The organism is Nitrospira sp. Ecomares 2.1, assembly GCF_965152585.1.
The window spans coordinates 3,111,725-3,169,395 of record NZ_OZ224219.1; the positions used below are offsets into that span (position 1 = coordinate 3,111,725).

52 protein-coding genes and 1 pseudogene (2 of these 53 running past the window's edge) are annotated in these 57,671 nt (G+C 50.0%); 21 read left to right on the forward strand and 32 right to left on the reverse strand.

Annotated features, from left to right (window positions below; genetic code table 11):
* From ACWHYD_RS13700 to ACWHYD_RS13720, 5 genes and pseudogenes are all read left to right on the forward strand, one after another.
* Positions 1-237, forward strand: partial view of a TolC family protein gene (locus ACWHYD_RS13700; RefSeq protein ID WP_447962587.1) — the 3' portion only. The gene continues 1,146 nt to the left of window position 1, outside the view; 237 of the gene's 1,383 nt are visible here — the last part of the coding sequence; the start codon falls outside the window, past its left edge; the stop codon is at positions 235-237.
* Between the two features lie 27 nt (positions 238-264).
* On the forward strand, positions 265-1,488 hold the full coding sequence (locus ACWHYD_RS13705) for an efflux RND transporter periplasmic adaptor subunit (RefSeq protein ID WP_447962588.1): 1,224 nt from the start codon (positions 265-267) through the stop codon (positions 1,486-1,488).
* Positions 1,478-4,639 carry an efflux RND transporter permease subunit gene (locus ACWHYD_RS13710; RefSeq protein ID WP_447962589.1) on the forward strand — a complete coding sequence of 1,054 codons (3,162 nt, stop codon included), beginning with the start codon at positions 1,478-1,480 and terminating at the stop codon, positions 4,637-4,639. Before ACWHYD_RS13705 ends, ACWHYD_RS13710 begins: the two co-directional genes overlap by 11 nt.
* Before the next feature lie 477 nt (positions 4,640-5,116).
* Positions 5,117-6,379: a DEAD/DEAH box helicase gene (locus tag ACWHYD_RS13715; RefSeq protein WP_447962590.1), complete on the forward strand. Its 1,263-nt coding sequence runs from the start codon at positions 5,117-5,119 to the stop codon at positions 6,377-6,379.
* A 575-nt stretch (positions 6,380-6,954) separates the two neighbouring features.
* A pseudogene (locus tag ACWHYD_RS13720) lies at positions 6,955-7,194 on the forward strand (IS3 family transposase); the annotation flags it as partial.
* Between the two features lie 373 nt (positions 7,195-7,567).
* On the opposite strand, the gene ACWHYD_RS13725 reads toward ACWHYD_RS13720, so the two are convergent.
* Together ACWHYD_RS13725 and ACWHYD_RS13730 are read right to left on the reverse strand one after the other, a co-directional pair.
* The gene (locus ACWHYD_RS13725) at positions 7,568-8,260 is read right to left on the reverse strand and encodes a DUF4145 domain-containing protein (RefSeq protein WP_447962591.1); all 693 of its coding nucleotides are present in this window, start codon (positions 8,258-8,260) and stop codon (positions 7,568-7,570) included.
* A 201-nt stretch (positions 8,261-8,461) separates the two neighbouring features.
* On the reverse strand, positions 8,462-8,716 hold the full coding sequence (locus ACWHYD_RS13730) for a hypothetical protein (protein WP_447962592.1): 255 nt from the start codon (positions 8,714-8,716) through the stop codon (positions 8,462-8,464).
* 818 nt (positions 8,717-9,534) lie between these two features.
* On the opposite strand from ACWHYD_RS13730, the gene ACWHYD_RS13735 reads away from it, so the two are divergent.
* Positions 9,535-11,214 carry a hemopexin repeat-containing protein gene (locus ACWHYD_RS13735; RefSeq protein WP_447962593.1) on the forward strand — a complete coding sequence of 560 codons (1,680 nt, stop codon included), beginning with the start codon at positions 9,535-9,537 and terminating at the stop codon, positions 11,212-11,214.
* A gap of 439 nt (positions 11,215-11,653) precedes the next feature.
* Here ACWHYD_RS13735 and ACWHYD_RS13740 read toward each other — a convergent pair whose 3' ends face one another.
* Entirely contained in the window at positions 11,654-12,052 is a 399-nt protein-coding gene (locus ACWHYD_RS13740; protein ID WP_447962594.1) for a secondary thiamine-phosphate synthase enzyme YjbQ, read from the reverse strand.
* Positions 12,053-12,105: 53 nt separating this feature from the next.
* Entirely contained in the window at positions 12,106-12,888 is a 783-nt protein-coding gene (gene mtgA / locus ACWHYD_RS13745) for a monofunctional biosynthetic peptidoglycan transglycosylase (RefSeq protein WP_447962595.1), read from the reverse strand.
* 426 nt (positions 12,889-13,314) lie between these two features.
* Between mtgA and ACWHYD_RS13750 the strand changes: the two genes are divergently transcribed.
* From ACWHYD_RS13750 to ACWHYD_RS13760, 3 genes are all read left to right on the forward strand, one after another.
* Positions 13,315-14,316 (forward strand): zinc-dependent alcohol dehydrogenase family protein, encoded by a 1,002-nt coding sequence (locus tag ACWHYD_RS13750; RefSeq protein ID WP_447962596.1) that lies wholly within the window; start codon positions 13,315-13,317, stop codon positions 14,314-14,316.
* A 447-nt stretch (positions 14,317-14,763) separates the two neighbouring features.
* Positions 14,764-16,059, forward strand: a complete 1,296-nt coding sequence (locus ACWHYD_RS13755; protein ID WP_447962597.1) for an MgtC/SapB family protein — start codon at positions 14,764-14,766, stop codon at positions 16,057-16,059.
* 19 nt (positions 16,060-16,078) lie between these two features.
* Positions 16,079-16,765: a DNA polymerase beta superfamily protein gene (locus ACWHYD_RS13760; RefSeq protein WP_447962598.1), complete on the forward strand. Its 687-nt coding sequence runs from the start codon at positions 16,079-16,081 to the stop codon at positions 16,763-16,765.
* Positions 16,766-16,925: 160 nt separating this feature from the next.
* Here ACWHYD_RS13760 and ACWHYD_RS13765 read toward each other — a convergent pair whose 3' ends face one another.
* Both ACWHYD_RS13765 and ACWHYD_RS13770 read right to left on the reverse strand, forming a co-directional pair.
* Entirely contained in the window at positions 16,926-17,234 is a 309-nt protein-coding gene (locus tag ACWHYD_RS13765) for a hypothetical protein (protein WP_447962599.1), read from the reverse strand.
* 102 nt (positions 17,235-17,336) lie between these two features.
* Positions 17,337-17,504, reverse strand: a complete 168-nt coding sequence (locus tag ACWHYD_RS13770; RefSeq protein WP_447962600.1) for a hypothetical protein — start codon at positions 17,502-17,504, stop codon at positions 17,337-17,339.
* 315 nt (positions 17,505-17,819) lie between these two features.
* On the opposite strand from ACWHYD_RS13770, the gene ACWHYD_RS13775 reads away from it, so the two are divergent.
* The 3 genes from ACWHYD_RS13775 to ACWHYD_RS13785 all read left to right on the forward strand — a co-directional run bounded on the left by ACWHYD_RS13775 (position 17,820) and on the right by ACWHYD_RS13785 (position 19,540).
* Positions 17,820-18,356, forward strand: coding sequence for an Hsp20/alpha crystallin family protein (locus ACWHYD_RS13775; RefSeq protein ID WP_447962601.1), 537 nt, complete (start codon positions 17,820-17,822; stop codon positions 18,354-18,356).
* Between the two features lie 442 nt (positions 18,357-18,798).
* The gene (locus tag ACWHYD_RS13780) at positions 18,799-19,257 is read left to right on the forward strand and encodes a hypothetical protein (RefSeq protein WP_447962602.1); all 459 of its coding nucleotides are present in this window, start codon (positions 18,799-18,801) and stop codon (positions 19,255-19,257) included.
* A gap of 151 nt (positions 19,258-19,408) precedes the next feature.
* On the forward strand, positions 19,409-19,540 hold the full coding sequence (locus ACWHYD_RS13785) for a hypothetical protein (RefSeq protein WP_447962603.1): 132 nt from the start codon (positions 19,409-19,411) through the stop codon (positions 19,538-19,540).
* Between the two features lie 150 nt (positions 19,541-19,690).
* On the opposite strand, the gene ACWHYD_RS13790 is transcribed toward ACWHYD_RS13785, so the two are convergent.
* The 4 genes from ACWHYD_RS13790 to ACWHYD_RS13805 form a co-directional block, all read right to left on the reverse strand.
* Positions 19,691-19,888, reverse strand: coding sequence for a hypothetical protein (locus ACWHYD_RS13790; RefSeq protein WP_447962604.1), 198 nt, complete (start codon positions 19,886-19,888; stop codon positions 19,691-19,693).
* A gap of 544 nt (positions 19,889-20,432) precedes the next feature.
* Positions 20,433-20,879 carry a hypothetical protein gene (locus tag ACWHYD_RS13795; RefSeq protein ID WP_447962605.1) on the reverse strand — a complete coding sequence of 149 codons (447 nt, stop codon included), beginning with the start codon at positions 20,877-20,879 and terminating at the stop codon, positions 20,433-20,435.
* A gap of 110 nt (positions 20,880-20,989) precedes the next feature.
* On the reverse strand, positions 20,990-21,751 hold the full coding sequence (locus ACWHYD_RS13800) for a BON domain-containing protein (RefSeq protein WP_447962606.1): 762 nt from the start codon (positions 21,749-21,751) through the stop codon (positions 20,990-20,992).
* Positions 21,752-21,959: 208 nt separating this feature from the next.
* A complete protein-coding gene (locus tag ACWHYD_RS13805; protein ID WP_447962607.1) occupies positions 21,960-22,610 on the reverse strand; it encodes a YfdX family protein in 651 nt (216 codons plus the stop codon).
* 986 nt (positions 22,611-23,596) lie between these two features.
* On the opposite strand from ACWHYD_RS13805, the gene ACWHYD_RS13810 reads away from it, so the two are divergent.
* From ACWHYD_RS13810 to ACWHYD_RS13835, 6 genes are all read left to right on the forward strand, one after another.
* Entirely contained in the window at positions 23,597-25,135 is a 1,539-nt protein-coding gene (locus tag ACWHYD_RS13810) for a DegQ family serine endoprotease (RefSeq protein ID WP_447962608.1), read from the forward strand.
* A gap of 496 nt (positions 25,136-25,631) precedes the next feature.
* Positions 25,632-26,591 (forward strand): DnaJ C-terminal domain-containing protein, encoded by a 960-nt coding sequence (locus ACWHYD_RS13815; protein WP_447962609.1) that lies wholly within the window; start codon positions 25,632-25,634, stop codon positions 26,589-26,591.
* Positions 26,584-26,910, forward strand: a complete 327-nt coding sequence (locus ACWHYD_RS13820) for a chaperone modulator CbpM (RefSeq protein WP_447962610.1) — start codon at positions 26,584-26,586, stop codon at positions 26,908-26,910. Before ACWHYD_RS13815 ends, ACWHYD_RS13820 begins: the two co-directional genes overlap by 8 nt.
* Before the next feature lie 1,395 nt (positions 26,911-28,305).
* On the forward strand, positions 28,306-28,671 hold the full coding sequence (locus ACWHYD_RS13825; RefSeq protein ID WP_447962611.1) for a c-type cytochrome: 366 nt from the start codon (positions 28,306-28,308) through the stop codon (positions 28,669-28,671).
* A gap of 127 nt (positions 28,672-28,798) precedes the next feature.
* Positions 28,799-29,248 (forward strand): IPT/TIG domain-containing protein, encoded by a 450-nt coding sequence (locus ACWHYD_RS13830; RefSeq protein WP_447962612.1) that lies wholly within the window; start codon positions 28,799-28,801, stop codon positions 29,246-29,248.
* A 170-nt stretch (positions 29,249-29,418) separates the two neighbouring features.
* A complete protein-coding gene (locus tag ACWHYD_RS13835; protein WP_447962613.1) occupies positions 29,419-29,721 on the forward strand; it encodes a c-type cytochrome in 303 nt (100 codons plus the stop codon).
* Between the two features lie 147 nt (positions 29,722-29,868).
* On the opposite strand, the gene ACWHYD_RS13840 is transcribed toward ACWHYD_RS13835, so the two are convergent.
* Together ACWHYD_RS13840 and ACWHYD_RS13845 are read right to left on the reverse strand one after the other, a co-directional pair.
* The gene (locus ACWHYD_RS13840; RefSeq protein WP_447962614.1) at positions 29,869-31,200 is read right to left on the reverse strand and encodes a lipase/acyltransferase domain-containing protein; all 1,332 of its coding nucleotides are present in this window, start codon (positions 31,198-31,200) and stop codon (positions 29,869-29,871) included.
* A gap of 415 nt (positions 31,201-31,615) precedes the next feature.
* On the reverse strand, positions 31,616-31,783 hold the full coding sequence (locus ACWHYD_RS13845; RefSeq protein ID WP_447962615.1) for a hypothetical protein: 168 nt from the start codon (positions 31,781-31,783) through the stop codon (positions 31,616-31,618).
* A 1,386-nt stretch (positions 31,784-33,169) separates the two neighbouring features.
* On the opposite strand from ACWHYD_RS13845, the gene ACWHYD_RS13850 reads away from it, so the two are divergent.
* Positions 33,170-34,777, forward strand: coding sequence for a DEAD/DEAH box helicase (locus ACWHYD_RS13850; RefSeq protein ID WP_447962616.1), 1,608 nt, complete (start codon positions 33,170-33,172; stop codon positions 34,775-34,777).
* Between the two features lie 29 nt (positions 34,778-34,806).
* Positions 34,807-35,664: a ribosome biogenesis GTPase YlqF gene (gene ylqF / locus ACWHYD_RS13855; protein ID WP_447962617.1), complete on the forward strand. Its 858-nt coding sequence runs from the start codon at positions 34,807-34,809 to the stop codon at positions 35,662-35,664.
* 711 nt (positions 35,665-36,375) lie between these two features.
* Here ylqF and ACWHYD_RS13860 read toward each other — a convergent pair.
* The 20 genes from ACWHYD_RS13860 to ACWHYD_RS13955 form a co-directional block, all read right to left on the reverse strand.
* Positions 36,376-36,735, reverse strand: coding sequence for a hypothetical protein (locus ACWHYD_RS13860; protein WP_447962618.1), 360 nt, complete (start codon positions 36,733-36,735; stop codon positions 36,376-36,378).
* A gap of 234 nt (positions 36,736-36,969) precedes the next feature.
* Positions 36,970-37,287: a GYD domain-containing protein gene (locus tag ACWHYD_RS13865; RefSeq protein WP_447962619.1), complete on the reverse strand. Its 318-nt coding sequence runs from the start codon at positions 37,285-37,287 to the stop codon at positions 36,970-36,972.
* A 198-nt stretch (positions 37,288-37,485) separates the two neighbouring features.
* Complete coding sequence (locus tag ACWHYD_RS13870) at positions 37,486-37,734, reverse strand: DUF427 domain-containing protein (RefSeq protein WP_447962620.1); 249 nt, start codon at positions 37,732-37,734, stop codon at positions 37,486-37,488.
* A 221-nt stretch (positions 37,735-37,955) separates the two neighbouring features.
* Positions 37,956-38,714, reverse strand: coding sequence for an alpha/beta hydrolase (locus ACWHYD_RS13875; protein ID WP_447962621.1), 759 nt, complete (start codon positions 38,712-38,714; stop codon positions 37,956-37,958).
* Positions 38,715-38,911: 197 nt separating this feature from the next.
* Entirely contained in the window at positions 38,912-39,901 is a 990-nt protein-coding gene (locus ACWHYD_RS13880; protein WP_447962622.1) for a glycerophosphodiester phosphodiesterase, read from the reverse strand.
* A gap of 49 nt (positions 39,902-39,950) precedes the next feature.
* The gene (locus ACWHYD_RS13885) at positions 39,951-40,496 is read right to left on the reverse strand and encodes a YIP1 family protein (protein WP_447962623.1); all 546 of its coding nucleotides are present in this window, start codon (positions 40,494-40,496) and stop codon (positions 39,951-39,953) included.
* Between the two features lie 577 nt (positions 40,497-41,073).
* Positions 41,074-41,274 (reverse strand): hypothetical protein, encoded by a 201-nt coding sequence (locus ACWHYD_RS13890; protein ID WP_447962624.1) that lies wholly within the window; start codon positions 41,272-41,274, stop codon positions 41,074-41,076.
* The gene (locus tag ACWHYD_RS13895) at positions 41,271-41,516 is read right to left on the reverse strand and encodes a DUF433 domain-containing protein (protein ID WP_447962625.1); all 246 of its coding nucleotides are present in this window, start codon (positions 41,514-41,516) and stop codon (positions 41,271-41,273) included. Before ACWHYD_RS13895 ends, ACWHYD_RS13890 begins: the two co-directional genes overlap by 4 nt.
* Positions 41,517-42,307: 791 nt before the next feature.
* On the reverse strand, positions 42,308-42,793 hold the full coding sequence (locus tag ACWHYD_RS13900; RefSeq protein ID WP_447962626.1) for an LEA type 2 family protein: 486 nt from the start codon (positions 42,791-42,793) through the stop codon (positions 42,308-42,310).
* Between the two features lie 76 nt (positions 42,794-42,869).
* Positions 42,870-46,706 carry an NACHT domain-containing protein gene (locus tag ACWHYD_RS13905; RefSeq protein WP_447962627.1) on the reverse strand — a complete coding sequence of 1,279 codons (3,837 nt, stop codon included), beginning with the start codon at positions 46,704-46,706 and terminating at the stop codon, positions 42,870-42,872.
* A gap of 404 nt (positions 46,707-47,110) precedes the next feature.
* The gene (locus ACWHYD_RS13910) at positions 47,111-48,811 is read right to left on the reverse strand and encodes a hypothetical protein (protein ID WP_447962628.1); all 1,701 of its coding nucleotides are present in this window, start codon (positions 48,809-48,811) and stop codon (positions 47,111-47,113) included.
* A gap of 165 nt (positions 48,812-48,976) precedes the next feature.
* Positions 48,977-50,002, reverse strand: coding sequence for a Vgb family protein (locus ACWHYD_RS13915; RefSeq protein ID WP_447962629.1), 1,026 nt, complete (start codon positions 50,000-50,002; stop codon positions 48,977-48,979).
* 123 nt (positions 50,003-50,125) lie between these two features.
* A complete protein-coding gene (gene arsB / locus ACWHYD_RS13920) occupies positions 50,126-51,196 on the reverse strand; it encodes an ACR3 family arsenite efflux transporter (RefSeq protein ID WP_447962630.1) in 1,071 nt (356 codons plus the stop codon).
* Complete coding sequence (locus ACWHYD_RS13925; RefSeq protein WP_447962631.1) at positions 51,193-51,615, reverse strand: arsenate reductase ArsC; 423 nt, start codon at positions 51,613-51,615, stop codon at positions 51,193-51,195. The genes arsB and ACWHYD_RS13925 overlap by 4 nt, the downstream gene beginning before the upstream one ends.
* Positions 51,615-52,088 (reverse strand): ArsI/CadI family heavy metal resistance metalloenzyme, encoded by a 474-nt coding sequence (locus ACWHYD_RS13930; RefSeq protein ID WP_447962632.1) that lies wholly within the window; start codon positions 52,086-52,088, stop codon positions 51,615-51,617. Before ACWHYD_RS13930 ends, ACWHYD_RS13925 begins: the two co-directional genes overlap by 1 nt.
* Positions 52,089-52,110: 22 nt before the next feature.
* Positions 52,111-52,461, reverse strand: a complete 351-nt coding sequence (locus ACWHYD_RS13935; protein WP_447962633.1) for an ArsR/SmtB family transcription factor — start codon at positions 52,459-52,461, stop codon at positions 52,111-52,113.
* Between the two features lie 235 nt (positions 52,462-52,696).
* The gene (locus ACWHYD_RS13940; protein WP_447962634.1) at positions 52,697-53,053 is read right to left on the reverse strand and encodes a DUF2934 domain-containing protein; all 357 of its coding nucleotides are present in this window, start codon (positions 53,051-53,053) and stop codon (positions 52,697-52,699) included.
* 268 nt (positions 53,054-53,321) lie between these two features.
* On the reverse strand, positions 53,322-53,819 hold the full coding sequence (locus tag ACWHYD_RS13945) for a response regulator (protein ID WP_447962635.1): 498 nt from the start codon (positions 53,817-53,819) through the stop codon (positions 53,322-53,324).
* A 238-nt stretch (positions 53,820-54,057) separates the two neighbouring features.
* Positions 54,058-54,234, reverse strand: coding sequence for a hypothetical protein (locus ACWHYD_RS13950; protein ID WP_447962636.1), 177 nt, complete (start codon positions 54,232-54,234; stop codon positions 54,058-54,060).
* Between the two features lie 687 nt (positions 54,235-54,921).
* A complete protein-coding gene (locus ACWHYD_RS13955; protein ID WP_447962637.1) occupies positions 54,922-56,646 on the reverse strand; it encodes a PAS domain-containing sensor histidine kinase in 1,725 nt (574 codons plus the stop codon).
* Positions 56,647-57,367: 721 nt separating this feature from the next.
* Between ACWHYD_RS13955 and ACWHYD_RS13960 the strand changes: the two genes are divergently transcribed.
* Positions 57,368-57,671 carry the 5' portion of a universal stress protein gene (locus ACWHYD_RS13960; RefSeq protein ID WP_447962638.1) on the forward strand. The gene runs 203 nt beyond the window's last position, so 304 of the gene's 507 nt are visible here — the first part of the coding sequence; the start codon lies at positions 57,368-57,370; its stop codon lies beyond the right edge, outside the window.

A 57,671-nucleotide genomic window follows, 5' to 3' on the forward strand; every position in this document is an offset into this window, starting at 1 on the left:
GATCAGTTCCACATCGCCACCCAGGTGATCGAACGCTTGCGAGCCCGTTATCTGAATGGTGCAACCGCCTACCTGGACGTACTCAATGCTCTGAACAGTCAACAGGAGCTTGAACGCGAGATCCTGACCGCCCGACGGACACTCATCGATTTCCGCGTTGATCTGGCCAAGGCTCTGGCCGGTGGCTGGCCCATGACCAAACCTGAAATCCGGGGATTAACCATTTCCAACGGATAGACATTTTTCTCGAAACGCTTCCAAATCATGTCATCCCCATCCTTTTCCAAAAAATGCCTGATGGTCTTGAAGGCTGTACTGCCGGTTCTGATCCTGGTGCTGGCCGGAGGCATCGCCTTTTCGATCGTCAAGAGCGCCCCACAGCCTGAACGTCATCCCAAGCCCAGACAACCCCGGCTGGTAGAAACGATTGCAATCGATGTGACCAAACAGACTCTGACAATAGAAGCTTGGGGACAAGTCCAACCTGTGCATCAAATCACGCTCCGGTCCCAGGTGAACGGAAAAATCATCGCCGTCAACCCGGAACTCGTTCCCGGCGGTCGTTTCGCCGCACAGGAAACCATTCTTCGTTTGGAACCGGCAGATTATGTGCTGGCTGTCCGCCAGCGACAATCCGATCTGGCGAAAGCCCGCGTGGCACTTCGCCTAGAGGAGGGCAACCAGGTCGTCGCCAAACAAGAGTTCGATTTATTGGGTGCCACGATCAACGACCAGGAAAAATCCCTGGTCCTTCGTTTGCCGCAGCTAAGCGCGATGAAAGCCGACGTGGATGCCGCCGCGGCTGCCCTTCAATCCGCGAAGCTCTCGCTGTCCCGCACCGTCATCAAAGCCCCGTTCGAGTCAACCGTCGTTAGCCGTCACATTGATTTGGGAACCTATGTGACAACCACCTCGGATCTCGTGACGATTGCAGGAACGAAAGAATATTGGGTTGAGTTAGCGGTCCCCATGGCTCAGTTACGTTGGATCACGATTCCTCGCACACCTGATGAACCAGGGTCCACAGTTAAACTCTTTCAAGAAAATGTGTGGGGAAAAGACAAATTCCGGACGGGCCGGGTGGTCCGGTTGCTGACCGATCTTGAACCCAACGGGCGAATGGCCAGGCTTCTGGTGGCCATACAAGATCCGCTGAATCTTGAAGAACGGCATGCGCAGTTGCCTCGCGTGCTGCTCGGCTCGTATCTTCGCGCGGAAATTCAAGGGCAGGAACTCACCAGGCTGGCCAAAGTCGATCGTCGCTGGATCCATGACCAGGACACCGTGTGGCTAATGAACACAGACAATACGCTGGCCATTCGTCAGGTAACGATCGCCTATCGTGGCCAACATGAGGTCTTTATTTCAGAAGGCCTGGAAACGGGAGACCGCTTAGTAGTTACCGACATTTCCGCTCCCACTGATGGGATGCCCATTCGCTTGAATACCAGTCGTTCCGACACACCAGTGACTCCCCATGGAACCTAACCCTTCCACGACTCCCCCTCACCGGGAATCCGGCCCTCTGGCCTGGATGGTGCACAACCGGATTACGCCCAACCTGCTCATGTTGACGTTACTGCTGGGTGGACTGTTTATGGCCTCCCAAATTAAACAGGAGGTCTTTCCCGAGTTTGAAGAAGACACCGTTACCATTACGGTCCCCTTTCCCGGCGCAAGTCCCGAAGAAGTCGAACAAGGGGTGATTCTGGCGATTGAAGAAGGGGTTCGCGGACTTGAAGGGGTGAACGAGATCCGGGCCACCGCCGGCGAAAATCAGGGAACGGTCATCGTCGAACTCCTCGCCAACTCCAACAATCAAAAAGTTTATCAGGACATTCAGCAGGCGATCAGCCGCATCGTGACGTTTCCCGAGGATACGGAAAAGCCGAGTGTTACATTAGATACCCGCCGTCGCGACGTGCTGACGCTTCAGTTGTATGGTGACGTCTCGGAATGGACCCTTCGTGAAATAGCCGAACAGGTTCGGGATCGTCTCTTACAAGAACCCGGCATTACCCAAATCGACCTTGAAGGCGCGCGAGCGTATGAAATTCATGTGGAGGTGTCCCAAGAGGACCTCCGGGCCTATGGACTCACATTGGAAGACATCGCACAAACCATCCGCGCGACCGCGCTCGATCGATCGGGTGGAAGCGTGGAAACCTCCAGCGGAGAAATTTTGTTGCGGGTGCAGGAACGACGGGATTGGGCCTCGGACTTTGCCGACATCCCCATCATTGCCAACCAAACGGGAACGCTCTTACGTCTCAGGGATCTCGCGCACGTGTCGGAAGGATTCCAGGAAAGCGAAACGTATGCCACCTTTAACGGGGTACCCGCTATTGGCATCGAAATCTTTCGAGTGGGAGATCAAACCCCGATCGGTGTGTCGGAAAGTGTACGCGCCGCGATGGCCCATATTGTTCCTGATCTACCGGCCTCCATCCATTACACCATTCTCAAAGACCGGTCGGAAATCTATTATCAACGGCTCACGCTTCTGCTGAAGAATGGATTTCTCGGGTTGTTGCTGGTCCTGGCCATTCTCACCCTGTTTCTGGAATATAAACTGGCGTTTTGGGTAACGGTAGGGATCCCGACCTCATTTCTGGGGGCCATGCTCTTCCTGCCGGCCATGGACGTGTCCATCAATATGGTGTCCCTCTTTGCGTTTATTATTGCGCTCGGGATTGTGGTGGATGACGCCATTATTGCCGGGGAAAACATTTATGAATACCGGCAACGCGGCAAATCCTTCAGCGAGGCAGCCATCCTGGGGGCGCGGGATATCGCCATTCCCATCAGCTTCAGCATTTTAACGAATATCGTGGCCTTCCTGCCGCTGATGTTCATGCCCGGATCCTTCGGAAAAATCTGGGCCGTGATTCCCGTGGTCGTCTCGACAGCCTTCATTATTTCCTGGGTCGAAGCGTTGTTCGTCCTTCCAGCCCATCTGGCGCATTCGGGCACCAATCCGACCGGCACGATCGGCAGGACCCTGCATCACAACCAACAACGGTTCAGTGCATGGTTTTCCCGATTTGTCGAACGGACCTATGGTCCGTTTCTTCGCCGGGCCATTACTCACCGCTATCTGACGATTGCCATTGGATTCGGGATTTTTGCCATCGTGCTGGCCTACCCATTCAGTGGACGCATGGGCTTTATTCTTATGCCCACCGTTGAAGCGGATTTTGCCAAGGCCACAGCCGCACTGCCTTTCGGAAGTCCGCCCAGTGAAATAATCCGGATCCGGGATGGGTTGATCCGTTCCGTGCAGGACGTGATCGACCTGTATCCGGGACAACATATTACCAACGGCACCTTTGCGCTGGTCCTGGAAAATACCATCGACGTTCGTGCGTATTTGCCGGATGCCAACCATCGTCCGCTCAGCACAAGCGAATTGACCACCCTCTGGCGGGAACATACTCCAAATTTCACGGGAGTGGAATACCTGCGGTTTGAGGCGGATAGCGGGGGACCGGGGCGCGGGGCCGGGATTAGTGTAGAACTCAGCCATCGGAATATTGACATGCTCGATAAGGCAAGCACCGATCTGGCCGGCCGTCTGGCTGAATTCGGAAGCGTCAAAGACATAGACGACGGGTATTCTCAAGGAAAACCCCAGCTGGACTTCCGGATCAAAGAAGAGGCCCGCAGCCTCGGCCTCACCGCAGGGGATATCGCCAGACAAGCCCGCAACGCCTTTTACGGATCGGAAGCCCTTCGCCAGCAACGAGGGCGTAACGAGATCAAGGTGTTGGTGCGATTCCCCGAGTCGGAACGGTCCAGCGAATATCATGTGGAAAATCTGGTTATTCGAACACCTGCCGGTCCGCACGTGCCGTTGTATCAGGTTGCGACGGTCGAAAAGGGCCGGGCGTTTCGGGAAATTACCCGTCGGGATGGACACCGCACCGTGACCGTCACTGCGAATGTCCAACCCACAAAGGATACCAACCTTGTCCTGAATAAATTGAAACAGGACGTGCTTCCTGCCTTGCTTCGTGATTATCCCGGCCTGAGTTACACCTTCGAAGGCCGCCAGGCCGATATGCGTGATGCGCTTCAGAGCTTTTTATATAGTTCGACCCTGGCCTTGATCATAATCTATGTCTTGCTTGCCGTGCCGTTTCGTAGTTACCTGCAACCAGCCATTGTGATGACATCCATTCCGTTCGGGTTGGTTGGTGCGGTGATCGGCCACATGATCATGGGCTACAACATCAGCATCATCAGTATGATGGGAATCATTGCGCTTGGCGGAGTGGTGGTGAATGATTCTCTCATCATGATCGACTATGCCAATACCAAGCGCCGGGAGGGGCAGAATGCGTTTGAGGCCATCTGTCAGGCCGGCATCCGCCGGTTCCGCCCCATCCTGTTGACCACCCTCACCACCTTCGGCGGATTGGGTCCCATGATTTTCGAAACGTCCCGTCAGGCACGGTTCATGATTCCCATGGCCATATCCTTGGGATTTGGAATTCTTTTTGCCACCGCCATCATGCTCGTGCTCATTCCCTCTCTCTATCTGGTCGTGGAGGATATGTTGGGCCTGTTCACCGTTCCCGTCAACACGCCTTCCCCTGAAAAAGTTCAGAATGAACCGGAAACCATCGTTGCGGAGTGAGAAGGACTATTTAGCCAAAGAACATTCCCTTAATCAGCACATTTCTGAAAGGAAAAATATGGAAATGCCTGGATATGACGAAATCTCCTTTGGGCTTCACTCAACGACCCTCAGGCGGGACAATCCGCTTTCGCATGGCAGGACCTGATCCCAAGCACAAGTCTTCTCCCTAATGTTTTTTTGCCTGTCTGATCATTTCCGAGTAGACTGTGACACAGTACGAAATCAGAATGTTCCTGTTGAATACTTCTGAAAAATCGCAGGTATTCACTCAACAGGGATTCGATATCAATGGTCGACGGGAATGATCAAAACAGTCGTCCAGCAAGACCGCAGCCATTTTGGCGGGCGGAGCGTACTTTTAGCACGTGAGCACGGCAAAATGGCGAGAACGCCGCTGGCGGCTTTTTTCAGCATTCCCAGAATGATCCACCCCTGTTGTCCAGATTTGATGAGAAGAAGAGGTCTTGAAACGCCATGAAGTTTGCAAAATATCCTATTTCAGATGCTTTGAAAAACAACCTGGGCCGACTCGGGTTTGTAAAAACCACGGACATCCAATTTAAAGCCATGCCCTCGATCATGGCGGGGGAAGATGTTCTGGCCATCGCCCAAACAGGGACGGGGAAAACGGCAGCATTTGCCATCCCGATCATCAATCACATTGACCAGTGGAAAAGGAGTCAACGCTCCGATGGTATCCAATGCATTGTCATGGTGCCGACGCACGAACTGGCGATGCAGATTGGAGAAGTCTTTGCCCAACTTTCCAAACAGACCAAGGTCAAGGCGTTTGCTTTGTATGGCGGCGTTGAGCAGGACCCGCAGATACAAAGACTTCAGAATGGTATCGATGTGCTCATAACGACACCCGGCCGGCTGTTTGATTTGATCAGTCAGGGGTATGTTCTGCTTAACCACGTCCAAACCCTTGTGTTGGATGAAGCTGATCACATGCTCGATCTCGGATTTATTGGAGATATTCATGCGATCAAAAAAAAGCTTCCACAGAAACATCAAACGCTCTTTTTCTCAGCAACCATTAATGCCGACATCAAAAAACTGGCGTATTCTCAGGTGAGGAGTTCGGCTATCCGGATTCAAATCTCGCCGGACAATCGTGTCTCCAAAAGTGTCACCCACTATGTCATGTTTGTTGAAATGGATGATAAACGGTTTTTCCTTGAGCGGTTCCTGACCGATAATCCTGAGAGCCGGGTGATCGTGTTTGTCCGGACGCGAGTGCGCGCTGAACGGGTCGCCAAGGCCATGGGTCGTGTCGGAATAGAAACGCTGACGATTCATGGGGAAAAGGATCAACGTGACCGGGCTTCGGTGATGAACGCATTTAAAACAGGGGCCTGTCAGGTTTTAATCGCCACAGATGTCAGTGCACGCGGCATCGACATTCCGGATGTTCATTATGTGCTGAATTATGACTTGCCGGATAAGGCAGAAAACTACGTCCATCGTGTGGGAAGAACAGGGCGGGGTGTCAAAAAAGGGATTGCAATTTCGTTCTGCAGCAAAGAAGAACAATTACGCCTTGAGGAGATTCAGGGGTTTTTAGATCAAGAGATCGATGTCATCAAAATCACGAAAAAGGATTATGCCTTTACGGTGACACATCCCAGCGGGGAGCCAACCTTGGAAGAGTTGCTCAAAGAAATTGAGGAGGAAGAGGAAAATCAAAGAAAGAAAAAAAGAAAGCCTCAAAAGAAGAAAAAAAAGACCAAATGACTCGTTAAAGAATACGAATCAATCGCAATTTTTGTGGACTGAAACTCGTTTCCCGCTCATGTGAACTTGAATTCAATTTATGACGTGAGTCCATCTCTCATAGCTCATGATCTAGCCGCACCCCCTTCCTATTCGGAAAAGATGACCTCTGCCGTTTACCTACGAAGCCGATTTTCATTACAGACAAATAACAGTTTCTTCATTCAATTATTTAAGCCTTACCGGGTTTCGGCCCGGCAGCCGAGGTCCTTTTGTTTCGGCAAAAGGACCCAAAACCATTGACGCCCAGTTCGGCCTCTTTAGATTAAGCGGACGCAGGAAACAGGAGAGCGGGCCAACTCGCGAGGCTCAAACAGGGCCCGCCAATGCTTGAAGAGCGTCCGCCAAGAAGGCCGAACAGCAGGCGTCGATTTTCAAGGAAAAGGACAAAGAAATCGCTGGGGGCTGGCCTTGCATTCGCACAATTCTCTTGCGGCTTAACTCAACATCAGAGAATTACCATAGTACTTTTGAAGCGAAGAGGCACGACAACAAATCATCATATGAACATTTAACAAGATCAACCCCATTGTTCATCGCAGAGTGCCATGGGAAGTTGTTATGACAATGCGGTGGCAGAGAGCTTCTTTGGCCTCCTCAAACGGGAGCGAGTTCATCGGCGACAGTACCAAACCCGGGCAGAGGTCCGCGCCGATATTTCTGACTACATTGAGCGGTTTTACAATCATCAGCGGAGCCACTCCTTTACTCAGGGACTGGCTCCGAAGAATTTTAGGGAGCAACAAGATCCACAGTCTTCTTTAACCCGTCCGTAAAACTGGGGGAAGACCAACGTACGTCTGGCAGAATTTAGCTTCGCCGATCACTATCTCGAGAGTATCATCCCCGCAGACAGGCAAAAAACGAAAAATGGGCCGATGAGGCGCTAGTGGCCCAACGGGGTGAACGGTTTCGCATGCCAGGTAGGCAATTGAATCAATGGGCGAATTGGAAAGGTTCTGAATCCTCAGCGTAGATGTGCCAACCCAGAGGAGATTTGGTGCAAGCAGCAGGAAGAAAATTGCGAAACCCCATCCCAAATAGCGCATGATCCAGAGATGCCTATCGACAGGCTTCACTTAGATGTGGTGAGTTACAAAAGTAACTTTATTTTGTCCATTTGAAAGCAATTGTTATGTGCGTCGTTCATTATTGCTGATTACGTCGCGCCACACGGCGCTCATTTGCCTTCTGTATTCTCACAGGCTCAGTATATAAGCGTTCGAGTAACACAAATGTGAAATCTAGAATATCTGCAGCATCTTCTTTTGTTAGGGTTCCTTGGTGTGCCCCATCATTCCCCTCGTCTTTAATGCAGGTCGATAACTCTCTTAGGGCTTCAGGCAACATACTATTATCGAATAGCCATGGAAGCCTTAACCCTAAGCTTTTACGAATGGTACTATTTAGTCCCTCCCTCATATCAGGAAGCATTGATCTCGTAGAAAGGTCAATACATAGTCTAAACATTGTTGCTGCTGCGTTGTAACAACCAATAGAAAAACATGCAGACCCTTCCTTAAATGGAGCTTCAATTTCTTCTGGTATATGTTCAGGTGGCATTTCTGCAGCCGTGTCACGCAGGCTAATATAACGCTCAACATCGACAATTTTATTTGCAGAGAAATCTAAAGCAGGAAGACCTTTTTCAATATACCTTTCTCCATCCAACTCTCTTTGACTTACTAGAAATGTTGTGGACTTACTACAGCGTCGACAAATACAAAATACTTCCAAATATGTTTTCCAGTCATAAGTCCTATCGACTGGCCATTGACTTATCAAATCAAAGGTCATTTCACTTGCGCCACATCTTGGGCAGTCAGCAACTAACTCAGACATTCAATTTTCCTCCGATAGACATTTATCATTTGAGTAATGATCAGGTGTATCAGCACAAACTGCAGAGCATCGATTTTCTACCCGTAAAACTCGCCTAAGGATTATAAACACTATTTCCTCGTCCCTAGAGTAATCTTCTTGGACTGGAATTGGCCAAACGGATTTTTGGTTAATTGACGAAATAAGTCAAGGCGTAGAGCACTACTGCGAGTCAAAGAGTTTCCAGAAAAACATATCCACTGGCAATCCCTCTTGATCTTTCCAGTCCGACGCCGCCCAGTCCCAGGGTCTGATGCTCTCACTGATCGGCGAGGCTTGTATGAGCCCTTCGACCTGACTCAGGGCAGGCTCCGCGAGTTGGCCTGCCATCAGAAAAGGACTCATTGTTTCGGCAGTCTCTTCTGGCCTTGTGGTGTGGCCGAGCAATGCAGCCGCCACCGGAGACAAGGCGCACATTGTTTGAGCCCTTCGAGAAGTCTCAGGACAAGCTCCGCAAGTTTGTGCGCCGCCGGGGTCGGCGAACCGCGGAGGGTAGCCGAAGGGCTACGCCACGGCCACCATGGTTTCGGGTCCTTTTGCCGAAACAAATGGTCTGCCCTGAGCCAAGCCGAAGGGACCTCGGCTGCCGGGACGAACCCTGGCAATAATATTCCTTTAAACTTGCCACCACTTTCTCTAGGACATAGAGACTATGAACATGCTACCGACAGGTCACTGAACCGAAGTCCCAGCAAGGGGCAACAGTCTCAACAAATGATTTGGCCAAAATCCTCAACCTCTGCAGTCAAGAATAACTCCTGCCACCGTTACAGTGTTAAGCCATTCACGAATCAGAAATCGCCAAATAAATCTGGTTAAATTTTCGTCCTCTTAAGTCCTCGGTACGAAACTCTCAACAACAGACTTACCCCCAGAACTTGGGGGTAGTGATTTTTACGATCTGTGAAAGTCGCCCATCAGAGAATAGGTATCTGATTCGATACGACGTGTATCGTCATTGATACCCGCAACGCATGTGGAGTTGAGAGCAGCAGTATCAGCAAGGTTGTGAAGTCTAGAGCCAGTAGGAGCTATCAATCAGATACCAGCAGGGCGTCTCTCGCACACCCGTTTTGAGGGGAATGGGTTTTGCTTATTCGAGCAACACAGAGGATGTTGGAGAATGAGGAAATGAGCGGAAGGTACCCAATGGATAAGTAAGGTGAGAAAGGGATCACGCTATGAGAATGTCTTGTAAAATTTTCATGTCAACAATCTGCGGAATGTTCATCGCGATGAGTTTCTGTTGGCCAGTGGACGTGTGGGCTCAGTTGACCGGTTCAGAGAAACTGGTGCCGGTGGTATGGAATAACGGCAAGGTTTATTTCTTCCAGGGAGGTGAGTATGCCCGATACGACATCGCCCGGGATATGGCGGACAGTGACGATGGCAGTGGCAATGCCTACCCTCGCCCTATCCGGAACAACTGGCCTGGACTTTTTGAGGAAAACATGGACGCGGCAGTCTTCTGGCCTGCGCCGCCTCCGGGAGGAGCAGAAATCAAGACGGTCGCCTACTTCTTCAAAGGCAATCAATTCATGAGGTATGACGTGGATGCGGATCGGGCTGATGCGGCAGACGGCGCTGGCCGGGCCTACCCCCAGCCGATCTCGTTGAAGTGGCCTGGAATCTGGACAGATCGGGTGGATGCCGTGGTGGTTTGGCCTGTTCCGAGAAGCGGCAGGACCGTCGCATACTTTTTTCGGGATGATCAGTACATCCGCTTTGATGTGAAGAGGCATCGGGCTGACCCGGGCTACCCGAAGCCCATTGCGGGCAATTGGCCCAATTTCAAGTTTCCAGATGGAGTCGATGGTGCGGTGGCCTGGCCGACGCCGTTCGAGGGAAAGACGGTTGTCTATTTTTTTAAAGGCAATCAATATATGCGGTATGACGTGGATGCGGATCGAGCCGACGATCAAAGTGATGGAGGACTCGGCTATCCTGCGCCTGTTGAGGGGAATTGGGCAGGCCTTCTCATAACCGCACCGGGAGGAACGGATGTCCTTGCAGCCTTTGCCCAGGAATGCGATCAGGCCATCGGCGTGTCTGTTCCCGATTTCGATGTCGATAGCCCTTTGGGGACAACGGTTCCAACCGATCATCTCACTCCGGCTACCGCGACCTATCCAGACGGCACCTGTGATCGTCCGAACGTGCTCAACGGAAAATGCGATCGTGGCAGCCGTTTTCGGGTGCTGGTCAATACTCCAGACGCCTATGTGGTGGCGCATGCCAGAAAAATGGGTCTATCCCCAGGGCAGTATGGGGATGTGGCAGTCATCCAGCACAATAAAGTCAATGGCAAAACCTGTTTCTATCAGGGGGCGCTAGAAGAAGGCTTTCACTTGAGCCATGATGGTAAGGTCAAGGCGCCTTCCAAGGGAGTGGGCAATCCAGCTTTCTGGATGACACCGTCACAAATTGTCAACAGCAAATTCCCCTGTGTGAGTTGCCATGACAATGGGCCAATCATCCGATCCCCGTATCTCGCCCAAATATCAGGCCCCAACCAGCTGCCCGGTGCGGGTGATATCACCTTCAACAGCGACCCCGAGCCCTATTCCTTTGTCGGCGCTGATTTCGCCTCATGGAAGGCTTACAAGGTCGAAGTCAACGACAATCTATGCAACAGCTGTCATCGCATGGGAGTGAACAACGTGAGTAACACCGGCAACGTCCCCAGCAATGGCACGGCGCTCGATTTAGGTATCAAGGCCACAGCCCCTTCCCAGGAGAGTAAGCACCCACACTCAGCCACATCGCCGATCTGGATGACGCCCGGGCAGGACACCTTTGACCAAGCGACGGCTGATGCTGCGCTTGAAATCAAGCAATGCGCCGAGCAGTTCCATGCAGGATCGCCCCTACCCAATTCGCCAAGCTGTAAGATTACGCAGTTTACTACACCGTAGGAACCCTCTCGTTAACGATCGAACGGAGGGCAAGAGTAAGGTCGGGGAAGGTCCGAATATTTCTTTTGCGATCTCTCCAGCGTGGTACATATTGGGGGCAAGGCATGGCAATCACTCACTCCAATTTCGGCGTTCTACCCCCAAGTGACAATTCGCTAGGGTGTTATCCTACCCCCACCAGATTGACCAACAGGGCTGACACTCAAATCAAGAGGTGAACCTTGTGTGAGCCCTTCGCAAGACGCAGGACAGGATCGGCGAATTGGGTCGCCCTCCAATAGTTTACATCAGACCCATCCAAATGAGGTCGGGCGGGTCGTCATTGGTTTTGGGTCCTTTTACCCAAACAAAAGGCCTCCTCTGAGCCAAGACGAAGGGACCTCGGCTGCCGGGACGAACCCGGCTTTACCAGCAGGTGGACAGGCAATCAAACATCATTTTATACCACCGGAGCTAAACCCACCACGAGCTGCCTTTCCCGGGGGCCGTCTAATTCGACTAACAAGACCGATTGCCAGGTACCCACACGCAACTCACCGTCTATTACGGGCAGGGTTAACGATGCCCCGATCAAGGAGCCTGCCATATGCGACCATGCATGGGAGGGATCATGGGCATGACGAAATCTGATCTGGGGAATAATCTTTTCGGCGACTTCGAGGAAGTCTTCCTCCGTGCCCTCTCCTATTTCCCCGGTCGTGAGCGTAGCTGTGGTATGGGGCAGGAAGACGTGGCACAACCCATTCTGAAATTCTCTCTTTTGAATGATGCTATGCAGTTTCGAGGTGAGGTCCACAACATCTTTGAGTTTTTTTGTTTTGACTTGAAATGTTTCCATATTTCCCCCTTTGGTTTTTATCTCTCTTTAGTATTTCCTCAATACCTCTCAGGTTAGCGGGTGGACATGCGACGGAGGATCAGCTCTTTTTTCTTTTCCACGTATGCTGTGGTCTCCGTGGGCTGATGCCGAAGCGGACTGGGAATGACCGCTGCCAGGCGGGCGCCCTCATCCATAGAAAGCCGGGAGGCCGGCTTGTGGAAATAGCGTTGGGCGGCGGCCTCAATACCGAACACGCCCGGTCCCCATTCAATGATATTGAGATAGAGTTCCAGTATACGCTTTTTACTTAAGGTCGATTCCAACATCCAGGTGATGAGGAGTTCTTTGCCTTTGCGAATCGGATCCTTGGAGGTCGAGAGGTATAAGTTTTTAGCTAATTGCTGGGTAATGGTCGAGCCTCCCCGAACAATCCGTCCTTTCTCCAAATTGGTTTCAATCGATTCCAGGACCTCATGCCAATCCACGCCGGCATGCGAATAAAATGTTCCATCCTCGGATACCAGAATGGCCATCCGTACATGGCGCGGGACATGTGAAAGCGGGGTCCATCGGTAGTCGATGGTCATCGTGGTTCCTTGATCATGGGCTTCATCGATACGCTGCCGCATGAGTGCGGTTTCTGTAGGATTTTCCGTGGACAATTGTGCGATGGAAATAAATGGAAATGTCAAAATTTCAAAGAGGACATAGAGGCCCAGGAGAAGAAATATCGTCTTGAATGGAATAATCCGAATCCACCGGAATCGCCGAACACGGGGCTTTCGGTGGGAACCGATATTCCAGAGGGGTTTCTTGGGACGGGTTTTTATGGCTTTCGGCCTTGCTCGCTTCATGCTGGTGTTTTTGACTGAGCTTCACCTGCCACGACGGATACGATATGATGAGACCCTGACGGACAGAACAGACTCCATGGTTCCCGAAGTAAGTATCAATTTAGCCGGACCGTTGTCCAATGATTGTTTGAATCAGTGTGATCCCATTTTACAAACACGAGTGAGGTCAAACTCAGACCGGATTGCGTTTCATACTGCCGTTGCTCCACCTGGGCACAGATTCTTCGCCACTGGCTCAGCATGACAACTTGACGTCATTACCGGGTCGTTGATCGTGATCTATCCAAACTAGGGTCAAGATGAATTCCAGATCACGAATGCCGGGAACGACTATGATAGATGGCAATGCTGGATGGATCGGCATCACCCGTTGGCCCAATGCCTGAATGGCCATATCAATATTTTTACCCCATATAGGAGTGAAAGATGAATGCCATGATCCTCGAACAGGACGCCGATGTCGCGACGGGTCCTTTACGCGCGCGTGACATCTCCAAACCGGAACCGGGTCCCGGTCAGGTTCGCGTCAAGGTTCATGTCTGCGGAGTCTGCCGCACTGATCTGCATGTCGTCGAAGGCGAACTACCACCCTCCACCCGTCCTATTGTCCCTGGGCATGAAACCGTCGGCATCGTGGATCGAGTGGGACAAGGAGTCAAACAGATCAAAGAAGGCGATCGAGTAGGCATCGCCTGGGTCCAGGCAACCTGCGGGACCTGTGAGTTCTGCAAGGCAGGGCGGGAAAATCTATGCGCACAGGCCACCTTCACCGGATATCACGTCAACGGTGGCTATGCCGAATACGCACTGGTCTCTGAACAATTCGCCTACCCTATTCCATCCGTGTTTACTGACGAGGAGGCCGCCCCGTTGTTGTGTGCCGGCATCATCGGCTATCGCGCCTTGCGCCGCAGTCAGGTTAAACCAGGCCAACGGTTGGGACTTTACGGGTTCGGGGCATCGGCCCATATCACGATTCAAATCGCAAGGCATTGGGGATGCGAAGTCTACGTCTGTTCCTTAAGAGAAGAACATCGCGCACTGGCTCGTCAACTGGGAGCGGTGTGGGTCGGAACGGCTTCGGAGATGCCACCGGACACCCTTCACTCGGCGATTATGTTTGCCCCGGCTGGTGAACTGGTGCCTCCGGCCCTTCGGGCATTAGAAAAAGGCGGCACACTCGCCTTAGCCGGCATCTACATGACCCCCATTCCACCCTTGGACTATACACTTGATTTGTTTCAGGAACGGACCATCCAAAGCGTCACCGCAAACACACGCCAGGATGGATTGGACCTGTTGAAGGAGGCCGCCGCCATTCCCATTCGCACCCACACAGTTCCTTTTCAATTAGAGGAAGCCAATCTGGCACTCCAACAATTAAAGGCCGGAACCATCCAGGGCGCGGGAGTCTTACATGTCAGATAAAGACCTCAACTCCCGCTTGAAAAACAGACCGGGATTCCTAACGCTGATACTACCCGACCCCTATCCCATTGACCCTATCAGCTGAATAATAGGCGGACAGAGACTCGGGGTTGCCAGGTTCGGACACCCCACAGAACCCCTCCGCCCCTTACTCGAAATTTATTGAAGCAACCACGCCAGATCATACCGGATCAAATGATCCACGGACCGGAACGTCCTCCCACCGCCTGAAAAAAACTCGACATGTTGTGGTCCACTAAAAAAGGGAGCCGGTCCATATCGGACAATTTCATAAGGGCGCTTTTCATGAACGCTTAAATCTGTTCTCTACCCGATTGAGCCCGCTTCTTGCTTCTCATTTCATATTGAGTGAGTATTGGTGACCATCAGATAAATGATAGTTCTCAATCTTTTCCTCTGGATTTCCTGCTTCAATAAGACCTGCCCATGATGACTATTGAAGAATCCATTCTTGGCTTTCTGGTAGCCCTCGCCTCAGGGGCTTTAATTGGCTTGGAACGTCAGCAGAATCTGAGGATCGAGCGTAAAACCGGTATCGGCGGGGTGCGGACGTTTCCCCTGATCGCCCTTGCCGGAGCCATGTCGGCGTTTATCTCCCAGATCCTTGGCGTGTGGCCCATAATTGCCACATTCCTGATTCTTGGCGCGCTCCTGGTTGTCGCGTACGACAAGGAATGGGGTCGAAAGGATCCACCTGGGATCATCACCCCACTCGCCGCCCTGATCACGTTTCTTCTGGGAGTGCTCGCCCTACTCCCAGCTCTTCCGATTGATCCACCACATCGGTATCTCCTCATTGTCGGCAGCGCAGGGGTCGTGATGGCCCTACTGTCGTTAAAAGAACAACTCCATCATGTGGTGCAACAGGTATCCGATGGTGATATCTATGCAACGGCAAAATTTGTCATTTTAGCTCTCGTCGTCTTGCCTCTTCTCCCCAACCGCACCTTCGGTCCTCTGGATGTTCTCAATCCCTTCCATACCGGCGTCATGGTGGTCCTCATTGCGGGGGTGAGTTTTTTAGGATATCTCTGCACTCGCATCATCGGTTCCCATAAAGGCCTTGCCACAACAGGCATTGTGGGAGGCCTGGTCTCTTCCACCGCCGTCACCATCAGCATGGCTACCCAAGCCGGGGAAAACCCACGTGTGGTCCTCCCTGGAGCGACGGCAATCCTAGGCGCGTCCAGTACCATGTTTGCCAGAATGCTGGTCATCGTGAGCCTCCTGCAACCGGATCTGTTTCTCATGCTTCTCGCGCCTTTGGGGGGCATGTCCCTCTGCGGGTATGTCATGAGTTTCATCTTATTTAACAAAGCGCAACGCGTACCGCCGGATGGTCCGGACATCTCCCATCGCAACCCGTTCGAATTACGTCCGGCCCTGGGATTTGGCGTATTGTATGCCGGAGTCTTATTCATTTCGAAAGCCGCCCAAACCTACCTGGGCGATCAAGGATTGTATGCGTCCAGTCTTCTGGCCGGCACTACCGACGTGGATGCCATCATGTTGTCAATTGTCCGATTACAGCAGGACGGTCTTTTGGCCTGGACTGCCGCCACGGCCATCACCCTCGCAGCCATGACCAATACGATTGTAAAGCTTCTGTTAGCAGGATGGTTTGGAGGAAAACCGCTCATAAAATATGTGGCGCCGGGAATGATCGCCATTTTGGCAACCGGGAGTGTCATTCTGATCGTCTTTGGCTTCACACACCCTTAACAATGGAAATTTACGACAAATGATCATGCAGCCTCAGGCAGACGATCGTACACAGACTCTTCTCAAAGTTCTCGTGGGTTCCCATGCCCATGGCTTAGCGTCCGAGGAGAGCGACCGGGATTATCGCCGGGTCTATGTCATCCCGACGGAGAAGATGTTTCAGTTAGGATATAAATACCCTGCCACGAAGTGGACCAAAGGGGATGGCGATGAAACGGCCTGGGAAGTCGGAAATTTTCTTCTGCTGGGAACACAAGGCCATCCGCTTATTCTTGAGACGTTGCTGGCTCCCATCATCACAGCCGATGCATGGGGAGAGCAATTGCGCATGCTGTTGCCGGCCCTGTGGTCGCCTCACAAAGCCTTTGAAGCCTTCACCAACTATGCCGACAATCAACGCACCAAATTTCTGAATAAGAAAGATGGACGTCCGGCAAAGTATGCGGCCGCCTATATCCGGGTTCTCTACAACTTATGTGAATTGCTTGAATCAGGAAGTTTTCACATCCGCATTGCGGACACGCCGGCAGGGGAACGGCTGTTTCGCATTAAAAATGGACAATACCGGTTGGGGGAAGTAATGGATTGGGGCGAAGAACTTACAGCGCAGGCAGGTCGATTAATTGCTGTATGCCGCGATGAAAGCGATCTGCCACGCATTAATCACTTTCTGGCAACCATTCGCCGGGCATTTCTCCCACCTTAACAAGACGTTAAAAATGCCTGCCCTTTGCCATGATAGCGTTTCATCTTCTCGGGCCTTTCGATGATACATCACAAAAAGAGGGGATCATTCGATCCCCTCTTTCCATACCCCTGGTCCTGACTCCGAGTTTATGGTTTCGTGGTTGAACATTAGCGTCAAATTACTTTTCGCTATTTGTAGCAGATCCTTGAGGCGCAGTCTTTTGCTCCTCATGAACCACATTCGGGCGAATCTCATTCATGGGGTTGATTGCCTGGGCATCATGAAACGCTGCAGCCTGTTTCAATCCCTCCTGCGCTGATGGTGGGGTTTCTCCTGGGTCATTCGCCGTGGGGATGCCTAGGACGGGGTCTTTGAAATTACCCATGGGATAGCCCGGATGCTTCGGGAGTAGACCGGGATTTCCGAATGCCAGTGACCCAATCAACACCAGATTTATCACTGTTGCAACGACGATAAATTTTTTCATAATTGACATCCTCCTTTCTCTCTTGGCCGAAACAGGAACAGGAGCGGGGAAAAAAGAAAATCAATAAAGGCCCGCTCATAAGCGGGCCTGAAAATCTCTGCGTTAGGCAGCAACCCGCTCATCACCGGGGAGAATGGTACGGGATTTTCGGTAAGACCCTTTCGGCTCTGATGAGTTTGGGTCATCTCCAAATAACAAAGCCGTGAGGGCTACTATCACACCCGCCGTTAGTCCCATAAGGGCAAGCACGCCTTCAATAATACCACCCATAACATTCACCTCCTTTCATCGTAAATTTCAATCCTTTCGTTGTTGTATTTTTAATAATTTCTGACCAAAAAAAGTCAAGAGGGGAAAACCCTGGACCATGTCTTTCCCTTTATTTGCTGAGTGCACATGGTATTTCCCTCCCGTGTTGACGGCTTGACTTTTTTCGAAAATGTATTAGCTCTATTGTAGAAGTTGTTGCTACTGAATGAGTTAAGCATGGCCGGCCACATTTCACCGGGATATCATAACCAGTGCGAAAATCATGAAAACCACTTCTTCCAAAACAGTGTTTTAGATGAAAGGAGGACATCCACCATGGAACTCAAAAATCTTCTTACTCCCTGGAATTGGTTCAAAAAAGAGGAAGAACAATCTCAATCGGCACGAAGTCAAAACGTATCCAGGTCGCCCGACCATCCTCTGGCCCGGTTCCATCGTGACCTCGACCAACTGTTTGACAACGTCTTCCAAGGATTCCCCCTATCGCCGGGACGAAGAGAAAACGGAAATTCGTGGGGAGGCTTCATTCTGCCCCACGTTGATATCGGTGAAGACAAGAAGCAATACACCATTACCGTGGAGGTGCCGGGCGTTGCTGAGAAAGATATTCAAATGACACTCGCGGACGGTACCTTAATGATTCAGGGCGAAAAACGATCCGAGCAAGAAGACAAGACTAAACACTATCATCGAGTCGAACGTTCGTACGGGTCGTTTCAACGGATGCTGTCTTTACCAACGGATGCGGATGAAAATAACGTCGAGGCAAAATTTAAGAATGGCGTCTTGACCATCACTATCGCGAAAGATCCAGGCGCAAAACCGGCTGTGCGAAAAATTGCCATAACGTAAGACACTTCTGCCTTCGTTCACGTTGTGACCCGGCGGTTGGCAGAACAACGCCAACTGCCGGAAACCGCAACATGCTTTCTCCCGGGCAATCCTCTTCCGGAATGGCCTGACATTTTTGACTGATCTTCTCGTCAAATGGAAGTCCCTACTCGATATCTTTCAGTCTCACCTGATATTTATTCACTCATTTTCTCCCTAATTTAAAATGGGGTTATCCTTAAAGAAAGTCCCGTAGGACGTAAACGGCCATGATTGGGAAACATGGATTGAATTTTTCGATTCTGATTAAAAGTTTTTTCAATTTGCCTCTATGTATTTAGGACTTATCTAGTTTCACAGAAGGAATGATAGAATCCCAGTCGAATCAATAATAAAGACACCACGGAACTGAGAAAAGATATTGAGCATTCAGGTCCTTAACTCAAAGGAAGGAGGTCATACGATGAAGAACATGATGATGTTATTCGCAGCATTGGTCTTCATGTTTGGAGCGGTGGACTATGCGTCTGGTGCCACGACGAAGCCCTCTTTTCAGTTTGACCCCATAGAATGGCCAATCAATACGGCTGAGTTTCACCTAACCCAGGCCCAAAAACTCGAACAAGAGGCCACAGACTTGGCGGCCAAGGTGACGGAGTTGAATCAAAAAATCGACAAGTACGAGAAGAAGCCCTACCTGGATACCAAGGGATTTCACCGGGATGGTCTAAAAAGGATTATTGGGACAACTTTACAAAAGGTAAGTGCCCTTCGGGGCCAAGTCGCCCGGCATCGTGATGAAGCCTCACGGTTGGCGACTCTTGACCAAGTGCCTCAAGACAATGCCAATGATTCAGAAGACAGGACTACTACTTTGGGTGATACTTCTCGCTCACGCTCGCATAGTGAGAGTCCATCATGAATATACCGTGATGAAGTGGATTATTTGAATGGGTTGTGAGTAAGAAAGCCTTCGTTACGATGAGCATTGGAAATCGATTGGAAAGACTGGGGAATACCTATTCAAAAACAGGATGAGTGGGAATCATCACAAAATCGAAAGGAGGATGAGCATGTTAGGAGAAGCAATCGTCGCCATACTGACGCTCATGTTTCTGATGTGGAGTGCCGCCATTTGGGCTTCCTTCAAGGAGGATACCGAACAGAAATCCGTGTCCTTCCATACAAGGAAAAAAGTGGCATAGTTGGATGAGGGAGGGAGCCGGGCCTCATGTTGTGAACGGAGCATTTCTCTTGGGACAAGTTGGATAACGTCAACTCCAAAAAAGGAAATTATCACATGACCGGTCCGGCTCTTTCCCATGATTCCCTTATTTTCCAACCAATCCAAATGTTCATTGTTTGGCCAATTCTGTAATCGCTAGCACTGACGGGTGCTTAATCCGGCGGTCGACTGTCTGCGCATAGAATCGTTGCTTAACGTGACCCGCATCTCCCACCACCTCAACTTGATATTGGCGACATATTTCAGCCTTCATGATTGTGGAACCAGGGAAAACTCCCTTTCCTGCCTGCCCAAAGGCCTTTTGCATGGCACTATCTTCAAACTCTCCCACCAGTTGCGGATGAATATCATGAAGAGCAAATCAATTATCTAAATCTTGGCGAAGGACTGTATTGGCTTTGGGTAATAGGAACGGTGCTGAATTTAGGGACTTCGGATACCCCTTTCGATAAACCTTGGCCAACTCTGAAGTCGCAAAAAAACATACGCCGGATTCACCAAGAAGATGATTATAGGCTTGAACTCGAAGAATCGGAGGAATCGGGGTATCGGCCAGAACCACATCAACGGTTAGGGATCACTCAATTAAGAATTGTTCAGGCAATGTCACGGCTCTTATCCAGAATTAATACATATGCTTTTTCGTAGCCACATCGGCCTAACGGAATAGATCCCTCCAATCTTCCCAACCAATTCACTTTGGTCCAATATTTCCTCATAACCTAAATAAGCAAGTATAAACAGTACAAAGAAGTCGGGATAAAAGCAAAAAGGTAGGCTGACGAAGGTGTTTGCCCAAATTTGACTCAATCAATCACATCGAGTTGGAATTCATGCGTTGTGTATGTAGGTTAGATACCCATTTTTCTTTGGAATTCTTTGGCATTTCCATAGGGAGCAAAATCGATGTGATGAGCCGGTGGATGAAATTTGCCGCCGCTCTGGTGTCGAATGGGACAGAACACCTTTTCTGTTTCGGCTGCAATTCGAGAAGCATATTGAAGTAATCCATTGGCATATCCACAATACAGACAACCGGCTTTCTGAATCGGATTCAGATAGGGAAGCCGATGCCGGTCAAGTCGGATATACTCTCGACGCGATAGGAGCGGGAGTCCGAGTAAAGGGAAAACCACCCGCTGATACAATTCCACACAGAAATCAAAAACCAATAGAGGGATGAACATCGCATAGATCAATGGTGTGGCCAGAATAATTGTCGCATGAGGTAGGGATTTTGGCCATTCCCAATCTCTACGTTTCTTTTGGCATTGGATCTGTATCATAACCTTGTTCATTTCATGATACCCCCTGGCAACTTCGGTTGGCCTGACACTGCCCAAAAGAACCTATTCAAATTTCTACAACTTGCAATCTCCACCGCCTGAATCCAAGTTGCCCATCCTCCTCAAGCCGCACGAGATTTCCTGTTTTTCACTGTTATTTTCGACACATCGACTTTCACAACCCCCATAATATTTCCAATGTCCTGTTCCAACGACAAAATATGCGCACTATGCTCGACAGCTCCTTCCAACTTCACAACACCGTCATGTACGGCTAAATCCACACCATCGATATTCACGATAGGCGACCACAATAAATACATGGCGACTTCTTTTTCAATTTCCCGATCTGGACGTGAAGGGTTAATCTTCACAAGGCTGACTATGCCCTTTACGCCCTTGGCCAATTCAACTGCCTTTTCCGCGGCTAACCGCTGAAACACGGTTTCCACTAATCCTTCAAGCTTAACGATGCCATCGTTTACACTCACGGTAATCGTTTTCCCCTGAAGGGCTGGCGTGTTTTTCAAATACTCGTCTATTTCCTGTTTGATTGCATCATCCTGGCTCACGGCCGGTCGAACAGAGATATTATTCACGACCGATTTCACCCCGATGATACTCCCAGCAACCAGGCCTTCAGCGAGGATTTTTTCTGTCACGGTATCCACTACCCCACTTAGCATGACGTGGCCCCTTTTCACTTCAATGATTATTTGATCGGCGTTTATCCGGCCATCCAATCTGAAACGCTCCTTTATGGCCGAGGATAGTTGCCCATCAGGAACTTTATCGTAATATGACCCGAAGCCCGTCAGAGCAAGGAACCCCAGGATAATTAAACACATCCATGCGTATCTTTCTCTTTCACTTACGGTTCGCATTTCTCATTTCCTCTTTCCAATCAGCTATTGTCATAAATCTGTGACGCGAGGAAAAAATTATTCTTCGAAAAGAAATTGCTTGAACTGAGATACTGACCCCTTCAAAGAGGCAAATATCCCTTGTGGGCTTTCCTCACCTGCACCTTTTTCTCAATCGCCTCAATGGACTCGTGAAATTCCTTGTAACGATTCTCTTCTAACCCGTATCCTAAGTCTTAGCCATTTTTAACTGACGTCGAGCGTTCTGAAGCTGTTCCAGAACTTGTTCTTTTTGGGATTTTTCATTTTCCGAATTTTTTGCCTCATCCCTCTCATCACCACTTTTCGCCTTGTTCAACGCTGGAGTCTCTATTTGTTTGGCTAGATCGTCAGCCGTTTTGATGAACGCTTCAGCCAGAAGAATGGGCAGTGGGACGACGCGCTCATTGGTCACGACTAAATTTTCTAATACCGCTTGAAGAGCCGCCTTCGCTTCCTCAATTTTCCCTTGATCAATCAATGGCGCTACAGCCCTGATAGCATCAGGGTAGGTAGCAAGCGGAAGACTGACCCTAGTCATGACCAGCTCACTTGCAAGACCTGAGAGGAGGACTCTGGCTTGCTGCACTTCCCCGTTCTGGAGAAAGTCTTCCGCTTGTTCATTTGCTTTTTTAATACTGTCAAGATCGGCATAGATGTCACTCGTAGTCACTTCGACATCGACGGGAACAAACGCCAGGTCGGGATCCCGCGAAATAACAATTTCCAATTGTCCGGTCACTTCGGCCAATACGGCCAGAGCATCTTTGGTGTTGCCATCTTCCAAAGACTTCAACGCTTTCTTGGTCTCTAAAAGAGCATTGAGGGCTTCTTTTACCAACGCTTTCCGCTTTTTTACGACTTCTTCTTTTTATGTAGATTCCACCTCTGATTGAACAGAAGAAACTACCCCTTCATGTTTCGTCGATCCGTTGGTAACCTGATTTTAGTCGGTTCATTCGCCCATAGGTGTTGCCCCAGACTTACACCCAGCACGAGAGCTCCTATTATGAGACTTTTGATAGCTTGATGAAGACTCATGTCGCCTCCTTTCTTAACCTTCCTCTCTGACATAATTTTAAATGAAATCCGTATGGTTCTACGATTCTGTGCTTGATCCTCGAAGGGTCTTTGTATTCAGGAAACCATTCACCACTCTCCTTTGCTCAATATGGCTTATCCCTCTCTAATTAGAGGTGGAGGAAAACGGCTTCCAAGAATCCACAGTATCGTCTTCAATTAAAATTTCGATAATCATTTTTTATATCAAGTCAAGAAACTGCTTCGGACCGGCAATGTTCCATGGTGATTTTAAGGAAAAATGTTCAGCAGAATTAGGCAATTAGGGCGTTTCGTAACCAGTGTGTGCTAGAAAAGGCATCTGTGCAGGCCTTAGAACTGTCTAAATTCATAAACCATGGGCGCCTACATCAATATAGATATAGTCCGGATATAGGATTTCGAACGTTCCCGTGGAACGGAATTTTCAGGACTCCCACCTCTTGACCATAGGAATTTTTAGTCTTATTTGAAAGACATGGAGGAGCATTCCACGCATTCGGGATACAACCGGCTCCGACCCCTATGTATCTAATAAAGGGAGGTGTCCAATGTTTGAATTGCTTACCATGGGTTGTATTGTCGCGATCATATTTATCGATGCGCTGATTCTGAAATGGTTCCTTGGATTTATTGAATGAACTAGTCAGGAAACAGACATAAATTTTTATTTATTTTAGAACCTTTAGGCTTGATCATTCTTGATGTGAAACAAGACTGCGTGTATGAAGTTCTTTTCACATAGTATAATTTTCTTCGTGAGGTCCAATGATGAGTCAATCCCAACTAGCTCAAAAATGGAATGGACGGGGCGTGGGTATCTTCACCTTCATTGGCATGGCCCTGCTCATCGCTGGTATATGTTTGGGCCTGGGAATCGCTGGGGACTCCAGTCTCCTGCCAGGCCTCTCACCACAATTGAAAGTTAGCGGGACGCCTCTTTCGGATTCCTCATCACAACCCTTAGTGTCTGGTGCACTCTCATTTGGGCAACAAGACGCCCAGGCTCAGAGCACCGCCCTTATTCGGGTGGCCAAGCTGGCGCGTCCCGCTGTGGTCAATATTTCCACAACCGGCACCGCCAAAAGTCCAGAAACATTGCGATCACCATTTTTTGATGATCCCTTCTTCCGTCGATTTTTTGGGGATGAATTTGACCGGCGGTTCGAACCGCCTCCCTCCCCTCGTCAAGAAGGAGGAGGTTCGGGAGTCATTGTGAGTGACGATGGGCATATCATCACGAATAATCATGTGATTGAAAATAGTGATGCCATTGAAGTGCTGTTATCCGATAAGCGAACCTTTTCAGCCAAGGTCATAGGCACTGATCCCAAAACGGATTTGGCTCTACTCAAAATAGATGCCCAGGATCTGCCTGTCTTGCCATGGGGAGATTCCCATCAACTACAGGTCGGTGAAATTGTGATGGCCGTTGGCAATCCATTTGGGCTGAACCAAACCGTCACCATGGGAATTGTCAGTGCAGTGGGTCGGGCCAATGTGGGGATTGTCGATTATGAAGACTTCATTCAGACCGATGCGGCGATCAATCCCGGTAACTCGGGTGGGGCCTTAGTGAATCTCCAGGGAGAGTTGATCGGGATCAATACTGCCATCTTTAACCGCTCCGGGGGATATATGGGCGTTGGTTTTGCCATTCCCAGCAACATGGCCAAGTCTATTCAGGCCAGCCTTATTGAACATGGGAAGGTGGTCAGAGGATGGCTGGGCGTTTCGATTCAGGACCTCACCCCAGATCTCCAAACCCAATTTGATACTCCTGATACGCAGGGGGCCCTGGTCAGCGAAGTGATGGAAGACAGCCCTGCCAAAAAGGCCGGCATCCAACGCGGAGATATCATTCGGAAATATGATTCACAGACTGTGGCCGACACTCGGCATCTCCGATCTTTGGTGGCGGAAAGTGCGCCCAATTCCCCCGTAACATTACATGTCCTCCGGGATGGAAACCCCCGTGAAGTACAAGTGACCCTTTCTGAAATGCCTAAAGATGTCAGAACCCTCGCCTCGACAGGAGAATTGAGAGGACATCATGCCCTATCCGGGATTACCGCGAAATCCATGCCCGTAGGGGAAAAGGGCATGAAAGTGACTAAGGTTGATCCCGAGAGTTCCGCTTTCCGGGCCGGCATACGGGAAGGTGACATTATTCTTGAAATTAACCGTGAAGCCGTCAACAATGCGGATGACTTTCAACGGTTAACAGGGAAACTCGGATCCAAAGATAGAGTTTTGCTGCTCCTCCAACGCGGACGGAGCACCATCTTTCTCTCCGTTACCCCCTAATACATATTTGTGAATATGTCATAGGGTCGGGAGGTAGCAAAAGGATAATACGTTGGGGTACAAGGGTAGAAGCTGAACCAACACACGTATTGGCGATGACTTGAAGCCAGCATAAAATTGGCATCTGGGCAGGTAATAATCAATTTTCTGAATCATCCAACGTGACCATATAACGGTAGACAACTGAAAACTCTGCCACCGCAGGAATCTGCGATCAAATGAAAAGGATCTCCTGGGCACGAAATCCCCAGCCCTCAAATTCCACAGTGAGAAAATGTCATCGCCGTATTCCTTTCGCTCGAACGAATCCCCTTTCTCATCATTCTGTCTACCGGCGATTAACATTCCGCCTGCTCAAAGGCGGCCATGGGATGCTTATCAGAAAAAGTTGGCTCTTGTCTTTTTTTGGGGAAAAAGGCTAGCTTTACAGTTATGAGGCATCATGGTGTTTTCTGTGAGCCAGGATCATTTTTAAACTAGTCAAGGATTTTCATTTATGGCATCCGCACAAAAAGATTTCTACGACATACTGGGGGTGAAAAAAACCGTCGATGCCAAAGAACTCAAAAAAGCCTATCGTCGGCTGGCACGCCAGTATCATCCGGACTTGCATCCCGGCGAAAAAAAGACGGAAATGGAAAAGAAATTCAAAGAGCTGAATGAAGCCTATGAAGTCTTAGGGGATGAGGAAAACAGAAAAAAATACGATCAATACGGCATGAACTGGAAGGAAGCCGAGGCCTATGAACGGGCCCGCCAACAGGGCGGCGGAGCGTATCCAGGGGGAGGACCCGGCGGATATAACCAGGGAGGCGCTGATTTCAGTGATATCTTTGAGAGCATGTTCCGTCAGGGGGCTCAACGGGAAGGGGCTGGCTTTCGAGGATTCGCCATGGCAGGGGCGGACCTGGAAGCCAATCTGCCGATCTCACTACGAGAAGCCTTCACGGGTACACGACGGGCCTTGAATCTTCCTGATGCCGGGGGAACGCCTCGCTCAATCGAAGTTCGCATTCCGGCCGGAGTGCGGGATGGCGAACGACTTCGGGTGAAAGGAAAAGGCGCGCCTGGTCGAGGAGGAGGACCACCAGGGGATTTATTCTTTCATGTACAAATTGCCCCTCATCCCGTGTTTCAACGCAAAGATTCAGATATTGTGGTCACTCTCCCGCTTTGGCCGTGGGAGGCCGTATTGGGCACCGACATTCCGGTGCCCACCTTATCAGGAACGGTCCGTCTGAAAGTTCCCGCCGGGAGCCAATCCCAACAACGAATGCGGTTGAAGGGCAAGGGACTGCCCAAACGAACAGGAGGGCATGGAGATCAATTTGTGGTTCTGGACATCGTCACTCCTGAGACTCCTTCTCCCGAGGAACAACAACTCTATGAGCAATTAGCTAAGTTCGATCACCCTGATCCCCGTTCAACCCTTCTTCGGGAGGCCGCCAATGACTGACGACTCAGAAGCATCCTTAGAACAGGTTACCGCGGAAATCATCACCTTCGGGAGAATTCGCCGTGAAGAAGTCTGTACCCGCTTAGGGATCGGCGAAGACATGCTGGAGGTCTGTTTGCAATGGGAAATTATTCAACCACCGGACCCGGACCCGGAGGGGATGGTGTTGTTTCCCGAGGACGCCATTGACCGGTTAAGTCGGGGGCTCAGGTTACATCGAGACTTAGGGATTAACTGGCCGGGAGTCAGCGTAGCTTTGGAATTGTTGGACCGCATCGAAGAACTGGAACAACAGATCCACAATCTTTCCAACCAGTAAGCTCAAGCGGTTCCTCTGTTCACAAAATCGACTCCCCCAAAACTTCCTGCTGAAACTGGAAGTTTGAACAAAATCACTGTGCCATTCCCCCTATCTCCATTTCACGTATCGAACATGAAGTTAGACTGATTGCCATACCCATTCTGGAGGCCTTTCAGGTAAGGCCAAAGGCACAAGTCAGCCCAGTAATATTCACGATTTTCCCTGTCAGACTGCATCTAAACATAGCAAATCGCACCCAGATTGGATTCCCGCCGATTGCGAAACCCTACCTGACTCTATGCTGGTGGCCATGGACCGTGATTCCCCTTCCTTTGAGTCATATTCATGACGGTCTTACTCCAGCTATAAATTGCAACCACTGCGGCACTCCATGACATCTGAGATCATGTGGAGATCACATCGTCTATTGGCTCTCAAGAGAATGATTGAAAGGCACACTGAAGTCATCAAATAATAATTGGATAAAGCAAGATAACCCCAGGAAAAGAGAACGTCATGAGATTTCTATTCATCATTTTCATCAGCATTCTGTTGTCAGCTTTAGTGGCAACAGGCGTTGGTTCCTTATCTGGGGAACTGATTAATCGGCTCTTTTTAACAGTGAATGAGATATTAATCCAATAAGATTGCGCCCTTCGCACAAATCAAGACAGCTCAAAGACCACAGCCCTCCACAACGACCAAGCTATAGCCCTCACGACACATCTTGATACCGTGGAAAAACTGAAGCCTGCAACCCAAGGCGATGGTGGGTATATCCTCTCATGGAAATTGGCGACAGGACGTTGGGAACCATTTCCTAATTCAATTTCTCCAGAAATCCTTCACCACCTGGAACTTGATTTTGGGGAAAAGTGGGACGGATGAACTCTTCCGGCATGGGGCATGATGGTACAGTTTTAATCCGCCTTCCTATCCAACCAGCAAGTCAACTTCCAAAAACCCTGTGTGGGCCTTTTTCCATTAATTCTATCCAGAACGATTCGGTTCCCCTTTACGGCATGAAAATTGGATTTATCCATTTATAGGAATGCAGTTTACAGAGTAATGTAATCATCATAAAAACGAGGCAAAGATGATAACGATACCCAAAAGGCAAAGGCGTTCCATTTTGTACAAGAATAAAGAACTGACGGGGCGGATACCGACACGACCACCGAACACTTTGCCCAACGCCTGGGCAAATATCTTTATCGGGATTTCAAAGAGAAGATCACCTACCAATGGTCGCATCAAGACTAAATGGCTAGAGTCGAATGGCAGGGAACCAACCCCCCGGCACGCCCGCGCCGGAAACCCAAGATATCTCAAACTAAAAATAATGATGAACCCCGTCCGATCCCATGCCTCACTCGATCATATCGCATGGACACTCACAAGGAGAGACACCATATGAAATCTCGCATCATGCTTTGGAGTTTAATTCTGCTGATCGGGTGGGCCATACCCAGTGGAGCCCAGGAGCCGCAAGTCGATCTCTTCCAAGGAGAGGCCGTGTATCAAGCCCACTGCGTGAGATGTCACGGGGTCCAGGGAAAAGGCGATGGACCGGACGCGGCCTCGCTCATCGTGCCACCCGCCAACTTTCAACGCATGGAATCCCGAGCCAAATCGGAGACGGACCTTCGGTCAGCGATCATCTGGGGGCTGGCATTCAGTCCAATGCACGGATGGTGGGACACACTCAGCATCGAAGATATTCGCGCCGTCACCGCCTACATCAGACGAATAGCGCCTTATGAACCTTCATCGCCCTAAAAGTACCCCCGAAAGAGGATCACGCTGATTTTTCCGGGGGCTAGCTTTCGTGGATTCAAACAGGCTTTAATACGCCTAACTCAAACGGTGCGGCTTTATTCTCATTTTTTTCTGAAAGGATTACTATATGAGGGTCGCGACATTATTCGTTATCATACTGCCAGCTATTTTAGGATTACCCTCGATGTGGATGAGCGAGGCAAAAGCCCAATCAAGCCCTTCCCCTCAAAACGACACCGCGATTATGGGCACATCCGAATCGCCTACGGTGTCCAGCGAGCAAACCCTCAAAGATGATCCAGTATGCGATCCGACCTATCGACCCACCATCACCAAAATCGAACCGGATGAGTTTCAGGCAGGCGCTAAAATAGTCATTATGGGAGAACATTTCGGAAAGAAAAAAGATTGCCTGCATGAGGTCACGTTTGGACCCGTAAAGGCAACGGAATTCACCCTTCAAGGTGATGATAAAATAGAAGTAACCGTGCCCGACAGCGTCGCCACTGGAATGTTATTTGTGAGCGTGGTGACGGGGGGAGGTGCGGCAAAAACCGCCGTACTGGTCAAGAAATAGTCAAGGGAACAAACATTCGCCCGTGCACCATTCAGGGCGATAAGATAGCGAACTCGACCGGGACGGTGCACATTCCTTTTCTGCCCCTAAGGATATTTGGTGGATTCCGGAATCTTTTTTCCATGAGACGCTTGGGCCCATTGATGTGCTTTGTTCTCCTGATCACAGCCATGGGTATAATCCTCCTTCCCCCGACTTTCGCTGAACAGGAACAGGCCCAACCCGGCAAAGCGCTCTTTCTCCAATATTGCCAGGACTGTCATGGCCCACAGCGGGACGGCAGAGGCGCCTTACGTCCTTTCCTGGAACAGGACCCAGCCAATTTGACCTCGCAAATGACTCAGACCAAAACCGACCAGGAACTCTTTTCCATTATCAAGAAAGGAAGGGGCGAAATGCATGGCTGGGCGGACACCTTCACCGATGAACAGGTCCTGGACCTGGTGCGTTATATCCGTGCGCTCTCTCCATAAACTCCTTGCCGCACCACTCACCTATCCCAAACCTTATTCCAGAAAGACGGCGTAGACGAGTGTTTGGAGGATCGTCAACGGCACCCCGCTCCAAACAAAAGTCCTGAAACTCATGGTGTGGCCTTTTGTCCACGACCCTCCGGGGTACTACCGGGGACCCAGAAATCTTATGATATCGTCTTGGATGTCCGGGGTCGTGACCAATTCGGTATGTCCCACCTCATAATCCCGTATAGTAGTTTGAAAGGCTCGACGATAGGCTGCCGGAAGCCATGCGGATGATACCGTAACCGTTCCATCTCCATCAGCATAGACGGTAGGAAACTTTCCAGGAGACTCTGTCCCAGCCAAATCGGAATTATCAAAGAACAAGGAATCAATACCTTGACCACCCTGATTCCCCGTCCACACACCCTTTGCCAAGGTTGCTGTGCCTTTCGCGTACAGATACATAAGGGAAGGATGCTTCTGACTTGGTGTGGATTGAGGCTCCTGAAGAAGATCCAAAAAGCGTTGCGATCGATGGAGCCAAAAGGACGTATAGCTCGCACGCCGCTCAACGATGTCGTTGGGAAAATCTTCCGTATTCCTGAGCAGCCCCCATCCGGACTGTCGCCACTGTCCGGCATTTCTGATCACCCCGTGTAAGGGCTTCAGTTCCGGAGTAAGCAGTTCATCAGAATCGGCAACCGGTAAGAGATAGTAACTGGCCGGGAAAGACGCATAAGCCTCGTAGCTGAGCAGAGAGGAGTTCCAACCAAAGGTCGCCCCATAATTCATGTTTCGAAACGATTTCATAGCTCCAAGAAATGGTACGCCGACCAACACCACACGTTTGAACTCCTCAGCACCCTTCCAGGTCTCCACGGCCGTATCGATATTCTGGACACCATACCGAAGGTAGTAGCTGACAATCAGGCCTCCCATACTGTGGGCGACAATAGAGATATCTTTCTTTCCCTCGCCCCGGAGTCGGCGTATAAGAACATCCAAACTTCGAACAGCTTCCATGAGATCCCCACGCCAATCATAGGTAAAGGGGATCACTTCCCCACTCCTCTGGTTGGAGACCCGGAGTCGGTCCAGCAAGGAGCCATAGACGTCAATGGAGTACAAAAGCGGGACGACTCGAACCTCATCAAGAATGCCATCGGGTTGCAAATCGATTGTCCCCTTAAATCCCAATTCAGGAACGGGAAGTGTTAACGATTGACGACCGAACAACGCTTGGGTGAGGGAAATGAAAACCACACTGCGGTCCGCTTCGCGGACTAAACGCGTGCCGTAATACCCCGGCACCACAATAATCGCCGATTCGGTTTTGGGAACATGATCCGTCGCGACCCCATGCTGTCGACTGCAACCGGACAGCGATATGATCAACAGCAGCAGCACACACAGAATTTTCAGGGGGGATTGTGATTTCCGAAGGGCAATCGGAATACCACTCCGGGTGCGTAACGAATCAGAGATACACATAGGATGTTCTGACCGTCGTAGCCCTACGCCTGGAGATTAAGACCCATGGCTATACCCAACACGTGTGGCGGACTTGATAGAAGCCCTACCCCATTCTCTCCTACAAAGGAGTTAGAGGAGACCGGGTCGGAGAATAGCGTCTCAATGCCCGCTTAGTGTATAAAATTGAGGGGATGTGTGGGAAGACGATTGACGTCAGGTGTGGGGTGAATGTTCGCGATCTCAATGGGATTGAGACCAGACATCCGAACACGAATCAGTCCGGATGATTGCCATTCCCAAGCCGCGCACTCCGGACCCTTTCATTGGCTGCTCATCGTTCGGATTGCACCAGAAGGTGCAATCCCGGTTTCTGGATGACCCGAGTCAATGCTCCCTGCTGGAAAAAGCCCGACCCAACTGTTGGTGAGCCGGTCTAAGTTTCCTCATCGCCGTCAAGACAATTGGTACATTCATCCATTTTGGGGTCGCCATGACGACTACAAAAATGACGAGCGCATTGCCGGCAAGTCATAAAACTCATTCGAATTAACTCGGCATTCTCACACACATAACAATTCTTTTCTCGTTTCGCTTTTGGCATCGTTCTTCTCCTTAGGTAGCCATCTTCTCAAGTCATTTCAAGACATAGGACGCACAGGCAAAGCCCCGAGGGCACAGATATGACGCCAACGATTTCAGTCTGTCATAGCCGGGAGAGGCGTGAGACCATCATCATGCGATTGGCGTGAACGTCAGGGAGGGCGTGCATCTCGCACCGACGCGGGGAGCGGACGCTGATCCGTAACAAGGGAAAGGGAGCCTACCGCATGACCGAACCTCCTGGCAATGGGAAGCCAATCTTTGTCACCTCTACCCCTGGAACGGGATGGAGGGCTCGGAATAATTTCCGGGGGGTCTAGCCTCGCTCAGTGGATGGGTTTACAATCCATTATTCTCAGCTCAAAAGACACCTCAGCCATTCTTGGGATATCGATAGGGAATCCGACCGTGTAAATCGCTCAATTTTTAAGGCAGCGCGTCATTTTTCGATTGCAAATTGTTGCCATTTTGGGTATGTCTATCCACCCTAAACAAGTGCTTGATTGAAAAGTTTCTATCTTGTTCACAGACATGAGCGAAAGGCAAAAGCAGAAAGTGATACAGATCGGGTAATTCCCCTACGGTGGCCTTGAAGAGTATGGCCACATGCCGGCAGAGAATGTAACGCTGACCCATAGTTTCCGGGTCCATTCCATCAACAGTTGGATCCCTGGGAGAGGGAAGACCGCTTCGCTTTCCAGGTTCATTTCACAATCATCGATTGAAATTTTCTCAATGGTTCACAGAGGGATGGGGAACCATAAACCTTCCGGTACACCTGTGCCACTTTTGTATCGGTCGCATGTTCCCAAATAAGGGAGTGTTGAATAATAATTTCCAAGAGCATATTGACCCACAGGCACGTCGCATATTAGAGGCCTCGGGGCGGTTCAAAAAAGCATGTCCTGAGGCTTTCGAAGGGTTCGTCCAGCAAGGCCGCAGTCATTTTTCCGCGCAGAGCGTACTTCCAGTACGTGAGCACGGAAAAATGGCGAGAACGCCGCTGGCGGCTTTTTTCAACAGCCCCAATAAGGGTGATTCCAGGGTTCAGTTGTCGGTAAAGCCCAGCATCAGATCAGGGAAGATCTCAGGGAAGGACTCGAACGGAATGAGGCCCTCCCAGTGACAACGAATGTCTTTTTCAAGAAAGGAAATTGTTTATGGCCTGCAAGCGATGTGGTGGACTGATTGTGAAAGAGTCCGTTTATGATAGAGAGGGCAGCAGTCAGTTAGTCCTCATGGACCGTTGCCTTCAATGTGGCAACATAGAGGATCCCGTTAGCGCCCGCAATCGTTCGAAATCGCACGTCCCTCCATCACAGAAGGGCAAGGCCCGTCGCATTCCTGAGCATCCAACCACTCCACTGGAGATGGCCGAGGGATAAGCATGGAGCTACGGCGCCACCAGAAGGAATTAGTGGACATTTGCGAGAAAATATTAGGCGGGCGAGGCCTGACAGACATTGTCTGTGCGGTCACCCCCGGTGGAGGCAAAAGCCTGTTGCCTCAGATCCTGGCTTCCCGCCTGATTCCAGCCATTGCCGACGCCCTGTGCTGGATTGTCCCTCGCAGTGTCTTACAGGACCAGGGTGCGCGCGGTTTTCAGGATCCCAGCCACCGGGCGCTCTTAGGGCATCGGCTGGAGGCCATGATGACCACCAACCAGGAAAATCCCACAAGAGGGTGTGCGGCCTATGTCACCACCTATCAGGCGCTGGCAGCCGACACGCGTAAGATCAACGCCAAAGAATTCCGCCGCAAGCGATACATCCTCGTTCTGGATGAACCACACCATCTCGAAGAGGGTGGCCTGTGGCATGAGGCCATTCAGCCGCTCTACGACCGGGCAGCACTGCGAGTATTGATGAGCGGAACGTTCGAACGTGGTGAAGGCACACCCATCGCCTTCCTGCCGTATTCCACCACCGACCGGGGAAACCGGCTTGATTGGGACAATACAGAATCCCGGGCCGTCATTCATTACACCTTAGCCGATGCCCTGCGTGAACATGCCTGCATTGATTTGACCGTCCATTACGCGAACTGTCAGGCGACCTGGTTAGACGCTCAGGGAGCCGAGCACCATGTTGAAAGCCTGGCACATGCAGGAAAACAGACCGCAGCAGCACTTCTGACGGCGCTGAAAACCGAAGCAGCTCTGGAACTCTTGAGCACGGGCGTGAAGGATTGGCAGGTCCATCGCACGACCCATTCCCGATCGAAGCTCCTCGTGGTGGCGGCCAATATTGAGCAGGCGCAAAAGTATACGGCCTGGCTTCAGGAACGAGGCGTGCCGGCCAGAATTGCCACGAGCGAGGATTCCACGGCAGCCTATCAGGCAATCAAAGCCTTTAAACGACAGGGTAGCGGAGCCGTGGATTGCCTGATTACCGTGGCCATGGCCTATGAAGGCCTGGATGTGCCGGCCATTACCCATCTTATCTGTTTAACCCATATCCGGACCAAGCCATGGATCGAACAGGTCGTGCATCGAGCCACACGCATGGATCCGCTGGCGGGACCTTATGCAGAGCAACGGGCTTATATTTATGCGCCGGACGACCGGCCATTCCGTGAATGCTTGGGATATATCCTGGCCCAACGGACCACGGCGCTTGCCGACAGCCCCTCATCGACACAGCCTCTCGGAGAAGGGACATCCCCCGATGCACCGGGCCTCCTTCCGACCGATCGGGCCGAATCAAGCATTCAACCCTTGCGGTCCGGCGTCCTCGAAATGCGCAATCAGGGATTGTGGGCGAACCTGGCCGCACCGGGTCAAATGGAAACCAACCAGGAGACCCCGAAAGAACGGTTAGATCGTTTGCGGAAAAAAATTGAACAGCATGTCCGGGCGCACGAGCAATCAAAAAAATTGTCCCATGGCACGGTGAACCGGGCGGTCTATTCGCAGTTTCGAAAATCGCGCACCGCCATGACCGAAACCGAACTCCATAAAGTCATGCAATGGGTCCATAAGGTTTATCCCCTCTGAGGTCATTTTTCCCAGGAAGTCTTTTACACATGTCCATACAATGGTTTCCCGGCCACATGAATGTCGCGCGCAAGGAAGCGGCCAAAGCGATGGAAGCCATCGATGTCCTGGTCGAAATACTGGACGCGCGCATGCCGAACGCCAGCAGTAACCCGTTAATCACGGAATTGCGGCTGCACCGCCAGCGTCCCTGTTTGAAAGTGCTCAACAAAGCCGACCTCGCCGACCCCGCCGTCACTCAAACCTGGCAGAACGAATTCAACCGGGAACCTGACGTCAACGCCGTCGCACTCTCCTGTAACCATGCCGGCCAGGCCGCCAAAATACCAGGTCTGTGTCAACTCCTTGCTCCGCACCGTCACAGCACCAGCAAGCCGCTTCGCATGCTGATCATGGGCATCCCCAACGTCGGCAAATCCACGCTCATGAATAGCCTGCTCAAACGCCGCCTCGCCAAAGTCGGCAATGAACCCGCCGTGACCAAAGTTCAGCAACGCCACACCCTGAACGACCACATGACGCTTATCGACTCACCCGGCCTCTTGTGGCCAAAAATCGAAGATCCTGCCGTCGGACTCTTGCTCGCCACCATCCACGCGGTCACCGCCAAGGTGATGGTTGAGGAAGAAATCGCCGAGTTTCTGGTCACCATCCTTCTCGCGCGCTACCCTGCGCTACTGACGAAACGCTACGGCTTCCTCACAGAGGGTCTGGATAGCATGGGGGTGCTCGAAGCCATCGCCACAAAACGCGGATGTCTGCGGAAAGGCAAGGGCGGAGAATTGGATCGGGAAAAAGCGGCAAAAATTCTCTTGACGGAATTCCGCAACGGCACGCTGGGTCGCATCAGCCTGGAGACACCGGAAACCCGAGACGCTCTCCTCTAATGTTAGACTTCCCAAACGGATTTTCTGCAGACGGAATATGCCTCAGTCGTAAGGAGGATCGACCTGAACACAGATCCTTCGCCATGCCTGCCCTGAGTCCTTCGCCTTTTCCTCAGAATAAACTCAGTCGAAGGGGGCTCAGGAAGACCAATGAATGCAAGATTGTTTTACTGAGAAATTGGCCCCTCATGAGCTCAATGGTGGAAAACTGCCTTTTTCAGAACCTCTAGGTTTTTTCGTTCCCTTCGAGACATTTGATACATTCATCCATTTGCGGGTCGCCATGAAAGCGACAAAAGTGCCGGGAACATTGTATGCAAACCAAATAGGTTAGACTTTCAGACCCTGATTCCTTACACAAATAGCAGGGCTTTTCCCGTTTCGCATTGGGCATGGCTTTTCTCCTGGAAAGGATGAGGATGAGGGTATCTCCAGAGATTCGAGGCGACCGCTAATCCACTGCTACGCCCAGGATCAGGCCAACGCTCGAGACAAGTCACTATCGGAAGAGAATATGGAGAACATGGAAATAGGGATGTTCGGAAGGAAAGAGCATCATGAAAGGAGTGTAAAGATAAGGACCCCATGAAGATGGAGAAAGACGGTATGAGGCTAGACGGTCTCCTGTAAACTTGAAGGCAGTCGCCAATCAACATAGTTGTTCAAAGCGAAACAATGGGAAGAACATTCCAGGTTACAGACTACATTACCTCAACTTTCCATCATCTCCAAGCGGGTATCGAACTCATGGCCGCAGGACACGCACCGGATACAATCGGATTCAACCACCGGTTCGTCAGCCCGGATACCCATACCACCACAATCCGGACATCGTGCCAGATGCAATACTTCATCCTTGATGTTTTCATAGCGAGTGCCGCGTAAACAAAAAATGGGTTGACCATCGAGCATCCATGGTTGACAGTCTTTATTCACCACAGGAAGAACCAGGTAATGATGGGCCGCATAGTCCTGAATCGCCTCAGGAGAAGGGAACCCGTCCTTAATCAGTTTCCCGGTTTTGGCATCATAGATCGCGAAGTCTTTTACGACAGCTTTCGTTGGCCCCATAAGATACCTCCTTGCGACAGGATGAATCTGTTCTTCAACAGTGAGACACCGCCAAGTATGACCTAACGATCTGATAAAAGATTATGAAGTCCAAGGGCCAAGGTTCACAACCACGAACATGCCATGGAAAAACAAACAGGCGCCTGACGGCGAACGAGGCCTTCCTCTCTTACAGAACAGAAAAGTCACGCATTGGCCGGCCCGATTACAAAGGATGTGGAGAAAAGGCCACTATCACTTCTTCTTTTTGGATTTGCCCCAGGTTTCACTCAGGACCGATTTCCACTCACTGCGGGATACTGCCGGCATTGTTTTAATGCGAATGTGCCCCATTGAGGCATTGAGCACACCGGCCTTCATGGCCGCGCGATTATTGGGAAATTCTAAAATAGCCACCACATCATATTCTCCCAGGCAATAAAAGGCATGAAGCATTTTCCCGCCCAAGGATTCGACATTTTTCTTCACCATGTCCGACCGCTTCACACCCTTGTCCTTCATGGTCATCAGCCCGTCATGGGTAAAATTCACTAAACTCACATAGATCGGCATGACATACCTCCCCCGGAAAAAGTGAATAATGATGAAGATGTTAGGCCTAGAGACGAGATACCACTATCCTAATTGAAACAGCCAATAAAAAATAGCCTCTTTCTCATACCTGGCAATGGCCATGCGAGAGCGTAGGACACATGATCCCACCGTGTGGGAAAAACCATATTGGCCCTTAAAAGATTCAACACTTAAGCATCATGAGGCGAAAGGAAATTTCTCAATCGCATCCATCTTCTCTGAATAAAAAGTGATGTAATCCTTGATGTCAGCCACGGAGACCAAGGGAGACTCAAACGTCCAGGCCGCATTCTCCGCCGTTTTGCCATTCACGCTCACGGTGAAATAGGACTCGTCACCTTTAAAGGGGCAATGTGTAGAGTGAGTCGTGTGGCTAAGATAAGACATAGTCACATCTTCACGCGGGAGGTATTGGGCCGATGGCATTGGCCCCCGCAATATCAGCGCCCGACTGGTGTCCGCAATGACGGTGCCGTTAACGTCACCTTGACCTGATTCGGATTGGGCGTAATGGTTATGGCATGAGGATGGCCCGGTGCAGGCATGATAATCTGTCCCTTCTGAAGTTCATACATTCCCGAGGAAGAAATAGCGCTGAAAGGAGATGGCAGAGAATCTGTAGCCTGTTAACAACAGGGTCTGATTTCCTACTGAAGCCGATGAGCGACTTCCAGGAATGTCTGAAGATTAGCGGGGCTGCTAAACCGATGATCCCCGGTCTTCAACAGCAGCTCGATTGGATACTGCGGATCTTGCGTGAGAAGGTGTTCAACAAATTCCCAACTCCCTTTGGGAAGAATTACGACGTCCTGAAGCCCATGCACAATGCGGGTGGATACCCTCCTGGGCGAATCCAATCTCCTGGCCCATAACGCCTCGCTTTCCTCCACCCATTTCCACGAGAGTGGCAAGTCCTTATGCAAGGCGTCATCATCCCAGGGCATCCATCCGGTCTCCTGCCACTGTTGGCGTCGCTCAGGAGAAATATCCTTCGCGCGTTTCCCCATCATATTAAACGCCGGAGCCAGGAGCACCAATTGTTGCACGTGCGAAAACTCCTGTCCAAGGAGCCATGCCAGCCACCCACCTAACGATGATCCGATAATGGTTACAGGCGGACCATCGGCCAGCATCTTCGTCACGCTTCGCGCATCCTCCAGCCAGTCGAGCAGGGTATAGTCGGCGAACGCGCCTTCCGATTCTCCATTTCCACGAAAATCAAAACAGCAAAATCCCCATCCTCGCTCTCGACACAAATCGGCCAACGCCTTGCTTTTATTGCCCCACCGCTTGGAAAGAAAACCGGTCACAAAAAGCAATTGTCGTTCCTGCCCGGGAATGCGATCCCCGACAATGAGTTGAGAATCCGATCCGGGAATTTCAATTCGGGTTGATTGATTCATCATATTCCATGTGTGGTCAGGTGAATAAAGAACTGAAGTGTAATTGTAGAACGCGAACGGGAAAATTCACAGACGTGCCATTGTGTTCTATCTCATACCATGTAACACATTGTCGGGGCAGGAGAAAACAACCTGGCCGTTGCCGTTTCGTAAAGACCGTTTAAGCCGGGGGCTCTAATAGTAAAAAGGCATGAGACCAGTTACAGCGCAGGTGGGCAGCGAGGAGGCTCGCTGCAAGTAAAGGGAGCAGTGCCATTCCAGTGCGGAACCACCGGGGGAATCCCTATGGCGCATGCCGCCTCCATGGCCTGCCCGGCATGATCGACTAACACAAAGTCCACCCCGCGGTCAGTGAGATCCTCAAGGTCTTGTCTCAGCTCGTTCTCGTCTTCCCCACGAAGCCAGGAATAGTTCACATGGACTCCTGCCTGCTTCAGTTGGTCAATGGTCTCGCGGCCTGGCCGGCCACGCAGGAAGGACAGCTGAATGAACTCGTCACAGGAATGAATGGTGGTGTCCACATACTGGAAACGGAAAACCTCCCGGCTCATGTTGGCGATCCAACTCTCTTCGTCGGCCTCCCCTGCCACGCGGCGCACAGCCAGATCTGTTTCGTCGCGCGCGCCAAAAATCACCTGATTGAAGCGTTGGGCTTTGGCGACCGTCTCGGCAACAAGCCTCCCAACCAGGGGATTGTTCTCTTTGATATCCACATTGATCCAGATATTGTGGGGCATGACGGCAAGAGCCTCTTCAAATGTGGGAATATGCTGACCTGCTCTCTCACCTGTACATGAATCGAGCTTCAGGTTTTGGACGTCAGCGACAGTCGACTCGGAAATGCGCAACGCCCGCCCCTCCCTGTCTCTCACACGATCATCATGTGAAACAACAAGGACCGCATCGGCGGTCGATCGCACATCCAGTTCGATCTGATGAACGCCAAGACAAATGGCTCGCTGAAACGCACCGACCGTATTCACCGGACATCCCAACTGCCCCCCGCGGTGAGCGGAGATGCCACGCTCAGGAAGATCACTCGTCTGCAGATGGGAGATCTCACAGGATACCGGTGCAACTCCTGGCGGCGACGAAGCACATCCCAGCCAGAGCGTCATGCCGGCAAGTGCAACTCCGTAGAATCGCCACGTGGCTTGCGGCAACTTCGCGCGGGGCCGGATGCAGGTCATCACGCACCTCGGGGCGGTTGATCATTTCCAAGAGGTCTGTCGAGAGAGGTCACGGTTGGTCCAGCATGAGTTCAGGTACCCCGCCCATCGTGGTTACAAGCAAGGCGAGTAAGAGGGCCTGAATAATCCATCCGATAAGACACACACCAATGGCGCGGTAGGTGCTCTGGTAATCCAAGGCTTGCCGCACCGCAATGATCATGGCCACGAGCATCCACACACCGGCAAGAAGGTTCACAAACCCGCTGATGTCGGGGATAATGCCGAAAACCCGAATCAGACCAGGGGCACTCGAAAAGCCGATCGTCCGTAGGAGTTCACCATGGTCAGCATGAGTTTGTGGTTCCGGAAGAAGCTTCGTGCCAATGAGGAAGGTCATGAATGCCCACACATACCATCCAAGCAGGGACCCGACCGTGCCAATGACCAGTCCCACCATACCGGCCTCCTGCATAAACCCGATTCCACCGGCCAGGCTCGATAACACGACGACGCCCATCGCCTGACTCATCGAACGCCTATCAGCTTCCACCTCCTCATAGAGGTGAACATCGAGTTTAGCCGCCCGTATCATCCGATCAACAAACAAACTCATATGGTCTATCTCCTTTCCCTGACTTGGGATAAATGTCATGGCAATCGAAAGAGATTGTGCCCGAGGAGGAAGAGCACAAGCAATTGCGGGGAATCAATCGGAAACGATTTCTCTCAGCTTACTTTAGTTCAATCCCATCTCCCTCGACAGCGAGAGGTTGATGGTAAATATGATTCATTTCGAAGATGTCATTGAAATTTAGTGAATGACAGTCACCACAGCATCCAGAAAAAGTGGAGGATTATACATTCAGAAGAGCCATCGCCTGTATAATATTTTTCTTACAACAAAACTCTTGGGGTCATCCTCGCCTCTTTGAGGTTTAGGTCCGAAGGGGGACAAAGAGAGAGTGAGGAAAAGGTTCAATGTAAAAGATAAGTTCTATAGTACCTCGACAATAAAGATCGCGGGTTGCGAAACCTGATTAAAACACCCTCAATGACGTGAGATGAGGAGAGACTTAAGGCATCGAAAGTTCAATTAATGTGCCGGGCTGAATCATCACAATCGTTTCCCGGATAGTTGGCAGAAGGGTCATGACCGTGGGGACCTGGTTAGTGGGAAGGTCAATGATTGACTATTGGTTATTCTTCAAATTTTTTTGATAACGAAGCTTTTGGTCTGCAGTAATAAAAATGGTGAATTGTTGACTTGCTGCAATGAGCAATTGACCATTTCTCATACCGGACCATCCCATCTCCTGAACAGTAGAAATAGAAAATTCCCCAAGATGCGTTTTAATCACGCGGGGAACCGATTCATCCAGCAAAATGGTCAAGATTTGTGAGCAAGCTTCAGAAGGGTGGACTTGGAAAATTCAAGAATCTGTAACGCTTGGTCACGGGAGACCGAAGGGAAATTCTCAAGAAACTCATCTAAGGTAAGCCCAGCTTCTAAATTTGTAATCAGAGCGTCTACCGGAACTCGTGTACCTTGAAATACCGGGGCACCGCTCATGGTGTCCTGATCGATAGTCACAGGCAATCGGTTGAGTTCTTGTTCTTCAATGAAAAGAGACATGAGGACATCACTTCAAAAGAGTTAATAAGGCAAGTATATCCTGAAACAACATTGCAGTCTATTGAAACCAATAATGCCTGAGGAGGAAGAAGGGACCACACTCAAATGATGGGATACCGACAAGGAAGCTTTTTTCGCATCTTGCTTCGGCTCGGTGCTCTCGCCCTCCACAGAAAGGCGCGTTCGGGTTTTCCGTGGATCATGCTAACTCGGTGTATGACTTTTCGAGATAACCCTTTCCACTAGCCACCTACTGTGTCCGTCCTAGCGATTCGTGGTGTGGCCGAGTTTCGCCCCGGCAGCCCAGGCCCTTTTGTTTTGGCAAAAGGACCCAAAACCAATGATGCCCTACCCGCCCCGTCAGAATGGACGGACGCAATGACAGGGAAGGCTGGCCAACTCGCGGAGCCTGTCCTGACCCACGCCGAAGGGCTCAAACAAGGCCCGCCGATTGATACGAGCCTCCGCCCAGAGGGAGGGTAGCAGGCATCGGACCTCTGGAGAGAACCATGTGTAGAGTAGCGAATAGAGCCAGCAACCACGTGTCCCGTCTATAAGTCTTTCCGCCATCCCAAAGAGTTTGAAAATCACCAACCCGCAACTCATCCTTTTACCCACGGAAAATCCAGAAGGACCCACAGAAAAAGGGTGGCCTTCTTTCAGCTTCATTGAGTAGAAGGAGTGCAATCTACCCTCAATACCAGTTAAAGCACTTTTGAAACGTGGAAAAATAGGCTGGCTTATAGAAATTCAGGAGAGGAGATCCCCGTAAGAGGAGAGAACATGCTCAATCAGGAACCGGGAGATGAACCGGAGATTTCGTTTGTATCAAGTAAGACCCCCTTGTTTTCAAATGGCAACTTGGCCCCTTGGGCATACAGGATACCGTCGACCTGATAAGAGACCTCCTGCCGTTGGGAGAGTTGAAGGAGTTGGCGTATGACATCGAGTGTGGAGGTCGTGGTCTCGACGGAAATGACGGCATCCCCCAGTCTCGGAATAGTCGAGGCCTTATTGGTCAGACCACGGGCGAGCCGTTGATCGTTGAGATGCAGGGTGAAATCAAGGCCGGACACCTCCAGATCAAAATCATTGGGATTCCGAACGCGCAGGTCGACTTGCAACCGTTGTTCAAACATCGTGGCGTCTAACGGAGTGATATTGACCAACAGGACTTCCGGCGACTCAGGCTGGACAGACAAAGCCGGAAGAGAAGTGCACCCGATAAGAAAAAAGATTGCACACAGGAAAGGGAATACGAGAGAAAGTTGTTTCATTAATCATGTCCCCCTAAATTTTAATACAAAGCCAATTGGGAGCGGCGCTACTTCAAATTTTTTAATAACTTTTACTTCAGTCAAACCAACACTCCTCCTTTGCCACTTCAGCAACTGGCTTTATTTTTTGTGCAGTAATATTGCGACAATGAAATTCGGCTGCTGCAACTAAAAAACTGGGATAACTCTCCGCGTTTCCTGTAATTGCCTCCGCAACCTTACGTGGAATTTTGTTGATAGGAAAGTGCCTACGGATGTTATAGGTAACAGACCTTGGGGAAAGAACACCACAGGAATATGATCTGGCAAGAATGTCCAGTTCTTCTTTTACATCCCCTTTTTTTGTTACCAAACCATTAAGTGCATTCATCTGACAAATTTTAAGGATCCTCAAATCCTTCCCGTCATAAAGTTTCAGTTTATTATTATAGATCCATTCTGCGACTGGTTTTTTGGACCTTAGATAAAGGAGGGCAAATGTTCTCTGCGAAATACTAGGCGCCAGTTTGCTGCAATCAAAATCCATTACTCGACTTCCTGACTGAGTTCGAGTTAGCTCTACAGCTAGTTCCAGGGAATCAAACAAGGCTTCCCATAGCTCTACTGATAGTTGGGTGATGATATTGTCAATGAGACTTAAGTTTTGGGCAACGGTACTTGGACTTACCCAAGTAAACCATATTAAACTGGCGAGCATTTTATGTTGAAACAAGGAGGCTTTCTCCAATTCCTTTGCCCACCATGCAGGATTACCAGCACGGAGCCGTGCATATCGCACCCTTCGACATAGGGACTTTGACTCATCGAACAAGTCAGAACAATCAACACAAGTCTCAGTAGCTGACTTAATTCCACTTCCAATGTTCGCTAATTGAGATGATGCAAACTTGCCTGGAAACCTTTCTTCAATTGCTTGAACCAGAATTTCCCAGGGATTTAATTCATTTGCCCAACGAACAACGTCAATTTTAGCGAGTTCTACAGCCACACCCACAATCTCCACACATTTAGAAAACTCCGGATATTCTGAATTAACCTCAAAGTTTCTCGGCAGTTCATTAATACCTAGTCTTGAAGAGCGCGCCCATAATTCTGCTAATGAACCTGATGGAGATACTTGGAATCCGACCGAATATCGCCTGGGATCTAAGGCTTGGGAAAAGGACTCTAAGAGTCCTTTGGGCCGTGTTGTTGAAGCCATAGGTATACGACAAGCCAAAAGGTATTCCAGGGTTTCCTTAAAATAATTATGAGAAGCTTCTAAAATCCCAGAACGTCGCCCTTTCAACAAAATATCCACTCGGTCGCATGTTAATTCACTCTCAGATAACAGATCCTGAAATTCAGAGATTGACAAATCTGAAAGACAACCTAGACGTAATCCGTAACGAAGCCAGGATGTTCGAGCTTTGCCTTTTACACTTCTCACCCTTTGGCGCCAGGCAGGTAAAATCTCTGCTCGGGTGGTATTGGACCGAAGCAAGTCGAGTGCATCGAACGCGTAATCTGCAGGGTGGTCCTCGTCCAAAATTTTTAAACACTTTTCTACAAGCTCTGCCCTTCCACAGGCCTCTGGGAGGATAAGCGGCTGGGAACGGGTCAGCCTTGGACTACTAGAAGTTAGAAGAAATCGTAACCCTAGCCCATCTAACATAATACGAATAACCTCTGTGACAGATTTTGGATGTTGATTAAATACCCAATCTCCAAGCAAAGTGGCTGCAAGTATCCGAGGATGGGATAAATATTGAAAGTCTGGATCACGTATAAGTTCACTAAGACGGTCGATTAGAGAAGCCAATTCACCCTTGCTGTAGCATCCAGCATAAAACCTTGTTACGTTTAGCCAGTAGAAATTTCTAGATATTGCATCAAACCGATCAGGCTTGGTTCCTTTCTTCTCACTACCAACAGGAGAATACGGAGCAGTCTCATACAGAAATCTGGCTGCAAAGTATTCTCTTAATGGTTGAACCTCAAACTCGTAGGTTCCTTGCACTCTTGAAACTAGGGCTACTACTCGTTCAACCACTCCTGTGAATAATTCATCCGGCAAACTTGAGGCATTATATCCTTCAGAAATTAAATAGCTTTTGAGAATTTTTCTTAGCCGACTCTCTTCGATCGCTCCATTGGTTGGCCCTTGGGATAGCACGCTACTTTGTTCTGCCTCGGTATGAAGAAGCCATGCAAGATAGCGGTGAATATCGATTAACAAGTCTCGATTATCTCGCACAATATCACTTTTTTCTGCCTCGCGATTAAAAAAGAGTTCAATATAGCTGTCATAAAGCGCGGTTCTCTTATCCGGCAATGAGGTGCCTCTCGTGTGAATCAGGCTGAGGAGAATGGCTAGCTGCATGGGGTTGCGTGCGAGATCCCGTAAATGAGGTTGCTTTAGCTTTTCACGAAGGATCCTTTTTATCACAGAGCTTTCTCGCTCTTTCAACCGGCGAGCTCTCAACCATTGGTCAGCATACTTATCAATCAAGGTATAAGTTACCGAATCTAAGCTAAAATACTCATAGTCCTTTTCTGGAAAACCAGGAGAGTTTGCAAAAGCAGCGGGCCGGCTTGTCACAACCACCTGCAAAGAGGCTGCGAGTGCCTGGAGCCGACTAACTCCCTTTACAATCTCATCCACAACTTCCGCCCTTCGCTTGATATCTGCAACTTCATCCAATCCGTCCAAAACAAGGATAACAGCGCTGAGCCGAAATACTGCCTGCAGGTCGGAAACATCAAAAGAGGTACCACCAGACTGGTGGGATATTAGCGCCGCCAGAAAACCCTCAAGTGATTTTTGCCATTTAGGCTCTGACAGTTCTTCCCCTTCCGCACTAAATGGATTTTTTTTAAGCAGCCACGTGGCGAAATCTCTTAAGTCAACTTTTACAGGTAACCGAATTGGCGAGTCACGGTGGTCATCTGAGATTTGACCTATGTCTTCAGCTTTATCCAACAAACGCATTCGATGAACTTGGCAAACATATTGAGTAATGGTTGACTTTCCTTGGCCTGGAGCACCCTCCAAGATGACCAATGGATGATTCTGATATAATTTAGAACTTAAAAGTAGCGTCGCCGAACCTATTTGCCGACTGGGAAATCTTGCTGAAGGAAATTGGGTTGCTTCATTTGGGAATTCTTCTTCGGAATCTACTTCAGGCTCATTACTAAGGACTTCCAATTCGAATATATCTCTTTGAAATAGTTCTAATCTGTTAAACCTCTCCGCTCGGTGAGAGAAATCAACAGGTACATCAATAAATAAATCTAGCAAACGATTTTGCAAGTCGATCTGTTTGAATTTTACCTCCTGCTCCAAATTATACTGGCTAGCAACAAATGACTTTATTGCTGACCCCCTACGTTCGCGACTTTCGGAAAGACCAGATTCTATTACGAGTCTAATTAAATCAGGACCAGTCATTAGTTCTGGATATGTCCATTTGATATCCCAGGCATTATCCAAGCGACGATTTAGGTCATCCCGCCACCAACACAAAGAAGGTATCCCAAGTTCTTTAGAGAGGAAGGAATTTATGGAATCGATGCTTCCCGTATCTGGATGGGCAGTACCTCGGACATTCGTAATAAGCACATACCTTTTAGCTCCTTTAGAAATTTGTGTTTTCACCTTAGGACCTTCTCCAGTCAGAATTTTTTGAATCCATTTAAGTGGCTCTTGATCTTCATTCAAGTGACGAACAAATTTCACTTGAAACATTACAAATTCCTTGGCGTGCTCAAGGAAAAGCCATTGCATGGCGTCTCTGCCACCATCAGGTTGTGCAACTGGCAGGCATTGTAAATCCGGGTACTCCTTCGCAAGAAGACCTTGGCAAAACAACTGAAACTTCTCTGGAGTTAGGTTTTCGTAAGGGTAGTCCATAATTAAACTTTTCTCCATAGAATACTTTTATAACTATTAGTAAGTTAGCATGGGCATTCATTTCGATATCTGAAACATCATGAAACATCTAAGAGTGCAAACTTGGCGTTTTTCCAGGTTTGAATCCTATCCAACCCTCAGAATAATGTACAGAATTATTGTGCATGAAATTTTATTGTGGAGATAGAAGGCGTTCCGAAAATGTGATTTGAAGATTTTAAAAAATTTGTTTCCTTCCAAAAGTTCCTACAAAGGACGAGTAACCCTTGAAATTTCGAGGGCAGAAAAACAGGCCAAACCAACCGGAGTCAAGATTGATTCACTATGACCAAGAGGACAGATTCCTAATCAGAAACAGGCAGGAATGACGAAGGTAAAGATAGATTCCCGATTGCTAATGTTGGGAAAGACCCATGCGAGAGTTATTGTTGGACCGCTTGTTGAATGAACTGTTTCGCTTCGTTCACTTCGGGGAGATCTGAGTCAGCCTGATTCCATATGTTGAGAAAATGACTATAGGCCTGACGAGTAGCCTGGATGTGTCCCATTTGAGCTGCGGCTCTTGCCAGGCCTAAAACTGAACGTGCCCGATTGGGATGCCATAAGAGCGCTCGCTCGAATTGTAGTTGCGCCTCTTTCGGCCGGTCGATGCCTAACAGGATTTCGCCATAGAGTTCATGAGTGGGCTTGATGAGATCGGGGGGGCCGGAAGGAGGCGGAAGTGATTCTTCCAGGGCAGTAGCCCGATCTAGCATACGAATGACATCTGAGTGGTTGCCGTTGATGAGATGTTTCAACGCTGCGATTTGCAACTTCCAGATTTGTGAGGTGATCGGTTCAGTCGAATCCGTGGAAGGTTCCGGGACCGCAGGACTTAACCCGGGATGTACCTGGTATGAGATTGGTTGATTCCTCACGGTGGCCATACTCTGCGCAAATTCACGGACATAGACAGACATCGATGGCGACTCGTCGCCAAAGCGATAGTCATTCACGTTCCAGGCCTGATCGGCCAGCTCCCATCGTTCAGTTTCCAGAATAAAGGCGGCCACCATCTGATCGTAATTCCGACTGACTTTCCGGTCATAGCCAAGAACCTGTGTCTGTTCGCCGGATGAGGATTGCGCCATATCCTGTTGCTTCTCCAATATCAGCGCGGCGGCAGCGTTGTATCGGCCTTGTTGGAGATAGGCATACTGTAACCAGTACAAGCTATGGTAATCCTGGAGGGATAAGGGCAACTGTTTGTCCTTGACCCAGACCTGTGAACTTTTCCATCCGGCTTTGTTGGAAGCCTCCGCTTCGTCCCACATTCCCAGTTGAACAAAAATATGGGCGGGCATATGTTGCGCATGATGGGCTTCCGGGGCGATTTTGGCATAGCGTCTGGCTTGGGGCAGAGCCAGGATGGCGTGGATCGGATCGTCAAAGGCATGAATGGTGTAATGCGCGGCGCACGGATGATTGGGATTGACTCCATACACGCCTAAGGTCAGGGCACCCGCCTGAACGCGATATTTTTCCTGAAGGTCCGGCTTCTCATCATAGTGAGTAGCCAGTCCGAGCAGGGACAGGGCATACAGGCAGGTGGCTTCCAGATCTTCGGAGTATTCACTGGCAAGGCTTTCCATTCGGGCCGCATACGCCTGATCGCGGTCAAACTTGTCTCCCTCACCGAATAACGTGTTCACCGCCTCGAGATACCGACGTTCTCTGACCGTGGCCGACGCCGTATCGGAAACTTTTCCCAGGGCCGCGCGTGCGGCCTCAACATTTTCTTCACCCCAGACGGGATGATTATTCGCCATCGCCTCACCCCAATATCCCATCACAAAATTTGGATCAATCGTGGTCGCTCGACGAAAAGCATCGATGGCTTCTTCATACCAGAACGAATGCAAGGCCGCGACGCCCCTTAGGAAATGGGGATGGGCTTCTGTGGACCCTGATGCGGGAAATTCAATGCTTCCCAATTGGCCCAATGCCGCATTTTCTTCTGATGAACGGGAAGATTGAACCGGCTCGCCAAGGCTTAATTGTGGGAGTGCCATGACGAAGATGGCACTAAGGAAGAACCGGCAACAGGATCGTCCCGGTGGGCATTCCGATGAATATCGCTTCATGAACATGAAAACTCCTGGGTTAATGACGGCGGCTCGTCATTGCTCTACAAATGATGCTGTTTCACCTTATCATTTTTGTTCAAAAAAGAATAAGACAAGCAGGGATGTTTCATAGAAAGGATTTTTCCCTCTGGTCGAAATGACAGGAGGGCCAATGAGGAGATTCTAGGGAATCTTGGCGCGACCGATGGTGTTGGCATCCGTGCCGAACCAAAGGGTTTTGGTTGGTTGATGATAGACCATATGTCGAACGCTTCCGCCGCCGCTGGGGATATCGGTCAGACTCATGAACGTTTGAGTTCGTGTATCAAATCCGACGAGGCGATTGGGGTTGGCGCCGGTTTCCACGAACCACACCCGGTCCTGGTCATCCACGGTCATCCCGTAAGGTTTGGCATCGGCTTCTCCCGGCGCCAACCATTCCTGAATGTCGCCTGTTTTGGCGTTGTAGGATCCAAGATACCCTTCAGCATAATCCACATACCATATGACGCCGTCCGAGGTGACTCCCAATCGTCTTGGTCGCGTTTCATTCCGTGAGAGCGGAATTTCTCGAACGGTCTTTGTCGCCTGATCTACCGTCCCTAACTTGTTGCTACCGAATTCAGTAAACCATGGAGATTGGGTGGGACCCAGGACCATGCCATAGGGGCGAGCCTGTGCGGTTGGGAGCGGAATGAGTTGAATCTTTCCGGTGGCCATATCGAGATGCCCCACGAAATTCCCTTGTTGGACCGTAAACCAGATGTCCCGATCATGGCCAAACACCAGCGTATGCGGATCGTGGGCTTTTGGATCGGGCATGGGATATTTAATGATCTTGCCGGTGGATGGATCAAGTTTGCCGATGTGGGCGGCGCGATTACCGGCATACCAGACCTGGCCTTCCTTATCCACAATCAGATTGTGCGGACCGGTGCCGGGACCGAGTTTGAATTGGTGAAACTGTCCGAGCTCAGGATCGAGCACGGCAATGTAATCGCCCCCCTGTCCCACGAACCACACGCGTTGCTGCTGATCCACATACGGATCACGCGGTCTCGTCTGGTCCCACGGCACCTGCCATTCTTTAATCTCCACCGGCTTGAGGGAGGCGGCTTCGGCTTTCGTGGGATGATTGGTGCATCCGGAAAGGACCAGTGGGATGATCAGCCCAATGATGATGGTGCTTGTTTGGTGTAGACGATACACAATGTCTCTCCTCTTTGAATTATTCCCGATGACGCATTCCGGAATCTCATGGGCATATGTTGGCATGTCTGGAAATATTAGGCAATCAACGATCGACCGGACAGACGAGATGGACTTGACGGGTCAGGTAAGGGGAATGGATGCCGGGTCTCTGGCAAACCATTTCGTTTTCAACCAGAGGGCGACATGGACGAGTGCTAAGAGTACCGGCACTTCGACTAATGGCCCGATGACGGTGGCAAACGCGACGGACGATCCCAGGCCGAATGCGGCGATGGCCACGGCGATGGCCAGTTCAAAGTTATTGCTGGCTGCCGTGAATGAAGTGGCCGTGGTTTTGCCATAATCGGCCCCGATAAGTTTGCCCATGCTAAAACTGACGAGGAACATGAGGACGAAGTAGAGGATGAGTGGCAGGGCAATGCGAATGACATCTCCGGGCAGACTGAGTACCATGCCGCCTTTAAGGGTAAACATGGCAAGGATGGTGAACAGAAGTGCCATCAGCGTAATAGGAGCAATCTTCGGGAGAAACTCCTGTTCATACCACTCGCGGCCTTTTTGTTTGATCCCGATCCGGCGGGAGAGGAACCCGCATATAAAGGGAATGCCCAGGTAGATGAAGACACTTTCCGCAATCGTCTGAAAGCTGACATCGACGACTTCCACAGCCAGCCCTAACAATGGCGGCAGGATTTCTAAATAAAACCAGGCCAATCCACTGAAGAAAATCAATTGAAAGAGACTGTTGAACGCCACCAAGGCTGCCACATATTGGTTATCACCTTCGGCAAGTTGATTCCAGACCAACACCATGGCAATACAGCGGGCCAGGCCAATGAGGATGAGCCCGGTCATGTATTCAGGCGAATCAGAGAGAAAGGTCACAGCCAGGCCAAACATCAGCAAAGGACCGATGATCCAGTTTTGGACGAGTGACAGGAGGAGAATTTTCCAATCGCGAAAGATGAGGGGCAGCTCTTCATATTTCACGCGAGCCAGCGGAGGATACATCATGAGCATAAGGCCAATGGCGATGGGGACATTGGTTGTTCCCAGAGAAAGGCTGTTCACGAATGCCGGTGCCCCGGTGAAGACCGAGCCAATCGTGACGCCGGCCGCCATGGCCAGAAGGATCCACGCGGTAAGGTAACGGTCCAGAAAAGATAAACGCCGTGTCACACAGGCAGTCATGATATTAAACCTTCGATTCTTGCCTTGAGCAGGAAAAAGGTTTGGTCAAAAGCCGCGTTACTCTCTTCCTCTGTGCCTTTCACCCTGGCCGGATCAGGAATACTCCAATGCAGCGTTCGGGGTTGGCCGGAAAAGATTGGGCAGGCCTCTTCGGCAGCTTGATCACAGACAGTGATGACCAGATCAAAAGGCTGTGAAATCATGTCATCCCACGATTTACTGTATGGCTGACCCGGATCGAACCCATGCCTTTTCAAGGTCGAAACCGAACCCGGATGAACGTATCCGGCGGGATGACTTCCTGCACTCCACGCCCGGTATCGTCCTTGACCCATCTGGTTAATGAGGGCCTCGGCCATGATAGAGCGACAGGAATTCCCCGTGCAGAGAACCAGGACTTTTATTGGTTCAACAGACATTAGCTACAACAGCCGCTGGATTCCTGTTCCGGCATTTTAGTCTCGGGTCTCGTCAGGAACGACGGTTCGCAACAAGCGGCATCCGATTGTGCCGAATGGGTTGAAAAAATATCCGCGTCTTCCATCGTGCGGTAGGCTTCCCACGGGACTCCGGCAGGATCCAGCACCCAGGATTTATCCGATTTGGCATAGCAGCAAAGAGTCTCGCCTTCATCGGCCACCGGGAGCCTCCCGACTGAAAGTCGTTGCCTGATCTCGTCCAACTCCTGCTCCTCCTCAACCTGAATACCCAGGTGATCCACGCCCTTCGTGGAAGTCCGCGTGGAGATGGCCAGGTTGACGCGGGGATCTTCGAGCATCCATTTGGCGTAGTCCGGTTTGCGTTTGACCGGTTCCGCCCCAAACAATTTGCTGTAAAACCCGATGGCTTCTTCCAACTGTTCGACTCCGATATGAATATGAAGACGTTTCATGGGTGTGTCTCCTTGTGAGTGGTTAGCAACAATTCGAGAGTTCGATAATGCTGCACTTCTTTTTTTTATTGTCCCGGATACTGGCCATATCCTCGCGGCAGCAGTCTTTGACCATATAGCGAATCAGGTCGGTAAAAAATTCAAAGTTGGCGCTATAGATGATTGACCGGCCTTTTCGCTGAGAAAGGACCAGACCCGCGTTGCTCATGTGGGAGAGGTGAAAGGATAGGGTGTTATGCGGAATGGACAGAGCCTCACCTAATGTTCCGGCAGGGGCCCCGTCCGGGCCATATTCCACCAGCAGACGAAAAACACGTAGCCGGGTATCTTGTGAGAGGGCCGCAAAAGCCAGCAATGCGTCATTAATTTCCATATGTCTAGAATAATAGACATATTTAAAAAAAGCAAGTAGGTAAAATCACAAATTAATTCAGTCAAATCGGAAGGCAAGAGAAAAAACGCGTCGAAGAGTACGTGAAACGGGACAGGGGAGTGGGAAGATTCGTGATTAAAGCAGGTGCCTTATCGAGGCCAATGGATCCATTCAGGCCGGCACCTCCATCCCATATTGGCAAGAATGAGAATGCTTGGGAAGTCATGACACTAATTTATGAATTTTTGCAACCAGGCTCCTCCTTATACTCCACATCTTTTTGGGTTAACATATCGTTTTCCGCCTGATACCAGTCCTCTCTATCATAGCCATGTTGTCGGCCTCGTTGTTCAAACAATTCATAGGCCCGCTTCGCGATTCGCCCCTGTAATGCTTCTTCCAAAATGAAATGGGGGAAACCTGATTGAACCTGCCTGGTCTCTACACCCTTCCTACGCTCAGACAGTCGAGACACGGCTTTTGAATTCCCTTTTTTGGAGTTCTTCGTGGAGACCTCATCCTTGGTAAGGGGAAGTTGAAATGTTAAAACTTTTCCGGCCTTTTCTTCATTATTTGATTTATGAGTTCCCATAGTCTTCCTCCTGGTGGTCTGCTGCTCACGAGTTTGTGATAAATTTCCTTTTCACTCTCAATCAAGCTTGCTTAATCCTGTGCATACCGATCCCCATTCACTCGCTTTGTTGTACTACCCACGAGCCTTCCTTTCCCGGTGACGCGGGAATAATGTCAGGGATTTTTGGTCCGGACATCTCCACACAATGAAAAGGAGACAATGCATCGGCACCATGGGAGAAAGGAAAAGGTGGGAGAATCCGACACGGACCAACCCCTCTCACTGCTCAGGCTACTTTCCAATCAGATTTCCTCGAAGATAACGCACAACGACCTTGGACCATGAACGCTCCTTCCGCCAGAGGATGCTTAGCCTCATGAATGGTATCTTTGACCAAAGCCGGTCTTTTCCCCACGCTTTCTCGCCAAGGGAAATGTCGAAATGTTTTCTGCATCAAGAGAAGATGATTGATCGGTTTCACCAGATAATCCTGAACACCTTCTCTCAGAAAATTCTGAAGTTTCAGATAATCGCCCTCATTCGACATGACAATGACGGGAACCTCGCTACCCTCCCATCGCAGTTCATCCAGCATGGTCAATCCATTCATCACCGGCATTTCCAAATCAAGAAAAATACCATCAATAGGCATAGTGTGAAGCACGTGGAGACCTTCCCGCCCATTTGAAGTCGTCACCGCCTCGAATCCCCACCCCTCTATCGCCTCGGCTATGGAGCAGGCGCTGTCTGCCTCATCATCAACGACCAAGATTCTGGCCAACATCGTTTCTCCCATATTCAAAACTCAGCTCGGGGTGTTGCTCTCAGGCGCGGAACCCACTGTAGTCGCAAAACTCGCTGCCACAAACCGTCTGCCCCATAATCAACACAATCGGTTTGGCCTTGGGACTCAAGGATAGCAAGGGCAAATCGGATGTCCCTGGTTATCCATGTTTTTTACCGTCCTTTGCCGAAACCGTCAGGGATGGGCAGAGAGAGGGCATTACCCTGTGACGGAAATATCAAGTCCCAACTTTTTCCTGACGTTTAATCAAAAACCGTTTGATAACCTTGTCCATGCTCGCATCTGGGGAATTGGATCGAGAATAGTCACCTAAGATCTGGGTACGATCGGTCACAGCCTCTTCCTCCGTTGGCGCAGACAGTGGGGGTCTTCGTGTTTCCGGTCGATTCATCATTTTCTCTCCTCTCGAATTAGTGATGGGTTCAATCCAAGCGTCAGAATCCTTTGGTATCGATCTGTTCAGACGCGCAACACGTATTCGTCGTCACTCGGTTCAATGAGGAAAGGATCAACCCTCGTCTCCCTCAAGCGTTCCTAGCATAATCGATACCATCGGGCCGCTAGAGATATACCCACCCAACCTATGTCCCCAAACTCGTGACTGGAGTTTGTATTGGTCGGTCAAGGGTTATAATTTTTCGAAGAGGTTTAGGGCGAGGAGAGGAGCTTAAATGGGCGTTTTCGCACTAAACGCTCACGCGAATTCACTCATATAGGCGAAACACAGGCTTGAATACTCATGGGGCCACGGCGTGACATGACGAGTCAAAAACCCCACAGGGTCCAGGACAAACGATCGAGCGATTATCCATGTAAGGGAGAGACTCAGGCATCCAACCCCTTCAACTACGCGTTCATACGGATCTGTCAAACATAATCAATAGTTTAGTTTGTGCGAAAGTATTCCTAACGCGGCAGGAAAAGCAGGAGGTAAACTGGAACGCATGGAAATCCGGAGAAGCCCAAACCTACACTCTTTTCACACATTCATGAAATATTCAAAAGGATCCTGAGCTTCATCCATTGGCGCCAATGAGAAGTAAAAGCACAGTCAATTAAAAATGAATGTTCGGAATTGGGGTTATGTTTCTGAAGAAAGTGGAATCCACGCAGTGATCGTAGTACCCTTGCCTTTGGAGGCTTTCACCTTAAAAGTACCCTGCACCACACGAATTCGTTCCTTCATCCCGATCAGACCTAATCCCTGACTGCCCGGGCGAACAGCCTCAGGGATAAATCCTTTACCATTGTCCGTAATAACGAGCTGAAGGCCGGCCTCCAACCCCATCACCTCCACGAGCACCCGAGTGGCATCCGCATGCTTCGCCACATTTCGTAAACATTCCTGAGTCACCCGGTACACACACGACGCGATGTCCTGGGGTAAAGCATGCGGCACATCCCGGGGTCGAAACGTGACTGAAATATTCTCCCATTGAGAAAATTCTCTAATAGAGGACTGGAGTGCGACGACCAACCCCAGGTCATCCAAAATAGAAGGATGCAACTGGTAGGCTAAATGCCGGACGCTATCGGAAAGCGAGGACACTTGATCATTCAGGTGTTGAAGAGTCTTTTGCATGGCATTCGATTCTGGCAGGGTGTTTTGAATGGATTGTATCTCGAGGGCGACCACGGCCAACCGTTGATTCATATCATCATGAAGTTCACGGGAAAGACGGCGTCGCTCATCTTCCTGGGCAGAAATGAGTTGGGCGCCAAGAGCCCGAAGCTCTTCCTGGCTATGCTCGAGTTCCCGCTCTCGGCGATGAAGGGCTTGTTCTGCCTCTTTGCGTGCCGTGATATCCCGGACAATTCCGGTAAAAAAGGCCTCTCCATGCTTGTGCCAATATCCCAGAGACAGTTCAAGAGGGAATTCGCTGCCGTCCCTTCGAAGCCCCTTCAGCTCAAACATCTCCCCCTCAACAGTCTTTCCCCCCGCTCGTGAAGCCCGTGCAATTCCATGGTGATGAGCCAAACGAAACCGTTCGGGAATGATACGCTCTAACGTTTGACCGTACATTTCTTTCATCGAAAAGCCGAACAAGCTTTCCGCTCCGGCATTCCACAGCATCACCTTCCCCTGACTATTCAACGAAATAATACCCTCATCAGTTGATTGCACCACCGAATGTAGCTGTTCCTGGCTTTCCCGGAGAGCCACCTCTGCCTGTTTACGCTCAAGAACTTCGCTTTGCAATGATTGGTTGGACCTACCCAACGCAAGGCTTAAGGTCATCGATGCTAACGTCACAGTATGATTACGTCGTAAGGTGACAAACATCATAGTCACGAAAAGGAGGCTCATGGCTCCCATGGCCATGTGGTGTTCATCATCCAGGATAAAAAATTGAACGAGGAGTGGGGTAATAGTCGGGAGAGTATAGGCCAGGAACGCTCCTTCCAGGGCCGCATACACAGCGGTCGCCCCGGCGATCATGCCCCCTAACACAAAGGCCAAAAATATCTGATGCGTAATGGAATTTTCAGGAAAGAGGAAGGCACCCGTTGTCCCCCAGAGCAGGCCGGAAGCAAAGGTCCCGCCAAGAAATCTACGCCCCCAACGATGGGAATCCTGAGGATTTCGAGACCCGTGCCTGAATTGATACCATAGGAGGCTCCAGGCCCCATTGAGCACGATCAGGCAGGAAAACCACGTAAGCAATATGCCATGGGCAATCACATTCCATTGAATAAAAGTTAGAATAGATCCATTGACCAGGGAGGCGATAATCCCAACCGGCGCGAGCCCATAGAGTTGCTCTACCTGCTTCGCATACAAGAGATCGCGTTCATATTCATCCAACTCATACCCTCCACAACATTCCAAAGAACGTTCTAAGACCCTCTTGGATTTCCAATGTCATGTAGACATTCGTGGGGGAAATTTTGCTTATCTGTTTAGTAATAACCTTACTGTAGAACTCTTACTAATTAATCACAAGAGTATTGCACCACTCAACATTAGACGGACGAACGTCAGGATTATAGATTTGTAAAGAACAGCAGAAGGCTCCCCAAGCCCAGCATCACCAACCCGCTGACCAGGACGAACGTCCCGGCAGGAGAAACATCTTCCGTCGGTTCCGGAGGTTCGCCAACAACGCCACACGAAATAACAACACCCACATCGCACACGGATTAAATCCATTAAAATGACCCAGAAAGACTGTAAAAACGGCAGGCCGAGCTCTGGAAGAGTCTAACCATCAACGAATGGCTTTTAATACATGCATCTAGAGTTCAGCATGATCAACCATGATGAGACCTTTGGGCTTTTCCTCCTCAGTATGGGCGAATCATCTGCCAGCACTCTGGTACTCATGTAGACATCCGAGTTAAAATTTCCTAGGTTTTTAATCAATGTGGAGGCCCTTCACCTGTTAGGCTGATCCAGGCAATCATGAAACCGTTTCTTTAAGGAGCCATACCTGAAAGACATTGCTACATCAGATTTCAAACAATGAAAAAGCAGGATGGCCTAATTGGAGTCATTTCGAAATACACGTTTAATGAGGGAGTAATCGATGGCAAGGGATAAGACATTACTCGTCGGTGTCGACGGTTCGGATTCTTCCATCCGGAGTGTATACTACGTGGCTGAGATGGTCGAAGCGCGGGAGAATTTTCACATTGTCCTGTTTCACGTTCTTCCCTCCATTCCCCCAGAACTATTGGAATTCGGGGGAGCCGAAGATCCGGGAATAGAGCAAACGCTGGATGAGACATTAAAAAAAGAGCAGGCAGACTGGATCGAGAACACAAAACTGGCGGCAGAACCTATTATGGAAAATGCTAAAACGATTTTGCACCAGGCAGGCGTTTTCCCTT

Excerpts from the sequence above, each read along its gene's own strand:
- ACWHYD_RS13705 (WP_447962588.1), top strand. The coding sequence starts at position 265 with ATGTCATCCCCATCCTTTTCCAAAAAATGCCTGATGGTCTTGAAGGCT.
- ACWHYD_RS13710 (WP_447962589.1), top strand. The coding sequence starts at position 1,478 with ATGGAACCTAACCCTTCCACGACTCCCCCTCACCGGGAATCCGGCCCT.
- ACWHYD_RS13715 (WP_447962590.1), top strand. The coding sequence starts at position 5,117 with ATGAAGTTTGCAAAATATCCTATTTCAGATGCTTTGAAAAACAACCTG.
- ACWHYD_RS13725 (WP_447962591.1), bottom strand. The coding sequence starts at position 8,260 with ATGTCTGAGTTAGTTGCTGACTGCCCAAGATGTGGCGCAAGTGAAATG.
- ACWHYD_RS13730 (WP_447962592.1), bottom strand. The coding sequence starts at position 8,716 with ATGTGCGCCTTGTCTCCGGTGGCGGCTGCATTGCTCGGCCACACCACA.
- ACWHYD_RS13735 (WP_447962593.1), top strand. The coding sequence starts at position 9,535 with ATGAGTTTCTGTTGGCCAGTGGACGTGTGGGCTCAGTTGACCGGTTCA.
- ACWHYD_RS13740 (WP_447962594.1), bottom strand. The coding sequence starts at position 12,052 with ATGGAAACATTTCAAGTCAAAACAAAAAAACTCAAAGATGTTGTGGAC.
- mtgA (WP_447962595.1), bottom strand. The coding sequence starts at position 12,888 with ATGAAGCGAGCAAGGCCGAAAGCCATAAAAACCCGTCCCAAGAAACCC.
- ACWHYD_RS13750 (WP_447962596.1), top strand. The coding sequence starts at position 13,315 with ATGAATGCCATGATCCTCGAACAGGACGCCGATGTCGCGACGGGTCCT.
- ACWHYD_RS13755 (WP_447962597.1), top strand. The coding sequence starts at position 14,764 with ATGATGACTATTGAAGAATCCATTCTTGGCTTTCTGGTAGCCCTCGCC.
- ACWHYD_RS13760 (WP_447962598.1), top strand. The coding sequence starts at position 16,079 with ATGATCATGCAGCCTCAGGCAGACGATCGTACACAGACTCTTCTCAAA.
- ACWHYD_RS13765 (WP_447962599.1), bottom strand. The coding sequence starts at position 17,234 with ATGAAAAAATTTATCGTCGTTGCAACAGTGATAAATCTGGTGTTGATT.
- ACWHYD_RS13770 (WP_447962600.1), bottom strand. The coding sequence starts at position 17,504 with ATGGGTGGTATTATTGAAGGCGTGCTTGCCCTTATGGGACTAACGGCG.
- ACWHYD_RS13775 (WP_447962601.1), top strand. The coding sequence starts at position 17,820 with ATGGAACTCAAAAATCTTCTTACTCCCTGGAATTGGTTCAAAAAAGAG.
- ACWHYD_RS13780 (WP_447962602.1), top strand. The coding sequence starts at position 18,799 with ATGAAGAACATGATGATGTTATTCGCAGCATTGGTCTTCATGTTTGGA.
- ACWHYD_RS13785 (WP_447962603.1), top strand. The coding sequence starts at position 19,409 with ATGTTAGGAGAAGCAATCGTCGCCATACTGACGCTCATGTTTCTGATG.
- ACWHYD_RS13790 (WP_447962604.1), bottom strand. The coding sequence starts at position 19,888 with ATGCAAAAGGCCTTTGGGCAGGCAGGAAAGGGAGTTTTCCCTGGTTCC.
- ACWHYD_RS13795 (WP_447962605.1), bottom strand. The coding sequence starts at position 20,879 with ATGAACAAGGTTATGATACAGATCCAATGCCAAAAGAAACGTAGAGAT.
- ACWHYD_RS13800 (WP_447962606.1), bottom strand. The coding sequence starts at position 21,751 with ATGCGAACCGTAAGTGAAAGAGAAAGATACGCATGGATGTGTTTAATT.
- ACWHYD_RS13810 (WP_447962608.1), top strand. The coding sequence starts at position 23,597 with ATGATGAGTCAATCCCAACTAGCTCAAAAATGGAATGGACGGGGCGTG.
- ACWHYD_RS13815 (WP_447962609.1), top strand. The coding sequence starts at position 25,632 with ATGGCATCCGCACAAAAAGATTTCTACGACATACTGGGGGTGAAAAAA.
- ACWHYD_RS13820 (WP_447962610.1), top strand. The coding sequence starts at position 26,584 with ATGACTGACGACTCAGAAGCATCCTTAGAACAGGTTACCGCGGAAATC.
- ACWHYD_RS13825 (WP_447962611.1), top strand. The coding sequence starts at position 28,306 with ATGAAATCTCGCATCATGCTTTGGAGTTTAATTCTGCTGATCGGGTGG.
- ACWHYD_RS13830 (WP_447962612.1), top strand. The coding sequence starts at position 28,799 with ATGAGGGTCGCGACATTATTCGTTATCATACTGCCAGCTATTTTAGGA.
- ACWHYD_RS13835 (WP_447962613.1), top strand. The coding sequence starts at position 29,419 with ATGGGTATAATCCTCCTTCCCCCGACTTTCGCTGAACAGGAACAGGCC.
- ACWHYD_RS13840 (WP_447962614.1), bottom strand. The coding sequence starts at position 31,200 with ATGTGTATCTCTGATTCGTTACGCACCCGGAGTGGTATTCCGATTGCC.
- ACWHYD_RS13845 (WP_447962615.1), bottom strand. The coding sequence starts at position 31,783 with ATGCCAAAAGCGAAACGAGAAAAGAATTGTTATGTGTGTGAGAATGCC.
- ACWHYD_RS13850 (WP_447962616.1), top strand. The coding sequence starts at position 33,170 with ATGGAGCTACGGCGCCACCAGAAGGAATTAGTGGACATTTGCGAGAAA.
- ylqF (WP_447962617.1), top strand. The coding sequence starts at position 34,807 with ATGTCCATACAATGGTTTCCCGGCCACATGAATGTCGCGCGCAAGGAA.
- ACWHYD_RS13860 (WP_447962618.1), bottom strand. The coding sequence starts at position 36,735 with ATGGGGCCAACGAAAGCTGTCGTAAAAGACTTCGCGATCTATGATGCC.
- ACWHYD_RS13865 (WP_447962619.1), bottom strand. The coding sequence starts at position 37,287 with ATGCCGATCTATGTGAGTTTAGTGAATTTTACCCATGACGGGCTGATG.
- ACWHYD_RS13870 (WP_447962620.1), bottom strand. The coding sequence starts at position 37,734 with ATGCCATCGGCCCAATACCTCCCGCGTGAAGATGTGACTATGTCTTAT.
- ACWHYD_RS13875 (WP_447962621.1), bottom strand. The coding sequence starts at position 38,714 with ATGATGAATCAATCAACCCGAATTGAAATTCCCGGATCGGATTCTCAA.
- ACWHYD_RS13880 (WP_447962622.1), bottom strand. The coding sequence starts at position 39,901 with ATGACCTGCATCCGGCCCCGCGCGAAGTTGCCGCAAGCCACGTGGCGA.
- ACWHYD_RS13885 (WP_447962623.1), bottom strand. The coding sequence starts at position 40,496 with ATGAGTTTGTTTGTTGATCGGATGATACGGGCGGCTAAACTCGATGTT.
- ACWHYD_RS13895 (WP_447962625.1), bottom strand. The coding sequence starts at position 41,516 with ATGTCTCTTTTCATTGAAGAACAAGAACTCAACCGATTGCCTGTGACT.
- ACWHYD_RS13900 (WP_447962626.1), bottom strand. The coding sequence starts at position 42,793 with ATGAAACAACTTTCTCTCGTATTCCCTTTCCTGTGTGCAATCTTTTTT.
- ACWHYD_RS13905 (WP_447962627.1), bottom strand. The coding sequence starts at position 46,706 with ATGGAGAAAAGTTTAATTATGGACTACCCTTACGAAAACCTAACTCCA.
- ACWHYD_RS13910 (WP_447962628.1), bottom strand. The coding sequence starts at position 48,811 with ATGAAGCGATATTCATCGGAATGCCCACCGGGACGATCCTGTTGCCGG.
- arsB (WP_447962630.1), bottom strand. The coding sequence starts at position 51,196 with ATGACTGCCTGTGTGACACGGCGTTTATCTTTTCTGGACCGTTACCTT.
- ACWHYD_RS13925 (WP_447962631.1), bottom strand. The coding sequence starts at position 51,615 with ATGTCTGTTGAACCAATAAAAGTCCTGGTTCTCTGCACGGGGAATTCC.
- ACWHYD_RS13930 (WP_447962632.1), bottom strand. The coding sequence starts at position 52,088 with ATGAAACGTCTTCATATTCATATCGGAGTCGAACAGTTGGAAGAAGCC.
- ACWHYD_RS13935 (WP_447962633.1), bottom strand. The coding sequence starts at position 52,461 with ATGGAAATTAATGACGCATTGCTGGCTTTTGCGGCCCTCTCACAAGAT.
- ACWHYD_RS13940 (WP_447962634.1), bottom strand. The coding sequence starts at position 53,053 with ATGGGAACTCATAAATCAAATAATGAAGAAAAGGCCGGAAAAGTTTTA.
- ACWHYD_RS13945 (WP_447962635.1), bottom strand. The coding sequence starts at position 53,819 with ATGTTGGCCAGAATCTTGGTCGTTGATGATGAGGCAGACAGCGCCTGC.
- ACWHYD_RS13950 (WP_447962636.1), bottom strand. The coding sequence starts at position 54,234 with ATGATGAATCGACCGGAAACACGAAGACCCCCACTGTCTGCGCCAACG.